Raw genomic sequence first — 57671 nt, 5'->3', positions numbered from 1 at the left:
CAGACCCAAACTCCAAAGGATTTGTAGTATCAATCCAGTGTTTCAAAAAGGAAACAAATTCAAAATTGCTGATTTTGATTTACATAGCATTAAAATCGATCGCAGAAAAGCCATTATGGATTTGGCCTTACAAGCAGGAACCTCTCGGGTCATTTATATCATTGATCCAGAACTCAACCCTGCCCTGCACGAAGCAGTTTACAAAATCAACATGGCCTCCTAAGGCCTGCTTGGTGCATAGAGATGGATTTTTTGTTCTCTACCCGAAAGAGTCACATCTGCTTTTTTATCCCAACCGGTTGGAGAACTTATCTCTAACCAAACCGCTTCTGAAATTAAAAAAGTAACACCTAAGTCTTTACAGGCTGACTCAATGCGAGAGGCGGTATTCACTGTATCTCCAATCACAGTATATTCCATTCTCTCTTCTGATCCAATGCTTCCACAAAAAACCTCACCTGTATGAATTCCGATTCCAATTTTGATTTCAGATTCCCCATTTTTTTTTCGTTCTAAATTCCAAGTATTTAATTCATCTAACATAGCCTTGGCGGCAAGGACCGCATTTTTTGAATCTTCTCCTGGATTCTCTGATGGCGAAGGAGTACCAAAAGTAGCCATCACCGCATCACCAATAAATTTATCCAAACTACCACCATATTGAAAGATAGCCCTCACCATACGGCGGCGAAATTCAGTTAAAAAAATAGAAAGGGATTCCGGGTCCATTGGCTCTGAAAACTGAGTGAATCCTCGAATGTCGCTAAAGAGAACTGTTACTTTTTGTCGTTTGCCTTTTGCAATTACTTCCGGTTCGGACACAATTTCAGAAACTAAGTCAGGGGAAAAATAACGTGATAAAGTTGTTTTTTGTGATTCAGCAGCCGCAAACTTTAATAACATCCTAAGGCTACGAAAAATGGCATAGGAAATCGCAAACACTAAAACTAGATACACAGTCGGTTTTGTCACCATTGCATCTGACAAAATGATATGGTCACCCAGAACATACTGGTGCCAATCAAAACTACTTACTGAATTTTTATCGAGTAATGCATAAAAAAGAAATCCATAATAACTGAATAAAAAACAAACAAAGGAAAAATTAACCAGTGAAAACCGGTATTGGAATAAACTCAAAGACAAAGGCAAAAGATAAAATACAACCAAAGGAGTTTTGACAAGGAAATTTGGGTTTCCATCACCTTTTAAAATGTACCAATTAAAAATGGTAACTGTCACAAGTAAGTTATCGATAAACAAACTAATATAATCATACTTTGTTCTCCAATGCCCTTTACTTTTTTTAAGAATTTGAGCATGAACAAAGGTATTAATAAAATATAATGTAATGGCTACATAGTTAACTAAATATCCATACACAGAATCGGTATTACTGAGATTGGCTACCGCACTGGCAACAAGAGCAAGTCCAATCACATACCGAAACCGAACTGCAAATAAAGCACCCATTTGTTCTTCTTGGGAGAGGAGTTCCGACATATACTTGGGGAACTGGTCTCGAATGCAGTATACAGAGCGAACGGCTTTGACTAGGGAGTGGAACATAGGCAGACATTCCATCACTGAAAGTTTTACTGGCAAGGGAATTTTCTCTTTGCCAAACTAGAATCCATTCGTTATTTTTGAATGATGTTCCCAAAAGGGTTTTTGAATCCCATCGGAAAACTAATATCCTTTTTAGCTTTGGATGTATTCATTTCCCTCATTGCCAATCTTTCTTTTTTTTCCTTTTATTTAAAAGAAACCATCCGCCCCACACTGTTTCTCTTTTACCTAAGTTCTGTTTGGGCACTGTATTTGGCGGACCATTTATGGGATGCATACAGAGAGAAAGAACCTCTTTCGGAAAGAGGTCTATTCTTTTTAAAACATCGTTTTACTATCGTTAGCTTCCTAATTCTTGCTTTCGTTTTATCTCTATACCTCGGAATCACCGCTGAATTTGATTTTATCCAAAACCAATATCTTTTTTTCCTATCCTTTCTCTTTTTTTTAGTTTTAATTGTAACGAAACTCTCACCCATCCCCAAAGAAATTTTGGTATCAGGATACTATACTTACGGAATTTTTCTCCCCTTCTCTTCGTTTGGTGAGAAAGGCCTAATGGTTTTGATTTTTTTTCTTCATGTTTTTGCAAACGTCCTACTCACCTACAATATCGATCGAGAGTTTGACAGGTCCCAAAAGACCTTTACACTCACCCAATGGATCCAACCCCAAAAACTAAACTACTTTGTCTTTGGTCTTCTCGGAACAGGTTTTTGTATTCTACTTTGGATGGCGATTTTCCAAAATCTCTCTGGAGAATCTCTTTGGGGGATGGGCCTTTCCTATCTTTGGTTGGTTGGTTGTCAATTTAGGGGAGCTAAGGGTTTTCCGATTAAGTCCCTTTGCGAACTTTCTTACATTCCGATGTTTGTTCCCCAGATCTTTTTTTTCTTCTCCCTGCTTCTGTAAAAATTAGGGTGGGTTTATGTGGTTACTCATCGTACATTCTTTCATACTTTTCCTCTTGGTCCTAGTTTATGCCTTTCGATTTCGGAAACTGGAGGCTCACCTTGAGAAAAATATCTTAGTACAAATCCAAGAGGCCACAAAGGACTGGAAATCCACTCCGAATTTGGTCCTTCTCGCTAGTTTTGTCCTCTTCCTCCTATTCCCACTCACCTTGGGTTTTTCCTTCTTTCTCCGCACCGACGCCAACGTCCTTGTTGTCATTGTTTGGATCATTTGGGCCTATAATTGGAGCAAATACAGCTTCTTTAGAGAATAAATTACTTCCCTTATGACTTCCCTCTCGTTTTCTGGTCTAAGGTAATCCACGAAAACGGGGTTAAGGAATGAAAATTGTTGTTCTAGTAAAGCAGGTTCCGGATACGGAAACCAATATCAAGGTCGGTGAAAAATCGATCAACGAAGCTGGCGTAAAATGGATCATCTCTCCTTATGATGAATTTGCAATCGAAGAGGGAATCAGAATTCGTGAAAAAAGCGGTGGAGAAGTCATCGCAGTGTCCCTCGGCCCGGATCGTGCCGTAGAAGCACTTCGCACTGCCTACGCAATGGGTGTAGACAGAGCCATTCATGTGAAAGTGGATGACTACGTAACTTTTGATTCTACATACACTTCTGAACTTCTTGCAAACCTCATCAAAGCTGAAAATGCAGATGTAGTGATTGGTGGTCGTCAATCCATCGATACTGACAGCTCACAAGTAGTCGTGCAAATTGCAGAGAGATTGAATGTTCCTCACGTAGCTATGGCCCTCAAACTTGAGTTCGACGGTAAAAAAGTTACGGCAACTCGCGAAATCGAAGGTGGAACTGAAGTCGTTGAAACTTCTGCTCCTCTAGCAGTGACTGCGCAAAAAGGATTAAACGAACCTAGATACCCAAGTTTAAAAGGAATCATGTCTGCGAAGAAAAAACCAGTAGATGTGAAAAAACCAGAAGAACTCGGTGCCACTGGATCTAAACTCGAAGTAGTATCTCTCGAGCCACCTCCTCCACGTATCGCTGGTCGAAAACTGGAAGCGGCAGATGCACAAGGTTTTGCATCTCAACTTGTAAAAGCTCTTCGCGAAGAAGCGAAGGTCATCTAAGGAGACGAACATGGCTGATGTTTTAGTAGTTGGTGAATTAAAAAACGGCGAACTTAAAAAAATCTCAAAAGAACTTACCTCTGCTGGCCGCAAAATTGCGGATGCAATCGGTGGTAAAGTTCATACAGTTCTTATCACTGACAACGTAGATGCGTTCGCTGGTGATTTGAAAGCAGTTGGTGCTGATGCAGTGATTGGTGCCAACCTTGGTGAATTTTCTCCTGAAGGTTATGCAAATGGAATTTTTGCCATCATCCAAGAGAAAAAACCAGCGGTGGTTTTAATGCCACATTCCGCACAAGGAAAAGAATACTCTGCAAGAGTAGCGATCAAAGCAAATGCGGGAATCGTTGCGGATGCAGTAGGTCTTTCTGTTGACGGTGGTAAAGTGGTAGCTAAAAAACCAATTTACTCTGGTAAAGCTTACGCAAACTTTAAGGTTTCCTCTGAAATCCAAATGTTTACAGTACGTGCTAACTCCCAAGAAGTAACTCCAAAAGACGGAGCGGGTGCTGTAGAGAAATCAGGAGCTTCTGCTGGAGAAGTAAGAACAAAATCTATCTCTAAAGATCTTTCTGGTGGAAACAAAGTACAACTTGCTGATGCTTCTATCATTGTATCTGGCGGACGCGGAATCAAAGGACCAGAAAACTGGCCGATCATCCAAGACTTAGCTGACACTCTTGGTGCAGCACTTGGTGCTTCCCGTGCGACTGTGGATGCTGGATGGATTTCTCACTCACACCAAGTAGGTCAAACAGGTAAAACTGTCTCCCCTAACTGTTACATCGCTTGTGGTATTTCCGGAGCGATCCAACACTTAGCAGGGATGGGATCTTCCAAATACATCGTTGCCATCAACAAAGATGGAGATGCTCCTATTTTCAAAGTAGCAACTTACGGTGTTGTAGCCGACTTGTTTGAAGTAGTACCTGCACTTACTTCTGAGTTCAAAAAAGTATTGGGTTAATCCCAATACAAACTATCAAACTTTGAGGAATTTCCTTCCCAAATTATCGATAGTTCTCTTTTTCTCTGTCCAAACGGGTCTCCTTTGGGCAGAGGAAGGAAGAGATCGTCTAAACGCCGTTATCGGCAAAATGAATTCCCTTGAAAGTTTTCGTGCCTCAGTAACCGTCAATGGTGGACTGACAGGTGTCGTTTCCTACAAAAGCCCAGGCCAACTCCATGTCCGTTTTAGTGACGGAAGGATTATTTCTTCCAATGGCCGAATTTTATGGTTCTATAATCCAGATTCCTCGATTGCTGGGAAACAAGACTTGAAAGGTGTTTCCGGTGGACTTGGCGGCCTACTTTCCGGATACGAAAATGTGTCAGTAAGTGGCAGAACTTTTCGTCTTACATCCAATACTAAAAGGTATAATGAAATAATCCTGGTTGTTTCCGAAAACGACCTACCCCGTGTACTCAAAATGAAACGTTCCGACGAAGAAATCACTGAAGTGGCCTTTTCAGGCATCGCTACTAATATTGGTCTCGGAACCTCGCTTTTTAACTTCCAACCCCCCACAAGCTCACAAATTGTTGAGAACCCTCTCAACCAAAAGGAGTAATTGTGACCCCGGTCTCTCGTACAGAAGCACACCGTGTATTTGCCGACTTATATCGTAAAACACGTACGCCGGAACACCAACAACTCATCGATGAAGCCATTTTAAAATCCAACGATGTTTTCATTCGTATTGATCTCATTCGAAAAGTGGATGAAGATTACGAAGCAAAAAATAAACCGAAAAAAGAAGATGGTCGTGATCGTGGACTTCCCGAAAGAGAACAACCAAGAAGAGAAGTCGTTTCTCGCACAAATACGCCCGAACCAAAACCAAAACGATCTAGCGATTTAGTCACTATCGAAAGTGCCAAACAAAAACAAAATCCAGCTAAAAAAAGAGTCATCGAACAAAGACAAGGTGGTGGATTACTTGCAGGTTTATTTGGTGGTGGTGCTGGCAGTGTTAATAATTCTATAAGCAAATTTGGAAAAGATACAGGTACCATAGACTTAGGACTTTTTGGAAGGAACCCAACAATTTCCAATAATGTGGAAAAACTCTTTCGTGGTATGAAAGAAGATGTCCTTATTCCTACTATCCAAGCACTTCGAGTTTCGGAACAACAAGGTTGGAGGATTTGGACTCCCCTAGTTTATAATATCATTAATAACTTTAATAAATTCTATAATGCCTTTGCCTCACTTGATGCTCTAATTTTGGACAAAATTTCTGCTGATATATTTTTAGAACGTTCTCTAAAGATGCAGATGTTTTATGTTAGGTTTTTACAAAGAAGTGATGCAAACGATATCATCCTTTCTAACCTTCCTGACATTGTAAAAATGGATGAAAAGCTCACACCTAAACTAGGTAAAATCATGGAAGGTGTGAATTATGCTCTCAATTTAGAAAATAATAGGCCAAAGTTATCGGAAGCTATTACAGCTTTTTATATAGTAGCGAAAAAGAAAATGTTCACATGGCCAGAGATTGTCGCGGATTTAAGAGTTCCTCCCATCCAAGAACATAAATTCCAAGCGGCACGGGAAATTCAAAAAGAAGTAGAAATCACTGTTGCCAAAATTTCTGACGATATCAATACAAGAACCTTTAAAAAAGAAGAATTGCAAAACCTAAGGTCTCGTTATTTCACCATCGACGACAAAGGAAAAATCAGTTTTGATTTTTTAAATGCTGTTGTGGATGATTTTATGGCACACCATATGCCGGAATCGGCAAAAAGCCAAACAGTCAAAAATAGTTATAAATCCCAACCACATAGACTTGTTTATCTTTTACTTCGAGACTTACAAACAGTTTATATCAACATCATTGAAGGATATGTTAGGTTAGGTGACAAAAACCAAAACCAAGAACTTTTAATCATTCAACCTGGCCTTTTTAGAAACGAAATTGACCAACTCAATTCACTCGTTCGAACTATCGATAACTTCAATAAAAAATTCCCTAGTTTTCAATATAGTTTCCAACAGTATGGAATGGATTTTAGTACAGGCAATGCTGCCAATGATCAAATCGCAGGGCCGATTGTGCAAGCTTTACAAGAAGCATCAGAATTCTTCGGAAGTTTTGCAGGCAAACTCAATATCATTGTGGAAAACCATTTAATGGCAAAAGTCACTGAATCCAAAGGGAAAGTGAACGATAAAATCGTATCTACAAAAGATAAAGTCATCGAAGAAGTAAAAATTGCACAAAGATTCATTCCTCACTATGACAAAACTGTAGTGGCCAAAGAAAGAATCAATGGGATGAAAGTAGAAGATGTATTCATTCAATTCACGAAATATCTTTATAACTATGCAGTGATTTTCAAAGATCCGGCAACCACTTCCAAACTCACGGCGCACCGAAAAATCGAACAAGAACTCATCAAATTGAATAAAGAATACGAAAGGTTAACCTACTCCAGTTTTCACAAAGAAGCCGGTGGCAACGGTGGAAATTCCGGATCTTCCGAAAACCAAGGTGATTCAGAAACAATGAACAGTTCCGAGACGGAAGGAGATACATGAGAGTCCTTACTGGTTTACAACCTTCAGGAAAACTTCACTTAGGAAATTATTTTTCTGCGATTAAAAAAATCTTAGATTACCAATCCAAAGAAGAATTATTTCTTTTTATTGCTAACTTACATGCACTGACAACCTTCCGATCCAAAGAAGAATTAAAAAACTTTACTTTAGAATGCGCAATCGACTTACTAGCGCTAGGTGTAGATCCACAAAAAACTGTTTTTTGGGTGCAAAGTGATGTTCCCGAAGTCACAGAACTTACTTGGTATTTATCTCAATCCATCACGGTTTCTCAATTACAATTGGCACATTCTTTTAAAGACAAAGTAGCAAAAGGTTTTGTTCCTGGGGCAGGACTCTTTACTTACCCAATCCTTATGGCTAGTGATATTTTGTTATTTTCGGCAGAAAAAGTTCCCGTAGGCAAAGACCAAAAACAACATTTGGAATTTGCACGTGATATTGCCGAACGATTCAATTCCCAATTTGGTTCGGTTCTTACCATTCCGGAACCAGATATCGACGAAAATACGGCGACAGTCCCTGGCGTGGACGGAGCCAAAATGTCCAAATCCTATAAAAACACGATCGACTTCTTTGGAACCGAAAAAGAGATCAAAAAGAAAGTGATGTCTATTGTGAGTGATTCTAAGGCCGTCGAAGAGCCAAAGGACCCAGAAACCTCCGTTATCTTTCAAATTCATTCGCTTTTTCTTTCCCCGAATGAAAAAGAATTACAAATTCAAAAATACAAACGTGGTGGAGCCGGCTACGGTGATCTCAAAAAAGATCTTTTGGAATCCATTTTAGCTCACTTTGCACCTTACCGCGAAAAACGAGAAGAACTTTCACAAAACTTAGATTATGTGCACCAAGTTCTAAAAGAGGGAAAGGAAAAAGCAAAGATGGTAGCCCAGACTAAAATCGAAGACATTCGAAAAGTTTTAGGCATCTATCCTTTTTAAAAATCGAAAGAACCAAAACAGTTTCATTTTTACCTAATTCCTGCATGAAGCAGGAAATCTATCTTCTCCCAAGGGCAGATTTTAGTTGGTTCTGTTTGGGAATTTGTGGCACTGCGTTTCTTTTGAAACTCCTGTTTGGGTACCCCGGCTCTCATTCCTTCTTACTCAGCCTATCTCTGTTTTTATTTGTCCTTTATACGTTTATCCCAAAAACATTGCCCACTAAAATTGATAAAAAGGTTTATCTTTTTCTTTTGGCATCGATTTTGTTTTTATTATTTGGGAACTTACATTCTGGACCAAGGATCAAAACAATCCATCCTCTCTTTCGTTCTTATCTTGAAACCCAAATCAAAAAATCTCCACTCACAGTATTTGAATCACGAATTGTGATGGGATTTGTCACAGGCTCTACCAAAGAAATTCCAGGAAGTTTTAAGGACTTAAGTAAAGAATCTGGTATCCTACATTTGTTTGCGGCTTCTGGTCTCCATTTAGGAATTTTTATCGCCTCCTTACAATTTTTGGGAAACCTTTGTTTTCGAAACAGAAAATGGATTTCATTACTACTTTCGTTAGGTGTTGGATTTTTATATTTGTATGTCCTCGACTTTCCTGTTTCCTTTTTACGGGCTTATCTATTTGTTTTTTTATCTCTTCTAGCTTCTCTATTTTTTAGAAAAATAGGACCCGCAGACTTACTTGTTGTTTCTTCCGCATTCATTGCATTCTTTTTATTTTATGATTTTTTAAGTATTGGATTTTTATTATCCTTTGGAGCCGTTTTTGGAATTTTTTTTCTAAAACCTAGTTTGGATCAAATTTTGATTCCTAAATCAAAATCTCTTCTAAAAGAAAATCTTCACTTAACAGTTGCTTGTTCTCTTTGTAGTTTTCCTGTTTTGGTTTATTATTTTCGGTCTTTTTCCTTTGGAGGTATTTGGATCAACTTTCTTTTGGTTCCCTTCGCTGGTATCCTTTTGCCCACAATTTATTTTACCTTTTTTATACAGTCCTTAGTCCCAAAGTTTTTAGAAGACCAAATCATTTCCTGGATTTGGGTTCCTGCTTCTTTTGAACTTTCCCTTTTTTTAAAAATTTTTCATACATTAGGAAATTTAGCAAGAGCCTATAAAACTTGGACCCATGTTCCCTTAGAGCTCTGTATTCTTTCCGCCATTCTAACGTTAGTTTTCTATCTTTATCCTAAAATTCGATTCCTTCAATCTCCTTACCTAAAACATCCCCTTTATCTTTTCCCAATTTTATTTTTGAGTGTTTCCTATTTTTATCCGCGACCCAATTTACCTTCTTTCCTCACCCATAAAAGGAAAGGAAATTTTTCTATCCGAAACGGTGACCATTTGTATCTCTTTGGTAATTGTTATTCTAAAAAAATTTCAGATCCAACGCCAGGCTTACCCCCACCCCAGAAAATTTCTTTTGAATCCGAATCTTGTTTGGCCAATATTCTATCTTTGGTTCGAAAACATAAGATAACGGATGTTTATTGGCATGGGACTGAATCGACAACGGAATGGATCTCCCAATTCCAACTGCCGATAAAACCCATAAAAACGGAGATCCTTGGTGCCAATATGAACCCATTTTATTCGATCATCCGGTTTGATGGGAATCCCAAGGAAGTAGAACGATTTTTAAAACAAATCAAACTGGCAGATAGATCGAAAACAAACCCCCACTGGAAGGGAATTCTCCTTTTGGACTTTCCTCCTTGGAAAAAAAAGGATGCGAAAGAATGGATTCAGTATCAAAAACTACTTGGGATTTCGACTGCCTGGAAAATGATACTCGTTGAGGAAACTTTTGAAATCCCCTTACGCGACTATATCCCAAATCCAAACCTTCTTTGAGGCCAAAGGCATTCGGGCTCAAAAGAAATTTGGGCAAAACTTCCTCATTGACCAAAACATAGTCGATTTTATCGTTAAGTCCGCCGAACCACTATTAAATGACGATTCAATCGTTCTTGCAGAAATTGGGATTGGCCTTGGGACTCTCACTTATCCCGTTCTTAGTTTGGACAAAAAAACCTTTTTATTCGAAATCGATTTTGCTTATATCCAATTGGCTAAGGATGAAATCTTACCTCAGTTCCCCAAAGCTTCCTTATACGAAGGAGATGCTTTAGAAAACCTCCATCATATCTATGAGGAAAAGGTGTTTGTGTTTGGAAATTTACCTTACCACCTAACGACTGAAATCATCAATACCCTTGTCATCCACTGTAGAAATTTTCAAGGGGGAATTTTTATGGTGCAAAAGGAATTTGCCGAACGCCTTGTCAAAGAAACCTCTTCCTTATCTGTTTTTCTCTCTGCGTTTTGCGATGTGAAGTATCTGAAGACAGTTCATAAAAACTGTTTTTTTCCCATTCCCAAAATCCACTCGGCACTGATTTTACTTTCACCCAAAAAAGAATCAAAAGAGAACCAGTGGAAACTCAAAAACCAAACTGAGGTAGAACTCTGGTCTCGAATGCTCCGCACTTTGTTTTGGGGGAAACGAAAACAAATTCAGGTAAGTCTCAGAGAATCTCCTTTTTCAGAAGATCCTCTCTTTCGCGAGGCACTCGGAAAAGCCATCCAATCTGCCGAAATTCCACCCACAGCAAGGCCCGAAGAATTGAACCGTGAACAATTTCTGACCCTGGGTCAACATTTGCTTGACCATTTGTCAAAATGATGGCAAAATTAGCACCGCCATGTTCGAGAATTTCACACCTCCGCCCATTGTTACCTATGCCATCCCCGTATTCTTCCTTCTCATAGGGATTGAAGTTTACATTGGCTACCGCAAAAACAAAGACCTCTACCGGTTAAACGACTCCATTGCCGACTTAAGTACGGGAATCATTTCTCAAATCTGGGGACTTTTCCAAAAAGGAATCGGACTTTTTGCTTATTTTTATATCTACGAACACTTTCGAATTTTTGAATTTGCCATGACCAACCCTTGGGCTTGGATCCTTTGTATCGTAGGCCAAGACTTTTGTTATTACTGGTCCCACCGTTTGGCCCATGAGGTCAATATCCTTTGGGCAGGACATGTCATCCACCACCATAGCGAAGAGTACAACCTTGTAGTGGCCCTCCGCCAAACAGGACTCGGGGGAATAATTTCCTGGATCTTCTATGTTCCTTTAGCCCTGATTGGTTTCCATCCTTGGATGTATCTTGCCAGCGGACAAATCAACCTGATCTACCAATTTTGGGTACATACAAAAGCTGTGGGTAAAATTGGAAAAATTGGAGAATACATTCTATCCACTCCTTCCCACCACAGGGTGCACCATGCCATTAACCCCATCTATATTGATAAAAACCACGGTGGCATTTTTATCATCTTTGATCGGATGTTTGGAACCTTCCAAGCAGAAACAGAACCTTGTGTGTATGGAACTGTGAAGCCCCTACGTAGTTTCAACCCCGTTTACGCTAATTTTCATTACTACTGGGAACTCATCAAACAGGCAGCCAGTGCCCCTTATTTCTTAGATAAAATAAAGGTGTTTTTCAAACCACCCGGTTGGTATCCGAGAGAGGGAACCAAACCCGCTGGATTTTTACCCATCCCAGAGGTTCGTCCCGAAACTTTCCATAAGTATGATCCCAAACCCGGACCAGAAGTAAGAACCTACACAACTACTTGGTTTGTATTAGTTCTACTTTTGGCCTTTGCTTTCCTATTATTTGTAGCAAAATTCTCATTTGTTTCCCAAGTGCTCGTCACGATTTGGGTCACACTTTCGCTTGTTGCCATCAATGCTCTGATCGAAGGAAAATCTTGGGCGGGAGCCATGGAAATCACAAGGCTCCTCTTTGGATTTCTTGTGATAGCTTACTTTGATGTAAGTTGGACCTACTATGCAATTGGGATTGTTTGCCTACTTGTGGCAGGAATCTATCTTTACCGCACCAGTGGACAGAAACCTCAGGCTGCCTGACTTTTCTTTTCACAACGAACCAATCCATTTCCACCCTTCCCCGAAAATAGAACTGGGCGAAGGGTGAGAGTCTCCCTAAAACACCGTTCTCTAATCAACCCATAACGATAAAAACGCGTGACCGGAAAAACACTCTCAGTGTTATGTCACATAAATGCCATGAATAGGGCGGATTTCCCCGTTCGTTCCCCTTGACCAGACGGGCCCCCGTGAGAATTTGGCATTGCACCAGAGTTTTTGAGGCGAAATGAGATGAAGCGCAACCGAAGTTACTATATCATACTTGTCCTAATCCTGTTTGTAGTGACCTATTCCGCCTATGCGGCCTACCAGAAGCAAAAAAATGGTCCTGTATTTTTGGACAACCATGTCTTCCAACGTTACAATGAGCAGTGGGGTCTTTGGGTAGACCTAAATGCGGAGAAAAAAAGCCTTCTCGAAAAGGCTTCCGAGTTTGGAATCCTGGCCCAAGAGGTTATGGAAATCAATAACCTAAAAGAGACGGACCTAGCTCGTTTAAAACGATCCATTTTCTTTCCTTATTCCGCAGAATATATGCGGGGACTCCAAGAAAAAGAACTCTTCCGAGAAACAGTCGAATCTCCGATTGATCAGTTTATTTGGCCAGTACTACCCAACCATAAATCCCGGATCTCTTCTCGGATTGGAAGGCGTTGGAACACCTGGCATACAGGCCTTGACATTGCCATTCCTAAAAATTCCATCGTCCTTGCTGCTGCTGATGGTGTGGTAGAAGAAGCAGGTCGCAGTGGAGACTACGGCCTTGCCGTCAAAATTTATCACCATGACATGAACCATTTCCATACTGTGTATGGCCACAACCAAGAGTTACTTGTAAAACCTGGGGACGTGGTTCGCAAAGGACAAATCATTGCTTTTTCTGGAAATACAGGAAAGTCCACAGGTCCTCATGTTCACTTTGAAGTTCGATTTCATAATGTGTATCTCAATCCAGAAAACTTTCTTACTCCCTATGAAGAAGGAGTTGCCACAAGCATCGTTGGATTTGCAGACTAAGTATTAGTGACTAACCTGACAAAGAACAGTTGGACGGACGAGATTTTCGACTGTCTGACAACCATCATACCTAAAGCACCAGGCATTGCCTGTTTTGATTTCGACAACACACTCATTCGTAACGACTTCGGTGAAAAAATCATGGAAGAACTCCTCCATGACGGACTTGTATTTGTACCAAAAGATTTATCGGAATTTTTTCGGGATAAAGATCTTTGGAAAGACCATACCAAACTGAGTATCCCAGAGAAGGAAAGTTTGATTTGGGAAGAATATTCCTACCAACTCAAAGAATACGGAATCGAAAGAGGATACCGTTGGACTAGTTTTATTTTCCAAGGAATGAACCTAGAAGAATACTATGAAGTTTCGAGAAGGGCTTGGGATCGAGTTTATATCCACGACAAAGATTCAGGTGTTTTTCCCCAAGTGGAAATGAAAGACCTGATCGCATATTTATACCACCACCAGTGGAATGTGTACATTGTGACCGCATCACCTGAACCTGGGATTGCAGCCATTTCCCACCTTTTCCCCGTGGAAGAATCCAAAGTCATTGGCATGAGACAAGTATTAGGTGAAAATGGAAAATTTTCTCACAAACTCATTGAACCTTATACTTATGGAGAAGGAAAAGTAAAAGCCATAGAAGAAAGAATTGGTGTGTATCCCGATCTTGCCTTTGGCGATTCCTTTAACGATTACCCGATGCTTTGCCGGGCCAAACAGATGGCCGTGGGCATCAACCGCGACAACCCAGAGTTTGCCAAAGCTTGTTTGGCTCAGGGAATTTACGTCCAACCCTACTTTACCTTTCCTCCAGTGCTCACATGAACCGACTTTATTTAGTATCTAATTCGATAGGAAATGATGAAGACATTCCTCCCCGCACCAAAACCTTGTTAGAGGAAGCTGACTGGATCATTGGGGAAGAACAAAGGACCACATCTACTTTTTTAAAGAAATTAGGGATCGCAAAACCTTTTGATTTAGTGAACGAACATACATCCAAAAAAGAAATGGATGAGATCGCCATGAAACTAGCAACCACCAAAAGAACCTGTATGATCTCTGATTCCGGAAGCCCCGGACTCGAAGATCCTGGGAAATGGCTTGTTCCTCTGGCTTGGGAGATGGGTGTGGAAGTTCGTTCCGCTCCCGGACCAACGGCCCTCGTCGCTGCCTTGACTAGCTCTGGGTTTGCCACCTCTCCCTTTCTCTTTTTGGGATTTTTACCTAGGGATGAAAAAGAAAGGGAAAGAACTTTGAAACAATACATAGGGCTTGGAATCACCCTTGCCTTTTATGAAACACCTTACCGAGCCAAACACTGCCTCGAAACCTTAGCAAAGATTCTTCCTGGGGACCGTCAGATATTTCTGGCGCTCGGAATCTCGATGCCAAACGAAACCAGTTTTCGAGGAACTGCCAAAGAGATTCACAAAAAATTTCCACAAGGTTTGAAACTTCCCCCGGTCTTTGTGGTGGGAGAGAAAAAAGAAAGGATCAAACGTTAGTTTCTTGACAGTACCTCTGTTATATTGGACGCTTGGACAATGGTAAGTAAAGTAGAGCAACCGAGTGACGGAATAGACCAATTGATTTCGGAGTCTGGCGATTATATAACAGATGTCGTCAAAGAAAACCTGAAACTCATCCGTCATACAAAAGGTTTTTCCTTGGATAAACTCGCAAACCGTTGTGGTGTGAGCCGTGCGATGTTATCGCAGATCGAACAAGGGAAATCGGTTCCAACAATTTCTGTTTTGTGGAAAATTGCAAACGGACTCAATGTTCCTTTTTCTGAACTCCTCAAGGAAAAAAACCAAGATGGAATCCATATCCTCAAAGCGGAAAACTCAAAAGTTCTATATTCCAATTCCAAAGTTTTTGCAAGCCGTGCCCTTTTCCCTTTTCTTGGAAATCGTAAAACCGAATTTTATGAACTCATTCTAAAACCCGGCGGGCATGAAGTTGCCGAACCACATAAAACAGGAACCACTGAAAACTTAGTTGTGGTTTCCGGCAAACTGCGGTTACGCGTTGGTGAAAAAGTTGTGGAACTAGAACCAAAAGATTCTGTATTTTTTAAAGCCGACGTTTCCCATGAGTATTCCAATCCAACAGACCAAGAAACTCTCATGTATCTTGTGATGGATTATACGGACGAAATAGGTTAAGATTGGAATATAGAGAACTCAAAGTCAATCTACCCAAAGAATTATCTGACAGTTTTTATGAATTGTTAGATACTCTCCAATGTGCAGGTTATTACGAAATTTTATTTGATGGTGAGGCTCCTAAAGAAAAAGACCAGGGCCTGATTAGAGACAATACCAACATTCGGATTTATTTACAAACGGATGAAATTGATAAAGAATTAAAGATCCTTATCTTTTTAAAAATCAATGCACCTGATAATTCCAATGCAGAGTCACGAAACATTGAAACTCGTGATTACGAAGAAGCATACAAAGAGTATTATAAACCATTCCCAATTGGAAAAAAACTTTGGGTCATTCCCACTTGGGAAAAAAACGAACCAGAAACTGTTAAACTTTGGAAACCAAATGGTGGAATTCCACTTTTTATTAATCCCGGAGTAGCTTTTGGCACGGGCCACCATGAGACCACCAAACTCATATTAGAGTATCTGGATGAATTGTATGATAAAGGTGAATTTCAATTTCAATCGGCATGTGATGTAGGAACCGGTTCTGGTATTTTATCCATTGGCCTTGCGAAATTCGGCGTTTCCAAAATTTTTGCTTTGGACATTGATCCCAATGCGGTAAAAGCAGCTTGGTCTAACTGGACCGAAAATGAATATCCAAAAGGGTTTCAATTTAGTGTGGAAGAATCAGGGATAGACAATCCGAAATTATCCAATACCAAATATGATTTAGCCATTGCCAATATTACGTATGCTGTTTTATCACAAAACATCCGTCATCTGGCAAAAATTGAAGCCCCTCGAATTATTTTTTCAGGAATCATCACAGAAAAAAAAGATCAGTTTTTAGGTTTATTACAAAGCCATCTCCCCGGCAAACTCCTCTACTCCAAAGAATGGAATGAGTGGTGGGTTTTGGATTGGATTCGTAACTAAACTTTATTTAAAAATTTTATCAAACTAACCTGGTTTCCCCGGTCGTTGTATTCAATGCGATCAAAAACAGATTTTGTCATGAGAATTCCTCGGCCATGTTGCTCATGAGCTTCGTTCATTTCTTCTAAAGATTTTTCCATGTGTTTTTTATGATCAAACCCACGACCTTCATCAGTAATTCGATATGCCACAAATTCACTTGCAAAAGAATATTCTATTTTCACACGTTTTTGGCTATATCGCGGATCTTCTTGTCTTTTTTGTAAAAATTCCAAGTAGTTTCCTTCCAAAAGTGCTTTTGATTTTTCATCAAAACTGATATTTAAGTTTCCATGTTCGACAGCATTGATAATAATTTCACGAATCGAGGATCGGACTTCCGTTTGTTCTATATTAGAAAGATACTTTGCCAATTGAGAAGTAATTCGTTGAGAGACAATTTCTGCATTCCGTAAATAATTATTCATAGAAAGTTCCACCTTCTCTGATTCGATGAGTTGAATGATTGTGTCTTCATATTGCGAAGACATAGTGACAAGAACTTCTCTTGTTTCATCGAAGTTGATGTACTGTAGTCGACAATACATCTCTTTTGGTTCTTTTACATATTTTTGTTCAAACTCAGTTTTGAAATTCACTATAGAACCTGTCATTTTTAAGTCCGTTAGTTTATCGTTAACATATAGAACATTGTAATCGGAACTCTGGTCACGTCCTCTGTATAAAATTTCTGTTATTTTTTTACCTCTTAAATCATCCAACCGAAACCCCATATGCTTAGAAAGGGCTCTGTTTGCATTAATGATTTCAAAATCATCGTTCATCATTAGGATCACTTCATCGGAACCTTGAAAAATCTCACGGAATCGTTTTTCCGATTCTTCAATTTTTAATTTTGCATGAGATAATTCTCTAATATGATCTCTTAGACTACGCGTTAAAAAGTTTATCCGATCCGCAAGTCCAAGTGATAACAAAATCGTTTGTAAAGCGGTTCCAATTTGGATGGTCCAACGAGTGATATGGTTGTCTGGTAAAATACCCAAACTTTTTAAGGAATACAAAAGCACACCCGTAAGAAAAAAAGTCCAAGAAATCAAAAAATACCGAGCAGCTCTCACCTTAGAAAAAAATGTGGTGGCACCGCTAAATACCATAACGAGTGCCGTTGGCACTGTCAGTAAAATCGACGTAATCATTGCGATTCGGTAACTCAAAAAAAATTGAATCCCAGAGAATAATAATAGAATCCCTGCCCAAACCCACATTAGTTTAGATATTTTTGGCAAATGTTTTTTTAAACTCAGGTAATTGTCTGAAAAAAGAAGACCCGTGATACATGCAAAACAAATGAAAAAAGGAAGAGAATAATTTCCCCAAAAAATGGCATTCGGCCATAGATATTGAAACGCAAATCCGTTATTGATTAAGTGAAAGAAAAATATGGAACTTATAAAAAACAAATAGAAGAGATAACTTTTTTCGTATGTAAAGATATAAATAAAAAAGTTATAAGCAATCATTACAAACAAAATCCCGTAGAAAAAACCGAAAATCATTTGTTCTTTGTTTAATTGGTCATTAAACTCACGTTCTGTCCATATAAACAGTGTTAAAGGTATTGTGGATTCGGATTGGATACGTAAATAATAAACAGATGTGGTTTCACCCTTCGTTTCTAAAGGAAATACTGGATTTCTATAATCTAAATTTCTTTCAGAAAAGGGATGGATGTCTCCTAAAGTTTTCACAACTGATTTAGGAATTCCTGTTCCAAAAATCGTAACCTCATCCAAAAGCGGAAAATCAAATACTAAATTCCAACGAATCAAATCTTTGGTGGGATTATTGACAGTCAAACGGACCCAAAAAGTAGATTTAGAAAAACCTAAATTTGGAGAAGAAATTTTTTGGAACTGAGAATCTAAAGTTCCAAGAATGATGTTTTCCTGCGAAAAAGATTGGTCTTTGTCTTCTAAAACAAGAACATCCTGCCAAATGGGTTTTCCAAAAATTTGGGGTTGGAGGGAAATCGCTGACTCAGCAGATAAAACTGAAGGTAAAAAAACAATTAGGTATAGAAAAAAATATTTTATATGGTGAAAAAACAAAGGTAGTCATCTCCCAATTCGCTTAAAAAGACAAAGTAATCAGATTGTATTTTTCTAATTTTTCTAGCCTTTTTTGTTTCTAATGTTAAAATAGGGGAAAGTTCTATGAATCGAAAACGTTTCCTACAAAAGATAAGTGCTGTTACCTTAGGGGCAGGTTTAATCCTCCCTAAAAAATCATTCGGACAAACCACAACGACTACCATTGCTGAAACCAAACCAAAGTCTAGCGGCGGCAAAAAAGCTATTGTTTTAGGTGGCGGTCTATCCGGACTCTACTCTGCCTATTTATTAAAACAAACGGGCCATGATGTCACCATCATAGAACGTGGAGAAAAGTTGGGTGGCCGGATTGCAACTTATGAAAATCCGGAACTTGGAATCTTACAAGATTTAGGTGGTGAGTGGATTGGAGATGGTCAATCTGACATTAAAAGTTTGGTAAAACAACTTAACTTAGATTTGGTTTCTTCCAACATTTCAGATCGTTTTTCGATTCAAAAATCAAATAGCGATTTATTAAAAATATCCCCAGCTTCTATAGAAACTTTAGATAAGGTCATTGACCTTCATAAGTCTTTAGGAAACACACAAAAACAAGGGTTAGACAAAATTAATTTTTCTTCTTATGCAAGATACCAAGGATTAACGGAAGAAGAAATTCGTTCCATGAACGATCTCTACCGAATCCTTCTTGGTGCCGACCTAAACCAGATTTCCAGCGAATCGGTATTAGATGATCTTTCCGCGTTGCAATCGGCGCTAAAACCCAAATTCCAAGTAAGAGGTGGAGCCGAAAGAATCATTAAAGAACTGACAAATTTATTACGAAACCAAGAGATTCTATTAGGCGAAACGGTAACCAAAGTTTCCCAACAAAAAAACCAAGTCACTGTGGATTTGTCTTCTGGTAGAACGATCAAAGGTAGTTTGATCATTTGTGCTCTTCCTGCAGCTGCGGTTCTTGATATCAAATGGACACCTGGACTTCCAAAAGATCTAATTTACTCAGGTCTCCGTATGCAGACAGGGAAAATTTCTAAAAATTTAAGTTTAGTGAAATCAAAAGATTCTCTTTCCAATTTCTTTCTATCAACGAATACTGCTGCAGAAACTTTTTATGTTTCCGAAGCTGCCATTGGACAAAACGTAACAGCCGTTACCTCCATTTCTACTGGAGATAGGGCTTCTTTATTTGAAAAAGGAAGTGATCGCCAAAAAAAGAATTTAATGACATCTTCTTTAGAAGAAGTTGGAAATTTGGAATTGATCTTAGAGTCCCCATTTATCTTTCATAGTTTTCAAAAAACAACCGGCAGATCAGGATTTGTTTCCTTGTTTCCACCAGGTAGTTTTGGTATTAAAGATGTTTGGGCAGAACCTTTTGAACGAGTATTTTTTGCAGGAGAACATTTAGCGTTTCATACAGGGAGTATGGATTCCGCTGTTGCTTCCGCAATCCAAGCAGTAAGCAAAACATAATCTTAATTACTTTTTAATCCAAAGAGAAATCGTAGAGGTTTTCTCTTTCGGATTAAAAATTCGTATAAGAAAAAACTTACACCTAACACTACAATTACGTGGGAAAGAAACTTCACCCAAATTCCCCACTCCATCTCTCTTACCCAATAAGCATACAGTAAGGAAATGGGATGATGGACCAAATAAATAGGAAGACTTGCTTCAATTAAATAAACTCCTAACTTTCCATCTTTGTTACCAAACGATTGAAAGATTATGATTAGGAAACTTGTCCATAAAAAGGGAGAAATCACCCATAAAAGAATATGTAAGGATCTAATCCAAACATTGACATATTGAAAATTAATCCAAAGTGGATCATCAATTTCTAAATCCTTAAAAACCAAATAAACAAAAATTGCCCAAACAAATATGGTCAAGGTTTTCAGAAAGGAATTGGTTTTGGGAACAAGAATACTTTTCCAATGAAAACAAAACACGCCTGCGATAAAAAAGGAAAATTGAAAGACAAAAGTAAGTTTATAAATCCCGAAATAAGACTCCCCTTTCGAAATTTGTGTGTGAAAAAATAATACAAAAAGAAAACAAAAACTAACAAGCAATAGATACTGAATTAACCCTTTAGGAATTCGATTCCAAATTTTAGCTGTAAAAAATGATTTTGGAATCAAACTATAAAGAATACTAAAACAAAACAAATCTACAAGAAACCAAATATGAGAATGTTGGAACTGCTCTTTTGTAAAAAAGTACTCCAAAAAGGTCAAAACCTCTAAATTAGGATTTTTAATTCGTTCTGTGAGATAATACTGGATGGGGGCAAAAAAAATAAGTCCAAAAATGGTAGGAACCAAAACCCGTTTGAACCTAGCTTCCAAATAAAATGAGGAACCTTTCTTCGTCCAAACCATCGCAGAAAAAAAACCAGAAATCATATAAAACATGGGCATACGGTAACTATGTATCCAATAACAGAAATAGGATAAAACCTCACTTCTTGTCTCATCTTGGATGGCATATTTTATTTCTGTGGCATAAACAATCGCAGCATGAAACACAATTCCGAGTAAAAGTGCAAAGGATCGTAAATTGTCTAAGTAAACCAATCTTCCCATTCCTCCATCTTTTTCTTGACGAAGGGAAAAAAACAGATTTTTTTAAACCATGACGGAATCTCCCTCCGATTCATTTTTTTCCGATGTGAGCGACGAAGAAATCGCACGGGAAAGAAGGAAAGCCAAAGAACTCAAAAATAGTGCCTGGTGGAAGAACAAACGTTCTTCTGGAATTTGTCATTACTGCGGGAAAAAATTCAAAGTAGATGAATTAACAATGGACCACCTAATTCCTCTTATTCGAGGAGGAAAGTCGGTAAAAGCCAATTTAGTGCCTGCTTGTAAAGAGTGTAACTTTAAAAAGAAACATAGTCTTCCCTTTGAGAAGGAGTTTTTCTCCTGATGGATACGAACGATTTTGGTTTCCAAGCAGAAGATTTCCTTCCGAGTAGAGTCACAGAAGAAATCGATCTTGTGGACGAAAGAGGAAACAGTTATCAATGGGAAGTTTTTTATTCTTTTTCACAAATGGGAAATGATTACCTAGTATTCCTGCCTGCCACAGAACAAGAATTTCAGTTTGTCAATGTAGAAATGGATGACCCAGATTCCGATGTACCGGGATACATTGTCATGAGAATTAGCCAAGACGAAACTGGAGAGGAAATCTTAGAAGAAATTCTGGATGAAGATGAATTAGAAGAAATCCGAGAATATGTAGAAGATGAAATTGGGCTTTTAGGTCAATTTCTTAGCCGGGAGGAATGACAAGAGTTTCTCCTTTACTGACAACTTCCGATTTTTGATTTGTCCATACAATTTTCATCCTTACTGCTTTAAGTCTTTCTACTTTTTCTATCACCTCCACATAACAAGTGATTGTATCTCCAAAATAAACAGGTTTACGGAACTTTGTTGTCGTTTCTAAAGCAACGGTTCCAAGTCCGGGAAGTTTCATTCCAAGAACAGGTGCTAAAAGCGAAGCAGCAAGACCTCCATGAGCAATCCTTGTTCCAAAACTTGTTGTTTTTGCATATTCTTCATCCACATGGAGTGGGTTAAAATCTCCACTAATCCCTGCAAATAAATAAACATCTGTTTCGGTTATGGTTTTGGTAAACGAGGCCGAATCTCCTATTTGAATTTCTAAAAAACTTTTACCCTTTTGATACATTTGAATCATCCTTAGGAATTACTTTTTTTGGTGAAAAAGCAAAATGGTAAAACACTCCTGCGTTTGGGGAGGAGGTACATTCTACTTCACGGCCATTCATTTGGCTACATAATGAAAAAATTACTGACAATCCAATAGACTCTGCTTTTCGATAATTCAATCCAGGTGGGAAACCAATGCCGTTGTCTCTATATTTTAATTCGTAATTAAATTTATCTGTAACAATAAATTCAATTTTTATCAAAGCATCAGTTTTTCCATTAGCGAAAGCATGCCTAAAACTATTTGTTAACATCTCTGTGATCATTAACCCCATTGGGATTGCATCTATAATATTAAATTCCAATTGTTGAATATCCAATTCTATTGCGATATCTGTTCTCATATACATGAGTTTTATATTTTCAACTAGACTTGTGATATAATCAATGGAGCTAAGACCCGATAAATTTTTGCTACTGTATAATTTTTCGTGAACAAGAGCAATTGCTTTGATTCTGACTATGCTTTGTTCCAAAATATCAGCAGTTTCAGGTGGAGAGGAATATACCTGGAGTTGCAAAAAGGAAATAACAACTGCTAAATTATTTTTGACTCGATGGTGGACTTCAGTGAGTAAGGTTTCATTTTCTCTGAGTGACCGTTCGAGTTTAGACTGATTTTCCATATAACTAGTCATATCTGTTATGACTGCTACCGTCTTATTGGCACTTCCCTCTCTTGCTGGAATATAGAGCCTATGTTCCAATGCCCACTTAATGTGACCATCTTTGGCGCAAATCCTATACAATAATCCAGTATGGTTTTCTCGTAATTGATTCATCCAAATATGAGTCATCCGTTCTCTGTCGGCTTCATGGACTCGTTCCATCAGTAATTCTGGATGGATCAAAATTTCATTGGTTGGTATATCAAACAAACGAGAGACCTGTTCGCTGAGAAAATCAATTTTCCATGTATCTAAATTGAATACAATCACGGCATCTTCAATGCGCTCCAAAATCACTTGGAAAAGTTGATCCGATTCTATTTTCTCTAACAAAACTTGTTTTTGTCTTTGTAGTTCCCGCACCAGAAGTACAAAGATGATCAAAGCAGAAATAGTAACAAATCCCCATCCCTTCACACTTTGAATTTCTCGAATGTCCTCTGGTGATTGGAATATTAGTGAAATCGCATAATCCGAAAAATATATCCAAACATAGCCGAATAACAGATATAATAAAGCTATTCGGCCAGCGGCTTTCATCGGTTATAGAAGTTCCTGCAAGGATTGAAATCGACCATGAACTGTTTCTTCAATCGATTTCCCAAACTGAGAATAATGATTCCACAATTGAGTTAACTCGGAAGGAACATAGTTTGATAGTCTACTGAAGGACATAAGATATTTCCCAACAAGATAATACGAAAGTAACTTTCGATCCACTAATTTTTCCTCTAAAGAATAGTGTTCTGTCGTTTTATGTGTATCCAGTTCCGAAAGAGAGAGAATTACAAAAATCGACAAAACATCTGCAAAAGCAAATTCAACGGATTGTTGTTTTTTTCGATTCGGCTCTGCATCCATAGCAATAATTATGTCATAAAGTACATTCTGTATTTTGTCTGGTAGATTTGTCTCGTTTTCCAATCTAAAAAATTCTTTTTGGAATTTTTCTTTCCCCGAATATAAGGAAGAAATAATCGACCTTTGAATTTCGCTAGTTCCACCACCTATGGTACCTAACTTGACATCTCTGTAAAAACGTTCTACGGAATACTCTTTCATATACCCGTATCCACCAAACAATTGTACGGAGTCCTTAGCCACATCTTCTGCAATTTCAGAAGTAATGAGTTTTCCTAAACTACTCTCTAAAGGAGAAGGAACTCCTCGATCCTTTCGTTCTGCAACCCAGTATATTAATCTCCTAGCTGCTTGGATATAGACCCAGTTACGAACTAAAATATCACGCATCCCATAAAAACTAGAAATCGGTTTTCCAAATTGGACTCTTTCGTTCGCATAACGAAGTCCTTTACGAAAACAAAACTCCATTGCTCCTGCAAGACCAGCAACAAATACAGTTCTTTCCCATTCCAAAGTTTCTTTACCGATTCTCATAAACCCTGTATTCAAAGGTCCAAGAAGATTCTCTTTTGGAATTACCATATCTTCGAACACAAGTTCGGCGGTCATAGATGTATGATGGCCTAATTTTTTCAGAACTTTACTCACTTTAAACCCAGGAGTATTACTTTCTACAATGAAAGCAGAAATTCCCATAGGCCCTCTTCCTTTTTCGGAAGTTCTTGCCATCACCACAAACACCTGCCCGACAGGACCATTTGTGATGTACATTTTGGTACCGTTTAATTTCCATCCACCTTCCACTTCTTCGGCTTTTGTCAAAAGGGAAGCCGCATCAGATCCGGAGGCAGGTTCTGTCAGTGCAAATCCTGCCATCCATTCTCCGGTCGCAAGTTTCGGGAGGTATTTTGATTTTTGATCATTTGTTCCTTGGAAAATAATTGGCATCGTTCCAATCACCAAATGGGCAACCCATGAAAGGCCCATTCCACCATCTAATGAACCTGATGCGAACGCATCGGTTGCAATCGAACAAAGTAAACAACTTGCTCCTTCTCCACCATATTCGGAAGGAATCGTAAGTCCTGTTAAGCCGGCCTGACTAAACTCTTTCCATAATTCGTTTGACCAAATTTCCTTTTCATCTCTTTCTTCAGCAGAGGGGAAAACTTTTTCTTCTGAAAATTGAAAGACAGTATTGTAAAAACTTCTTTCCTCTTCATTCAGGTAGGGATTCAGTTTTGGGTGTATCATTGGTAAATTCCTTCTATTTGTTTTGTGAATACATCCGAAATGACATTTCTCTTCATTTTTAGAGTTCGTGTCATTTCTAGATCGGGATCAAAGGGACGAGGTACCACATAAAAATTGTTAGCTGGTATCATTTCAAATCCTTTGAATCCGTTTTCTCGAGAAATAATGCGTGCTATTTCGGCTCGGTATAACTCCCGAACCTTTGGATGGAGATTCCATTCCCCAGCTTTTTCCTTGGAAATTCCTGGAATTTTTGCCTCTACTGCTTCGAAGTTCGGAACAATCAAGGCCCCTAAAGTTTTTTTATCATGACCCACAACCATCACTTGGTCAATGAATGCAGACGTAAGAAGTTTGTCTTCGATTGGGATTGGTTCTACGTTTTCGCCACCGATAAGAGCAATTGTATCTTTGGATCTACCAGCAAAAATTAATTCATTTCGATGGGAGATATACATTAGATCCCCTGTATCAAAAAAACCATCTGCATCAAAGACAACTTGATTAAGTTCCGGACGTTTGTAGTAACCTTTTAAAATTTGTTTGGATTTGATCCAAAGGGTCCCTTTGGCACCCGCTTTCGTTACGATTTTTCCAGTATCATCTTTCAATCGAATTTGGTATCCATCAATCGGAACACCTACGGTTCCTTTGGTGGGTTTAGAATTTGACCGAATGGAAACGACTGCAGAAGTTTCTGTCATCCCGTAACCTTCTAAAACTTTAAGCCCAATGGCAGATAAAAATTCATCCACTACACTTGGCAGAGCAGAGCCGGCAGAGATACAAATCCGAATTTTTCCACCTAATGCTTTATGGATGGCAGAAAATATTTTTACGCTGAGTAACTTAAATGGAGAAAGTAAAATTAAAACGAATAACCCATAGGTTCGTTTCAAAAGAGAAATAAAGATATTTGGTTTTCGAATTTCAAATTCGAATCCAAAACACATTGCATAATAATGGGCCCAAGTAGATCCTACTTTCAAAAAGAAATGGAATAACTTTTCTTTAAACCCACCTTCTTTGGCAACTTTGGAAATGATTCCATTGTAAACAGATTCCCAAATGCGAGGAACAGAAGGAAATATTGTAGGACGAAAATCACGAAGATCATCCTTTAAAGAGGACATATTCGAAACTAAAAAATCAATCCCTAGAAAAATACCTGCATATTCAATCGCTCTTTCAAAGGCATGCCAAGGAGGAAGTAAACTCACCGCATTGTCATTTGCATTCATATCCAATCGAGCGATGGTATTCTGAATAGCAGTGATCCAACCTTTTTGGGTCAACATCACTCCTTTTGGATTTCCTGTAGTTCCTGATGTATAAATGAGAGTGGCAAGTGCATCGGGATCAGTTTGACTTATCCGCTTTTCTAAAGTTTGTTTGCCGTCAACGTTCCATCTCTGTTTTCCTCGTTCGGCAATAGAATGGATTGAATTTTCGCCTGTGTATAATTCACCTTGGTCTGTTTCTAATATAAAAATTTGTTTTAAATGTGGAAGATCACCTAACAAATCATCGATGCGTTTTTTATCTTTTGGTTTTTGAACTACTAAGTATTTGGCTTCCGAATGGTTTAGGATATAAAGAATTTCTTCTCGAACTATGTCAGTTCCCCGAGGAACAACGACTGCTCCAGACGTCAGGATGGCAAGATCAGTCCTTAACCAATGAACGGTAGCATCACAAAAAAAACCGATTCTGTCCCCGACTTCCACACCCAGATCGATCAAACCCAATGTCAAGTGGTCGACAAACTGTTTCAAATCTCCAAAACTGATCCCAGGGAATTCAGTGGCTGATTTTCTCTTCCGAAAGGAAATTTTGTTTGGGAGAGTTTCTGCGACTTGGGCCAATGCTTGGTAGAGGTTTTCGTAGTTGCGAATCATGGGTTTTTGCCTTTTTCTTTGGAATCTTTACAGAAATGTAGGTTGGATAAAAAACCACTGTTCGTTTTTTGCAAGTATTTTTGTTCTTTTTGACAAACTTTTCGGAAAGGTAGGGCATAACTATGTTCTTTTGGATACATGACGGGCGCATTTTGCCAAATACACCGGCTACTTATGCCGATCGGGTTCATAAAATCCATCCTGGGGGCAAAACATCCCCCGTTTCCGGTGAAAAGGAAGAATCTCTCAATCCCTCCACCACCTCCTTTTTGCACCGTTCCCCAGGGGATGTTTATAAGGAAACGGCCAAACAAACGGAAAAAACGGTCTATTTCCTCCATGAAATTATGTCGGCGCCCGCACTCACTCGGCCTTCTACTGAGACAATTGCCAATTGTTTGGATTTTATGTTGGAAAAAGGAATTCGTCACCTCCCCATCGTAAATGATTTGGGTACTTTAGTTGGTTTTGTTTCGGATCGGGATATTCTCGAAAAAAGTAAGTCCTACGAAAGAGACTGGCCTATTTCAGATATTATGACGAAACGCGTGTTAGCTGGATCTCCAGGTTCGGAAATCAGAGGGGTTACGCAAGTTCTATTGGAAGAAAGAATTGGGTGTATTCCTGTCGTAAATGACGATAATCAACCTATTGGTATGATCACTCGTTCCGATTTACTTCGTTTGTTATTAAAGTATCCGAATTTGAATATCATAGCTTAAAGGGGTTTTATGTTTTGGGATTTGCTCGTCCTTGTTTTTTATTTTATCATTGTTTTTTATTTTGGATTTCACTTTGCAAAAACTAACCAAAAAGAAGAGGACTTTTACCTTGCGAAAAAAGAAATCCATTGGTTTTTTCTTTTGTTGTCCCTTGTGGCAACAGAAACCTCCAGCTTAACTTTTTTAAGTATTCCATCTTTATCTTTCAAAGGAGATTACAGGTTTTTAGAAATTGCTTTGGGGTATTTGATTGGTAGGACCATTGTTGCGTTGTATCTTTTGCCATCCTACTTTTCTGGAAATACCATTTCGGTTTACGAATATGTTGGAAATCGTTTTGGTAAATCACCTCAAAAAACATTGTCTTTAGTATTTACCGTTTCCAGACTTCTTGGAGATGGAATTCGATTGTATGTGAGTTCCTTACCGATTGCGTTTTTATTAGAAAGGATGGGCCTAAATCTTTCGCCAGAAATTTTAGGGATGATTGCCTTAACTATATTAAGTATTGTCACTATCATTTATTCCGTGGTAGGTGGGTTTCGTGCGATCGTTTTTACCGATGTACTCCAATGGTTTATTTATATATTTGGTGGGATCTTTGCATTAGGACTACTCGTTGATAAATTAGACATTTCTATTTGGGAAGGAATTAAAAACCTTCAGACATCGCAAAAGTTAAATTTATTTGTTTTTGATTACCTTCCTTCCGGTGACAATAGTTACTTTATCCTATTTGCACTGATTGGTGGAGCCTTTATCTCCATTGGTTCCCACGGAACAGACCTAATGCTTGTTCAACGAGTGATCGCCACAAAAAATTTAGCCTCCGGTCAAAAGATACTCATTGGTAGTGGAATTGTGGTCCTAGTTCAATTTATCCTTTTTCTTTGTATTGGGTCCCTTCTTTATCTTTTTTATTCAGGCCAAACAATGGCACCTGACAAAGTGTTTAGCCAATTTATAGTAGCAGAAGTTCCCTCTCCACTACTAGGCATTCTTGTGGCGGCAATCCTTGCCAGTGCGATGTCCACATTAAGTTCCACAATCAACTCTCTCTCTTTGACTTGGGCTCGCGATTGGGGAATGGACCGGTGGTTTAGTCCACGTACCCTCTCTCTTTTTTTTGGTCTCACTCTCTTTATTTCCAGCCTTGTTCCTTACTTTCTCATCCAAACCTGGGAGAAAGGAATTTTGGAAATGGGTTTAACCATATTTTCCTACACCCTTGGACCATCCATTGCCGTTTTTTTCCTAGCCAAAGGTAAGGCCGAGTTACCGGTATCGGGACTGGTATTTTCGGTATTTTTTCTAACGAGTATCCTCTCCACGGTTGCCATAGGTTTAGGTTTTCAAATTTCCTTCACCTTACTCATCCCCATTGGATTTGGGATCCAAATCTTTCTTGTACAAATTTCTAGGTTAGCGTTTAAAAAAAATTGACAGGATTCCTCCTCACTGTTCGTCTAAAAGGTAACAATGAAATTATCTGCTAACATTCAGTTGCTCCTCCTCCTCGAACTTTTATAGATCGAGGGAGACAGTGCTGTGTGACAAAGCCCACTCCCAACCGGGAAGTGGGCTTTTTTTATTTTTGGTCCTCCCGGTGGTAGTGGCAGCGGATGTGGAGGAACCATGAAACCAAACCAAATTAAAATTCAAGACGTAACCTTACGGGACGGAAACCAAGCCTTAAGAAGACCTTGGACCTTAGAGGAAAAAATTGAAGTCTTTGACTTACTTGTCGCATTGAACGTCGATGGAATCGAAGTGGGATTTCCTTCTTCTAATGAAACAGAATTTGTCGCAAGTAAAACCTTAGCCAAACGAGCCCCAGTGGGTAAACCCATTGCCGGATTATCTAGAGCCAATGAAACTGAAATCGCTAAAACTTGGGATGCTATTCAATATGCAAACAAACCAAGAATGCATATCGTTTACCCTGTAAGTGATTTTTCTATTCGTCATGTATTAAAAATTTCTGAAAAAGAAGTCATTCAAAAGATCCAAAAGTCAATCACCTTTGCCAGATCCGTAGTGGGACCAGAGGTAGAGATCCAATTTTCCGGGGAACATTTTGGTGATGCAATAGAAAACTTTGCTTTTACAAAGGAAGCATTTCTTTCCGCCATTGAGGCAGGTGCCGATATCATCAACTTACCCAATACAGTCGAACGATACCGACCTATGGTATTTGTGAATATGGTTAAGGAAATGAAAGAGTTTATTGGAAATAGAGCCAAAGTTTCTGTACATACACATAATGATTTGGGAATGGCAACAGCAACATCCGTTGAATGTGTGTATGTGGGTGCCGAACAAATCGAAGTGGCTTTGAACGGTTTGGGAGAAAGAGCAGGAAATACGAATTTATACGAAACATGTATTGCCTTACATCAAAATGGTGAATCCTTAGGTATCAATTTTCAAAGGATCTATCCAACGGCAAAACGTATTTCCGAAATGACAGGTATCCCAATAGGAGAAAAAACTCCGATTATTGGGGAAGATATTTTTTCCCACCGATCAGGAATCCATCAAGATGGAGTGGCCAAGACCATTAAACAGTCTAAAGGTGCTTACCGAACTTTTTCCCCCGAATTTGTTGGAAGAAATGACAACGAAACCATTTCCTTTACGAACCAATCAGGCCATAGGGCCATTCAATTTTTATTAGAAAATAGAGGGATCATGATTCCTCAATCGGAAATCCATCGTTTGTTTGAAACGGCCAAAAGCATTTCTTCCAAGGAGAACAACAGAGAGATCACCGAAGCAGAGTTAGTGGATTTAGCGACAAGATTTGCGGCTTCGCTCTGAACAAGAATTGGTTTTGTCCAGAGAATCTTCCATGTGATTCCTAACGAATCATTGACAAAACTTTGTCAATCTGCCATAATTTCGTTTGGTTTTTCCGGAGGATTCATGGCAGACACACTCATTAAACAGGCACGTATTTTTGACGGTAGTACAAATCCATCTTTTATAGGTGATGTGCGGATCAAAGAGGGAGTGGTAACATCCATTTCCAAAACCGAATTAAATCCAATGCCTGGTGAAACTGTTGTCGATGCAAAGGGCCTATGGCTCACACCAGGTTTTATCGATTTTCATACACATTATGATGCAGAAATTGAAATGGCTCCTGATCTCTCCGAATCGGTTCGTCATGGAATTACGACCATTTCTCTGGGAAGTTGTTCCTTAAGTTTAGCAGTGGGTGACCCGGTTGATTTAGCAGATATGTTTAGCCGCGTGGAAGCTATCCCAAGAAAGAATGTTTTATCAATCCTAGAAAGTAAGAAGAATTGGAACTCCGCAGCAGAATATAAAAAACATTTAAACAATATGCCACTTGGCCCGAATGTCACTTCGTTTGCAGGACACTCCGCCATTCGAGCCCATGTTATGGGACTCGAACGATCTCTAACCAAAGGGGAAGTTCCCACAAAACAAGAGTTAGAGAAAATGAACCAAATTCTAGAAGAAGCTCTAGACCAAGGATTTATGGGACTTTCCATCAATACATTGATTTGGGACAAAATGGATGGCTCCAGATTTCGGTCACGACCACTTCCCTCCACTTTTGCCAATTGGAAAGAATACCAATACCTAAACAAAACATTAAGGAAAAGAGGAAAGATCTTTCAAGGTGTTCCGAACGTTTCTACTAAAATTAATGTTTTGATGTTTTTAAAAGAAGCCTTTGGAATTTTTCGTAAACCACTCAAAACAACAATCATCTCTTTAATGGATGTTAAATTTGATCCAGGTTTATATAAATTACTCGGAGTCATTGGTCGTATCACAAATACCATTTTTAAATCTGACTTTCGATTCCAAGCACTTCCAGAACCGTTTGATTTGTATGCCGATGGAATGGATGTAGTGGTTTTTGAAGAATTTGCAGCAGGGGCCAAAGCAAATCATATCGAAGATGAGTTGGAAAGAAAACAACTGATGAAAGATCCAAAATATCGTTCTTGGTTCAAACGCCAATGGACCAATTGGTTTTTACCTCGTGTTTTCCATAGAAACTTTCGTGAAACAAAAATTGTGGATGCACCAGACAAATCGCTCATTGGAAAATCGATTGATGATGTTGCCAAAGAAAAGGGAGTTCATTCGGTCACAGCCTTTCTTGACCTTGTAGCAGAACATGGAAACAAAGTCCGTTGGTATACAGTGATGGCAAACCATAGAAAGGAACCATTACAAAAAATTGTGAATTATCCTGATGTACTCATTGGATTTTCTGATGCGGGAGCACACTTAAGAGGAATGGCACATTATAACTTTCCGCTTCGTATGTTAAAGTTAGTTAGAGACGCGGAACTAGAAAACAAACCTTTTATGACTATCGAAAAAGCTGTACACCGTCTAACAGGAGAAATCGGCGATTGGTTTGGAATTGACGCAGGTTACATCAAAGAAGGCAAACGAGCTGATTTGGTTTTAATTGATCCAACCAAACTCGACGACTCACTCGCACAAGACGTAGAAGCACCTATGCCTTTTATGGAAGATTTTAAACGTTGGGTTCGACGTAACGACGATACAATTAAAAAAGTATTTATCAATGGAAAACTAGCGGTCGACCAAGGAAAACCTGTTTCTTCTCTTGGGAAAGAAAAAGGATACGGAAGCTTTTTAGAATCCAAAATCGGCACTTAAAAAAGATTGCGGTTGGATACAGAAATGATTAAAATCTGTATCCAACATGAATTCCTCGAACAATCAACGGAAAGTCTTACTTTTCCTTAGTCTTTTTCTCTTTTTGATTCAATGTTCCTCTGCCAAAGGGATGGAACGCGAAATGTCTCACAGTCGCTCCTATGAGGAACAAGCCGATTATGCTCCTTCGGTGGCGGCTCCTTCTCCCAAAACCGATAGTAACTCGAATGAACTCAAAATTCAAAAACGAATGATGGTTTACTCAGTGAATGTCAACTTACAATCCAAAGAAATCGAAGCTAAAGTCACAGAAATCATTAAACTTGCAGAGTCTTATGGAGGTTATGCGCTCCAATATAGTTCCAATGGAATTGTTCAACTTAAAATCCCTGCAGAAAAATTAAAACCATTCCTATCAACTTTGCGTAACCAATCGCAAAACTATTCGGAAGAAGTATCTGCAAAAGATGTTACCGAAGATTACACAGATACGGAAATTCGAATGGAAAACGCTTTAAAAATGAGAACTCGCCTCCTCGAAATCCTAAAAACTGCAAAAACTTTGGAAGAAACTTTAAAAGTGTAAGCAGAACTCAGTAAGGTTTCTGAATCCATTGAAAGGTGGGAAGGAAAATTGAAATACCTAGCAAACGCTGTCCAATTGTCTTCGGTGCAGGTACAAGTGCGTCAAAAATGGGAACCAGTTGTCCAAAAGGAATACAAACCAGGGCCTTTAGGATATCCTTTTTATTATCTTTATATTGGCCTTGGTAAAGTAAAAGACGGAATCATTTGGATGTTTGTACAAGAGATTCCCAAAGAAAAAATTGAAAACAAAGAGTAAAATACTCCCAAATATATTTTAATTTTTTACGATTCGTTCCGCGGATGCGATCATTTGTGATTTCATCCGTTCGATAACTTTTCGATCTTTCGTCAATGCATACAACCTAAGTCCACCAAGATAACTCATATACAATTCATAACTGAGTGATTTAACAAGGTCTGATTTTAAATTGGGTGCAAACTTCAGAATGCAGGTTTCCACAGTTTCCAATACATGATGAACAGCTTTATTTCGATACGTATCAAACTGACCCAAATGCGAAATTTCACCAGAAAAAAGAGCAATAGGACAATCCTTTCTGGACGTATTCCTTTGGTTTCTGACTATAAAATTAACCCATTTTTCAATGAAGTCAGACATACTATTGGATTTTCCCAAAACCTTTAACATAACAATTCTTTGTTGTTCTGATAAATAATTTAAGTATTCAAATCCTATATCATCTTTGGATTTAAAATGATCGTATAAGGTTTTTTTATAGGCTCCTGCCTTATCTAAAATTTCTGCAATACCTGTGGCTTGAAATCCTTTCTCGCGAAACAAAGCAAAGGAACTTTCTAAAATTTTTTGTTTGGGTTTCAAATTGGAAATTCTCCTTCTGTGATTTGTTTTATCAAAAGAATTTTAATTAGAATCATTTTTATCATATTTTAGAACTACATTTCCAATTTTGTCTTTAATCTCCGCTCGCCAAACCAATTTTCCTTCCTTAATTTGAATCTTAAGAGCACCGTAATTTTCTTCCAAAAAAGCAGGAGAGAGTTTAAATTTAGAATCGTATTCTAAGGTAAGGAACGGTAGAGGAAAATTGAGCGAACTTGAGGTAACTTCGATAAACTTTTTTTTGTCTTCATAGGGATATTCATAGATTTCTGCAATATGCCGATCCCCAGAAAGAATCACAAGTTCGGATGTATTGGCAGAACTCAAAAGTTGAAATAACTTTTCCCTATCTTTGGGGAAGTTTCCCCATTTTTCAAACGGTTGTTCGGTGGGAATGACTTGGATTCCAGAGACTAATACAAGAAAGTCCGATGGTTTTTCTAATTCTTCGGAAAGCCATTTCCACTGCTCTTCACCAAGTAAAGTGGCATCCGGATCTTCATTGGGACGATAGTATCTTTTCCCGATAAAAAAAGACCAAAAAGAAGGTTTTAACTCAGAACGAAAAAATCGAGTGTCAGGGAGCACTATATGGATTTTTTTCTTTTTGAATTCGATCCAATAGGAATGAAAAATCCCTTTCCCGTCCTTTGTTCCCAAACGGTGACCTTTCGGCATAAGAGATCCAATTTGGGATACAAAAACTTCACGACTCTTTTCTTTATCAGCGTATTCACCACCACTATCATTGATTCCATAATCATGGTCATCCCAAGTGGCAAGGATCTGGGAGCTTTTACGAATTTTTTTCCATTGAGGCCTTGATAACTGTTTTTGATAGGCTGGGATTTTTTCTTCTGCAATGAAAGAGTCTGCATAGATATTATCACCTAACAGAAGAATCCAATCAAAGGATTCTTTTTCCCATTGGTTTAAAATGGGACTTTCTTTGTCTTGGTGCAGACAAGACCCAAATCCTATTCGTAAACTATCAGTTTCTTTTCCGATGATTGGCGATTGGAGGAGGAATAAACAAAAGAACAAAGAGAAAAACAAAACAAAATGAGAAGCTAGTTTCATGAGGTTCACAAAATTATAAAAAACTTTTGCCTAAATTTTTATGAATTTTTCCCTTCTCGTCAATCGGAAATCTGTTAACGGCGTCCTGGATAAAAAGGATAAATTCGATAAGGATTTCTTGTGTAATATTGCATTTCCTCTCTTCCAAAAAAATCGCGTTTGTAATACAAAGGGGAAAACCGGGAGAGCCCTCGACTCTGTGAATAACTGGAAAAGAATACAATGTTTTGGTAGTATTCGTTGTTTACATGTAACTCATATCCATAACCTGCAATGTAAAAGTCCACGGGAAAAAAATCCCCCGCCACTTCCACTTCCGTCTCACGATACAAATCCCTACCCGACCGACGGTCTCCAATGGCACAAGGTTCCATCCTACTGGGAACAGGCCCTGCCATCAAAACCAAACATTCCGAATTATATCCATATTTTTCCGCATAACTCAAAGTTTGGTGGGGACGGTATTGTGAAGTTTTGTAAAAACCTTTAAAATAAGTTTTTTTATCCACAGCAGTACACTGCAATACCAATCCAAACAAAATCCAAGAAAACACTAAAGATAAAATGGAACAAAATCGAACCACTGGTAACTTATGCCCACTCATAAATTTCATCTGGACATTCTAGCCACAAACTAACAGGAATGCGATGGTAGATTCCCGCAATTGCGGAAACTACCTAATACTGAAAGGTTCTATATAAATTTTTGAATCAAAAGAAACCTTAGAGAACCATATTCTATAATTTTCTTAGGTTGAGACGATACGCTGTAATACTCGAATTGACAGCCCTTCCTTGGCATTGGTAATCGGAAGGGTTTACGAGTCCCGTTGATTGAATATTATATGTTTTTCCCGATTCCAAGCTGACTTCTTTGGGACCCGAAGCTGATGAAACAAATAACTCCGTAGCCCCTTCTTTGAGCGAGACATGGAAATCAAAACGACTAGAATTACAATTGGCAGAGGTAAGTGTTTGTTTTCCCGATGTGGCAGTCACTTCATAAGTCCCGGTGGTTTGCACGGTAAGGGAACCACTCACAGACTGAACACTACAAATCGATAGAGATCCATTCACCTGAAATGCGGTATTTGCATTTTCATTGGTCAGAAATTGACAACTTGGTGTGGTTAAAATAGAAAGAACCACAGCATCAGTAAGAGCATTTCCTGTGAGTTTTGTGCCAGGGATTAGGCCTTCTTCTTTCTGGTTCGAACAATTCCAGAAAACAAAAGAGAGGATGGAAAAACAAAGTAAATATCTTAACATAGAAAATCCTTATGATTGTTTCTCTAGGAGGTATTTATTTCGTTAGGTTGGTTTTCTTTTTTTTAAAAAATGGGGCGCCTCGCCATCTTTTGTTAGATGGGAATCCCCCCATTCCATTGCGACCGCGCTTTACGCTACAATCTTTCTTGCTTAAGCAAGAAAGGATTTCCGCTGCAATCGCTGGCGTAGGTCTTTCAATCTGAAAAAACGCATTTTGAATCCATCAAACAACTTTATAAACTTCTAAAACAAAGAGAACCAATGTTACAAACATGAGGGAGGGACCAAACCAAGAACCATTTGAAAAAAAAATTCTAATTCGCATTCCGACCACCTCTACTAGAGAGGTGGGTCAGAAATAATTTGGTTGGTAAAAAAAAATTAGTCGGAAAGGTTTATTCGCAAGATGCGGTCATTACTTTAGAAGGTCCCACTGCCACAAAGGTCTTTTTCCCAAAAGTAATGGATCTCCAACCAACTTGTTCTGGGGAGGATTGTGCTTTCCAAGTGATTCCATCTGTGGATGTCATAATTCGATTGGTTCCATCTTGAGAGATCGCCACAAAAAGACCCTTCCCATAAGTGACGGAAATCCATTGGTTCCCTTCTGTAGCCGATTGTAATGTCCAAGTGTTTCCATCGGGAGAAGTCATGAGCTGATTGCTACCATAAGCTACAGCCACAAATTGACCGTTTCCGTAAGTAACTGATGTCCAGTTGTTTGCGGCTGGAGAAGTCCGTGCCGTCCAAGTGATTCCGTCTGGGGATGTCATAATAGCTCCATTGCCGACTGCGACAAATTGTCCAGAATCATAAACAATTGCTTGCCAAGGACCACCTGCGATAACGCCACTTGTACGTGCCGTCCAAGTGATTCCATCAGGCGATGTCATCACTCGATTAGTACCTGCAGACGCAACTGAGACGAAAAGTCCGTTACCATAAGTAACAGCCTGCCAATTATTAACTATTCCTGTTTGTTGTGTCCAAGTGATCGCATCTGGCGATGTCATCACCCGATCAGCGACAGAAGGTGACACTGCCACATGGATGCCGTTTCCGAAAGTAGTAGACAACCAGGAACCACCTATTGGAGCACTTCTCGCTGTCCAAGTGATTCCATCTGGGGAAGTCATAACTAGAGATGCAGCAGCACCGTTACTAATAGCCACATATTGATTATTCCCAAATGTAACATTCAACCATGAGTTTGCTGCCGCAGGAGTGCGCATGGTCCAATTCAGCGTTTTATTTTGACAACTGAGGTCTTCGGAACTACCGTTTGCCAAAGCTAAAGCCCCAAGGAGTAATAAAGAATTGGAGTCATTTTTCTCCGATTTAGGAATACATCCTATTGTAAAAAAAATATACAAACTGCATAAAAGAAGGGAAACATAGAATGTTCTCATATTGGGGCACCAAAAATAAAATTTAACACTCATCATTCGAATGGGCGATGCCAGTGTCAAATCGCATTTTTCATTTAACAATAATTAGCAAAATGGATCATGTATCTTTGGTTATTTTTTAAATTAACAGTGATTTGTATTGAATTTTGCTACAGAAGTTTGCAAAACGCCAAACTCCTGTTCCGTTTTGATTCGAATCATTCCGACTGAATGAACTTTTTCCACCAACGTTCCATTAGGTTGGGTTCACGAACCCTAACCATTTGCCCAAATTTAGGTGTTAGGAGGTCAATTTTATAAATCTCTGCCTGTTTTTCTAAGGATTCGGCCGGCTCATACCAACTGTGTAAAGACAAGTTAAACATCCCCCAGTGGACGGGAACAAGTCGTTTGCCCTTCAAATCTAAATGAGCTTTGGCAGTTTGTTCCGGCAATACATGGACCGCCTCCCACATCGGATTGTATTGTCCATTTTCGATAAAGGTAAGGTCAAAGGGCCCAAACTTTTCTCCAATGTCTTTGAAATGTACGTCATACCCAGAGTCACCGCTAAAATAGAATCTTTCTTTTTCCCCAAGGATGGTCCAGGAAGACCAAAGAGTTTTATTTCCATTCATCCCTCTCCTTCCCGAAAAATGTTGGGCCGGTGTACAAACAATTTTCAGTTTTCCCAAATCCAAAGTCTGCCACCAATCTAACTCTGTTAGCCGGTCCTCAGAAACACCCCATTCCTTTAAATGAGAAGTCACACCCAGTGGCGTGATGAACTTAGTATTGGTAGCCTTAAAAAATTCAATGGTTTGCATATCCAGATGGTCGTAGTGGTCATGAGAGATAATAATATAATCAATCGGTGGTAATTCTTCCAATTTAACAACGGCATCCTGAAACCGTTTTACCATAAAACTAAAAGGTGCAGCCGATTCAGAAAACACGGGATCAAAAAACAAAAGTTTTCCGTCAATATTCACAAGAAAAGTGGAATGCCCAAACCATATAAATTTAATGGTTTCTTCTGGTTTTAAAAATTCGACGAAGTCAGGTTTTTCTTCTGGTAACTTTACATCGGGTTTTTGGTGTTTATCGCCGCCAAACATAAATTTAAAAAATAGCGAAAAGAAGTTTTGGTTCTCTCGCATCTTCTCTAAAACATCGGGCCTGCGATTTACAAATTGTTCGCGAGTTTGGTCATAATGTGTGGATGTTTTTATTTTTTCAAGGTGAGAACCTTCCGGGTCTTTTCCGAAAGCTTTGCATTGAACAAGGGTAAGGGTAAAAAACAATAAAAGATATAATGATACAATTCGCAAATACTTCTCTCCAGAATGTGAATTCTCATTTAGACTTATTTTCTGAACCAAAAAGTAAATAGGAATTCCCTCATTTGCGAGAGATTTTAGTTTTTCTTAGAAATGGCATGAAAAATCCTTATTTTGCGATTCCCAAAATGGATTGTTTTTTCTACCAATCTTATATCATCTAGAACAATCTACAGGAACTAGGAAATTAAAAATTTCTATGAAACAACAAATCTTTATTTTATCAATTTTACTCACATCGTTTTTTTCCCAATTACTTCCTTGTGAACCTTTTGAACCAGTCATTTTAAAACCAGTTGATACTTCCAGAGAAGATAAAGATTTTTTCTCGTTCAAACAAAAGTTAGAAAAATCGATCAAAGAAAAAGATGTAAAATTTATTGAAACAATAGTAGATCCTCAAATTTCCTTCGATTTTTCAGAAGACGGTATGGGCAAAGGAAGGTTTCTAAAACATTGGAAACTCGATAAAAGTCCGAAAAATTCAGAGTTTTGGAACGTTTTATCCCAAACCATCAATCTTGGTTTTACCTATAAAGACAATATTTGGTCCGCACCGTTTTTATTTAATCTCACACCAGAATCCATTGATTCCTACAGTTTTTCACTCATCACAGGTAATACAGTCAACGTAAGAAATAAACCTTCTAAACAAGGTGCCGTATTAACACAACTGAGTTGGGAATTCGTTAAAAACGAGTATGAAGAAACAACTGCAGAGAAAAAAACAACAAACGAACCATGTAATTGGCAAAAAGTTTGTATTTCAGATGGCCAAGTCGGTTATATTTGCGAACAGTATTTACGTAGCCCTATGGACTACCGAGTTGGGTTTTCAAAGAAAAACAAAACTTGGATGATGATATTTTTTGTTACGGGTGGAGACTAAAAAACCTACACTTCTATGAAAAAGAATACATGAATGATATGGATCTTGGAAAACTCATTGGTTAAAAAGAATTAATAAGAAACCATTTCTATTGAAAATGGATTTGTTCCCGCCGTTACTGGAAATCCAGAAAGCGGTGTAAGAACTCCATTTTCACCGACAGAAAATCCTGAGATATTTCCTCCTTCTGTGTTGGAAGAATACAAAAATTTTCCTCTGGGATCGGTACAAAGACCGATGGGACTAAACCCTGTAGAGAAAGGCGACCCATTAACGGGAGTTAATTTACCATTGGAAGGTTCTATCAAATAAGCGGAAATGGTCCCTTGGCCTGTGCCACTATTGGCCACATAAACAAATCGGTTGAGTGGATCTACAATAGTATAACCCGGTGCGACTCCTGCTGAAATACTTGTTTGTATGCTGAGTGTTCCGGAATTTATATCCCGCACAAAAGGAAAAACATTCTCGGATGAATAATTTGAGCCATAAACAAACTTTCCGTTAGGCGAAATTCCAAGAGATAGATTATTGATTCCTGTAATGTAAACATTAATAGAACTTAGGTTTCCTGTCGATGGATCCAAAGAAAAAACTTGGATCCCCGCATTGTTTCCAGGTGCACTAGTAAGTCCAACGTACAAATGATTTCCTTTAGAATCAAAACTGAGTCTACCTACAGATCCCGGAGGGATTGGAAGTTGGCATGGCTGGAGATAGGATTGTTAAGTTATCATTGGAACCAATAGCCATTCGGTGAATTTCTGGGTTTTGCTCAGAACTTGCATATAAGTATTTTCCATTCGGATCTAAGGCAAGAGAGTATGGTGTCGAAGAAAGAACTAAATCAGGATGTTTTAAAGATAAACTTCCAGTTTCTGGATTTAGATTGAGAACGGATACAGACTTATTTCCAATGTTTGGCACATACACAACAGTACCTGTGGAATTGGTCACTGTAAAACGAGGACGATTTGATAGTTGGAACGGAGAACCTGAAACCTGTGAAATTTCTCCTGTATTTGGGTTTATCCGAAAAACACTGATACTACTAGTAGCTGCATCCAAACCAACATTGGTAACAATGATAAACCTAGGGATTTTGATTTTGTTAAGGAAAGGACTTTGGATCAGATTGCCACAGAAATAAGCACTCTCACTTACACCAAGAAGTAAGGTTAAGTTTTGTAAATAGGAAGATTGATTAGGATCACAATGATTCTTCAATCCATTGGGTCTACATTGAAAAACAAAGATTGGTATAAGGCAAATAAAAAGAAAGTTTCTCCAGTGTTTGTCGAATGGCTTTCGTATCACCCCTAATGATTTCCTTTTTACTTTGTATGTATTTCTTGCGGACAGAAAGTACACAAACCTATTTCCTCTTTTTAGAGAAATTATCGTTAAAATATTTCTATAAAAAGAGAAAGTAAAAAAGAAAAAAGAGGTTATCTATTATTTTTTTAAAGGTGTAGAGATTCTATCTTGGTGGCCTGGATAAACAAACTGAATTTCATGCGTTTCTGCGACTTCTTTTAGAAAATCCAAACTTTTTCGATTTAGTTTTGGATCTGATGTGAATTTTCCAGGGATCACTCCTTCCTTCCATCCCCATTGTGTGTGACAAGTATCTCCTAACACCAAATGAGCACCACCTTTGGCGGGAATATAAAAAGCCAAACTCCCCGGTGTATGCCCTGGTACAGAAATAACAAAGAAACTTTGATCACCAAAAAAATCAAATACTGAGATTTCCTTCGTATTTTTCCCGAAACCAAACTGGACCAAATTTGGATTTTTGCCTAACAGCCGATCTGTGGAACCTTGTACAAATAGATTGATGAATTGTTTGTCTGTCACTTCTCCAGGTCCAACGTAAAATGGAACGGCTCTATCTATCTCATAAGCTCCAAGAGTATGGTCTAAATGCAAATGTGTGAAAAATATTCCCTTTATATCAATTTGGTTATTTTGTAAATATGTTTTGGTGGATTCATACACTTTGAGTTTATCAAAATGCATCTGCGATTCTACGATGGAACTAACAAGGCTTTTGCCATCTTCACCCTTGGGAAAATTTTTTCCCATACCAGAATCTATCATATAAGTTCCAAATTTCGGATGTTTGACGAGATAAAAATATATGGATATAGGTTCCGCACGATCCTTTAATCCCACTGCCTTTGCCTTGGGATCATCTAAATCCAAAAGACCATCAAGGGAAGCTTCCCAATCGGCAACTTTCACTACTTGGAATTCGACATACTTGTTAGGTTTTATGGATGTTGGTAAGGTCGCACTAGTTTTATCTGAAATATATGGTTTTACGTTGTGGGATGTTACCTGACAGGATAAAACAAATCCCAAAATACAAAGGGATACAAATTCAAATCTTTTAAAAACCATCAATTCCCTCCAATGATCTTATCAATGATACCATAATCTAACGCTTCCTTCGCAGTAAACCAAGTATCACGTTCCGTGTCTTCCTTCATCTTTTCAAGCGGTTGGCCTGTTGCCTTAGCCATAATTTCATTTAGCAAATCTTTTTCCCTTCTAACAGATTCAGCAAATATCCTTATGTCTTCAGCAGGACCTTTAAATTCTCCCATAACATGAGGTTGGTGAATCAGGACTTTACTATGAGGGTAAGCAAAACGAAATCCTTTGGCTCCTGAAAGCAGTAAAACTGCGCCAAAAGACATAGCCATTCCAAGACATGTAGTATGTACGGGATTGTGAAGGTGATTCATTACATCCAAAATCGCCAAACCAGCATAAGTTGATCCACCTGGAGAGTGAATGTAAAGTGTAATTGGTCTTGTAGGATCCAATGCTTCGAGATACAAAAAACGATCAATTAAATATCTAGCGGAATTGTCATTTACCTCACCCCAAAGAAATACTTTTCTTTGTTCGAGATAAACATTTTCAATTTGCCCATTTGAATAAACTTGAGTTGCTTCCAATTGAATCTCCTAAGCCGCTACCAAGAAAGTAGAATTAGCTTCTGGCCTGAAAGTTTCGCCAATTCCGTTTCTAAGAATTCTTTTTAACCGAATATGTCTTTTTTTAATAAAAGATAATGATTTCCCTTCTGATTTTGAAATTTCAACCAAGGAATAATTCTGATAATAATAGAGCTCTATTAGCTTTTGGTCTTCCGGCTCCAACTTGTTAACATTTTGTGTAATCGTTTCATAACATTCTTTTTCGAGGAATGAAGTATGTAGTTCTTCCGTATTTTTTTCGATCTGCTTTGGATCCACATAAACCAAATTCTGTGACTCTTTCTTTCGCAAAATACGATCCACATGTTTGATAAGAGCTCTTTTAAGCAAACTAGGAAATGCCTCTGGAGTGGTTATTTTATCTAGGCTCTGATACAAATCCCAGAAAGATTCCTGGACAACGTCTTGGGAAAGATCCGTATCTTTCAGAATCTTAGAGGCGAATTGATTGGCAAAACTAGAAAATCGATTTTGTAAATCAGCCCAAGCCCGGAGGTTACCGGATTTTGCCTGGTCCAAAAGTTCAATGTAGGATATGTTATTCATACAGATAAAAGTCCCAGTTCCCAGTAATTTAGTTCTTAAAAAATAAGTAATTCCCATTGGAATTAGATGAAATTCTGAAAACGACCCTCGACTTTGCCAACAGAAATCAGAAAACCAAGCAAAATGCGTAAAAAAAAGTTCCCCTTTTAAAGATTCTGCCGCTGAATCCAATCCAAATTCATTGTTTCCATTCGCAAACTTTCCAGAATGAAACGGTGATTTTCTCCCAATAAATCAGGCTTAGATGGTTCAATCCCAATGACTTTCAAAATAAATAGTTTGTATTTCCACTGATGCTTCCATTAGCATCGACTTGGTGCATTTAGAATAAAATCTAAACACCCTTTACTGCTTGTTATATTATTTGAATCGAGATGAAGGATTCCTTGACTTTTAAAGGAAATATTGATTCTTTTCCTTCCAGAATGAGCCAGATTTTAACCTTTGTTCGGTCCCTTTTTTTAGCTCCTGAAGGTGTGGAACTCCGCTACCAAAGGTATTATGTAGCAACCAATTCCATTTATGTATTAGCGGGCCTCATTCATTTTACCTTTATTTTTTTCTTTTGGATCGTAGGCGCATGGGAAATGGCAATTTTCAATTTGGGAAGTGTTCTTTGGTTTGCTTTTACCATTTGGATCAATCGGAAAAAATATCTTTTTACTTCTTTGTATTTATGTTTCTCTGAAGTGTTTTTGCACGCTTTAGCAGCAACGTTCTTTTTTGGTTGGGGTGCAGGTTATCAGTATTACATGATGCTTTTTGCTACGGGAATCTTTCTATTACCACCTGGTAAAAACCTACTTAAGTTTGGGAGTATTGTCATAGGATGTTTACTCTTTGCCTCAACTTATTATTATTCGATGACAAACCCTCCCGTTTATGTTTGGAGTGCTAATTTTCTTGCGCTAATCAACGTATCGAACATTATTTTTTCCACACTCTTCCATGCAGGATTTGCCTACTATTTTACTTTAGCAGCTAACGTTGCTGAAGATTCATTGGAGAGGGAAAACAAAGCACAAACTGCATTTTTCCAAAACATATCCCATGAACTTAGGACTCCACTGACATTAATCTCTGGACCTTCAGAATCTGCCTTACAAAGACAAGAGGGTTTATCTCCAGCCGAAGTTAAAGTGGTCGTCAATCAAGCAAGGCGCCTAACACGATTAGTGAACCAACTTTTAGACCTTCAAAAAATTACATCAGGAAGGATGGAACTAAGGAAATCTTACCTTCGTTTGGATGAATTTTTAACACAAGTGTCTGAAAATTTTACTGCATACGTAAAACGTAAAAACATTCATTTCGAACTTAATTTATTCGCAGAACCTTTGTTTGTCGAAGCAGATCCAGAACAATTAGACAAATGTATATTTAATTATTTATCTAACTCAATTAAGTTCACTGAGTCCGGTGGGAAAATTATCTTAGAATTACAAAAAAAAGAAAACGAGGCCATTATTTCTGTACGAGACACAGGAATTGGAATATCAGAAAACCAAATCCTCAGATTATTTTCTAGATTTGGAATTAGCGAAGCTTCTCTTACGAGAGAACAAGAAGGAACTGGTTTAGGACTTGCTTTAGTAAAAGAATTAGTGGAATTACATGGTGGAAAAGTTGGAGTAGAGAGTGAACTAGGAAAAGGTTCTCATTTTTATTTTACCTTACCTATTACTGCAAACTCTTCAAAGGAAACTTCAACAAATAACAATCATTACCATTTATTCAAACATGAATATATTCCTGACGAAGTAAACCATCCCTTGGTCGATTTAGAGAAAATCAAGACGAATCGAACCACCAAACTTTTAATCGTCGAAGATAACCCCGATTTACGTTCCTATTTAGCTTCCATTTTAGCTCGCGTGGGCTTTCATGTTTTAGTTGCAGCCGATGGACAAGCAGGACTTGAAACCATATTCTCGGAAACACCTGATTTAGTCATCACAGATCTAATGATGCCAAAATTAAGTGGTCTCGACTTAATTCGCGAAGTTAGAAAAAAAGAACATCTCCACTCTCTCCCTATCATCCTACTCACTGCCAAAGCAGATGCAGCTACGAGAAAAGAAGTACATGAAGAAGGAGCCGACATTTATTTATCCAAACCCTTTTTAGAATCTGAACTTTTAAGTATAATTCGAAATGCCTTACGATTAAAGGAAAAAGAATACTACCTCAAAGAGGAACTTTCACGAGGGATTCGAATTCAAAAAAAGTTATTACCAGATTTAAACTTTGAGAAAGAATTGATTTCGGCTGAATTAGAATTTTTACCTAGCGATGGCATTGCCGGCGATTATTACGTAGTTCAGTCATTAGGTGAAGGTAAAACTTTTGTATTTTTAGCCGATGTTTCCGGACATGGTTTTTCTGCAGGGATGATTTCCGCAATATTACATTTTGTATTGCAACTTCCAGAAATTCCTAAAGATAACCCAGCGGTTTCTTTGGAACATTTAAATTCTTATTTGTATGGGAACACAGCAGGATTGTTTGTTACCGCGGTGGCAGTGGTCATAGATGCACATCAAAAAAAATTCACTTGGTCTAAAGCGGGTCATGAAGATATTTATTTTGGAACCGGTGATGGTTTTTCTGCGTTAGTTGGTAACGGAAAACCATTGGCTATTTTGCCAAACTGGGAAGGTAAAAATCATGAAGTCGATTATTTGCCTGGTGACAAACTGTTTTTATTCTCTGATGGTATTTTTGATGTTCGTTCGAAAGACCAAACGTTATTTCGCGACTCTGGATTTTTAGATTGGAGTAAAGAGAATCAAAATTGGAAAGAAAAATCTTCTCTAAAAGATTTGTTACAAAAAGCAAAACAACACCAAAACACTGATAAGTTTGAAGATGATGTGACACTTCTTTCTGTGGAATTTTTGAAATAGTGATTTAAGGGAAAATTGATAAAAGATTTCAAAACTTCTGAAACAATGGGAATCAACATTTCATCCGTCTTCGAATCACCAATTTATCTAATTCAGTATTTGCAAATTCTATTGCCTTCTGATAGTATCGATTCGCTTTTTCCGGTTCAAATTCAGAATACAATTCTCCCAATAGAAAAAAATAGTAGGGATTTGTTTTTAAGTCCAAACTCTTGAGCTCCTTTATCGCAACATCTCTTCCCTTCACCTTAAATAATGCATAAGCCCTATTTAACAGAATTAAGGGAGAGGATTCAAGTTCCAATAGCCCCGTATAAAGTTGGAAAATGGACTCCCATTTTTTTTCTGTTTCTTCTGTGCGAGTATGCCAAAAGGCAATGGCTGCTTCCAAATGATATTTGGAAAATTTTGGTTCCAAATTTGCCTGGGAAAAGAAATACTCTCCCTTTTTTATGAATTCTTGATTCCAAAGTTTTCGATTTTGGTCTGCATAGAGAATGATTTCTCCTTCTCCACCTAACCTTGCATCAAACCTAGATATATGAAAGCAAAGAAGAGAAAGAAGAGCATTCACTTCTGCAGTGTTGGTATTTTTGTTTTCCAATAAAAAAGAACAAAGTCGAATCGCCTCTAGGCATAATTCTTTTCGAAGAATACTGTCCTGGGTTTGCGAACAATAGCCTTCGTTGAACAATAAATAAATGGTTCGAAGCACCGAAGAAAGTCTTTCCTCTAATTCCAAAGAACTTGGGAAATCCAATGAAACATTATTTTTTCTGAGTTTATTTTTTGCGCGAAGTAACCTCTTGTTAATTGTTTCTTTGTTTGATAGGAATGCCCTTGCGATTTCATCGATCCCAAATCCACATAAAATTCGTAACGATAATCCAATTTGCGACTCTATAGGAATCGAAGGATGCGAAACTGCAAAAATCATTCGTAATTGACTGTCCCGAATATTCTCCTCAGAAAGATCTAACTCTAGATCAGAAACAAAACTCTCCCTTTTGTAATGAGGAAGAATTTTCTTTTTAAGAATTGAATCTCTATGAATCAGATTTTTAGCTTTATTTTTGGCAACTACGTACAACCAAGCAGCAGGGTTTTCAGGGGTTCCCTGAATTCCCCAAACTTGAGAAGCGGTTAAAAATGTTTCACTGGTTATATCTTCTGCGATCTCAATCTGATAAAAACCAAATTGTTTGCACAGAACCGATATGATTTTTGAGTACTCAGTGCGAAACAAATTTGGCAAAATCTCAGATTGATTCATAATTAATTCAGAATAAAATGTTTCTCTAATTAATCTTCCTTATGAATGCCGATTACCTTGCGAACCTCTACACTATTCCCGGCTCCCATTAAGATAGGACATTTTTTGGCAATTTTTGCTGCATCATCAAAATCTTTTGCGTAAATGATGATAAAACCTGCAAGAGATTCTTTAGTTTCTACGTAAGGACCATCAGTAATGATAAAATCTGATTGAATGACCCGCCCCTCGGTGGACAATGCAGTTCCTGATTTAAACTTTTTTTCTGCCATAATTCCATTGATCCATTCTTGGTACTGTAACATATAAACTTGCAATTGTTCGGGGGAAGGTTGGGCTTCTTTAGTGAGTATATCTAAACGCATTAAAATCAAATATTCTTCCACTTTCTACCTCGTATTCCTTTCATTGGTATTTCTTCTAATAAAATCCCGAACTCTCTTTTCATATTCAGCTTGGTTTGTTTCCCATATCAACCCATGAGGTCCGAATTCGGGAAACCAAACCTCGCTCGGCCCCGAATATCGTTTTGTTAGTAACATCGATTGTTCGTAAGGCACAACCGAATCTTTTTTACTATGAATGAACAATAGAGGCACATTCCTTGCCAAAGGTAAAGAATTTTCAGGACTGAGTAAGGTATCGAATCTTCCTCGAATCGTCACTAAATCTATGAGTGTTTGAACCATCTGATCTGGTAAACCAGATGACTCGGGTGAATCCAAAATCAAACGTTGGAAACTTAACATTGGATTTTCCAATATGATTCCTTTCACTTGGTCCAAAAACGGAAGCGAAATTAATATAGAAGAGGCTCCTACAGAAGAACCCATCATTAGAATATCTTTATATTTTTTTGAAACGTATAAATATGCAGATAAAACATCTCTCGATTCACGGTTTCCAAAACTTAAACCTGGAAATGGACAAGGTGCCTCACCATGACAAGATAAATCAAAACTAAGAACATCAAATCCTTGGCGAAGATAAAAGGGAATCATTCGAGTGAGTTCTCTCCGATCGGACCCTCCTCCATGCACCAAAAGAATCACTCCTTTTTGAAATCCTTTCCCGTTTGCAATAGCAGGTACCAACCATCCAGGCAAATCATAACCGTTCAGCGATCGAATAGATACTTCTTTAAATTCAAATTCTTTTGTTAGGCGGATGTTCCCACAATATTTTCCCCAAAGTTTCTCTCCTTCGGAACTACAATCCCGAAAGTCTTTTGTAATTCCTTTCCATTTCGGAAACAAAATCTGATTGCTTGCCTGCCAAATTGCGAAAGTGAAAACAGAAAAAATCACGAGAATGATGGTAGCCGAGATAAATCCGAACTTCCTCAAACTTGGCCGATTTCGCCGAAGCTGTTGTAACCATATTTTTTTTTGGATCATACCGATCTCCTTTCTCTCTATAGCAAATAGAGATGGAAAAACAGGACAGGTGCCTGCCAAAAAGCGAAGTTTTTTGGAATAAAATTGTAAGAATGCGGAAGGTTGTATTCAAAGGGAATGGTTTGTGGTAGAGGGGAAACGCCAACTGCCCACGAGCCACTCCCCTCCACCCTAACTCGGGAGGGGGTTTGTGGATTGACACCTAGATTATGTCTCATTAGCCTCTTCCCAAACCAACCATCCGATCCCCTGCATACAGTTCAGAACCTAAAATACATTGAAACATAACTGATTTCTTATTTCCCGCAAGGCATCGCTTCCTAACTGTCTCCAAATCCGGATATTGACTAATTTGAGATTCCTATGATTTCGATTGAAACTTAGTCAATTGGGCGATTACAAATTATATATTTATAATATTAATATATATTTAAATGCAATCCTATCACTATAAATTTAAATATTGGTAATGAAGAAAAGAAAAGTAAACTTTATCATTCCCAAAATGCGAAATAGACAGATTTAAAAAAAACATAGTTAGACTTCTTTCATGAATATATTTCCACTATAAACTAAAAGGTATTTCAAATCCGTTAATCCGCTTCGAGTCTATAAACAGAAACTAACCCATGAAAACTTTTAGTAAAACTTAAGGCAGATAACGAAAAATCAGATTTTTGATTGCATCAGTTAACCCGATGACAAAGAATTATTTATGGATGTTTTAGAAAAAAACAAGCAGATCGTTAAGCGATTCAACAAAGAAGTCATTCAGAATTGTAATGAAGTTAGCTTTAAAGAACTTATGCACGTAAATTTTGTCAATCGATCCGCGCCCGAAAATGCGAATGATTCAAATGCAATGTGGAATACTTTTAGTTCTGTGTTAAAACCAGCATTTCCTGATTTAACCGTAGAAATTTTTGATCAAGTTGCCGAAGGAGACAAGGTCACGACTCGTAAAGCCATTACGGGAACCCACTTGGGTGTGCTTATGGGGATTGCTCCCACACAGAAAAAAATCAGAATTGATGTCATCGATATTGTTCGTTTGCAAGATGGAAAATATATCGAACATTGGGGACTCAATACTTTACCAACCGTTCTCGTTGAACTAAGGTCCATATAAAATTTGCCTTACCAAAAGGTGAAAAGTTTTCGAATAAAAACGGGGTTTTTGGGATAAAAATTGCCTAAACGAAAAACTTGTGGTAGAGGGGAAATCGCCACCTGCCCACGAGCCACTCCCCTCCACCCTAACTCGGGAGGGGGTTTGTGGATTGACGTCCACATTATGTCTCATTCCAATCCTTTCCCCCACTTCCTAAAAATAATAGAGATCCTAAACCCAAACCAAACTTTCTGTCACGAATTTTCCTATCCTTTGCAATTCAGGACAAACTCTTCGGGGCGAGTCCCCAATTACTAGATTCAATTTCAAAAATGGATTCGGATCAGATAACATTTTATCAGAATCATTGGGGCCGGGCTATCCAGGGCTTCGGTCGCAGAGCGACCGCTACGCGCCCTTTCTATCCCTCTCGCAAAAAGATTACCAACTAACAAATAAAATATTTTATTGTTTTGGTAATAAGAAATCCGAATCATTTGTTGATTTTATAACTCTGGCTTTCTATCAGAAAAATATTTAAAGGAAGTTTACCAATATACTTCCAAATAAGGTTTTTCTTTTCTACGTATCCCTTCGAATTCCAATATCTCATTTGAATTTTTTAGAGTGATATCAATATCATCCCAACCATTTCGAATCCGATTAATAGAAGCAGAATCCAATTGGAAAGGGAATGTATAGTCTCCTGCTTGCACTTCCAAAGTTTCTAAATTGATTCGAATTTGTGATCCTGAATTTTTTGAAACCCATTCATTTATATTTTGAATCTCTTCTTCTTTCAAACGAACGAGAGCAATTCCATTTTTCGCAGAATTAATAGAGAATATATCTGCAAAGGACGGTGCCAAAATGGCTTTAAATCCAAAATCAGAAAGGGCCCAAGGTGCATGTTCTCTACTTGAACCACAGCCAAAATTTTTTCCGGCAATGAGCACACTGGCATTTTCATATCCATCCTGGTTCAAAATGAATTTTGGATTTGGCACTTTTCCTTCCGTGTCTAAATACCTCCAATCAAAGAATAAATGTTTTCCAAATCCCTTTTTATCGATTAATTTCATAAATTGTTTTGGGAGTATTTGGTCCGTATCAATATCCTCTCTCGGGATGGATACCGCAACTCCCGTATGGATTGTCCAATTTCCTACACTCATACTAATTTCCTCACATCTGTAAATTTTCCTGTCACTGCTGCGGCCGCTGCCATCGCTGGACTGACTAAATGAGTCCTTCCTCCTCTACCTTGTCTTCCTTCGAAGTTACGATTAGAAGTGGATGCACATCTTTCTCCCGGTTTTAATACATCGTCGTTCATCGCAAGACATAGCGAACAACCAGGTTCTCTCCATTCAAATCCTGCCTCTAAAAAAATTTGATCCAATCCTTCCCTTTCTGCCTGGTCTTTTACTCTGCCTGAGCCAGGAACCACCAAAGCTTGCACTCTTGGATGAACTTTTTTTCCCTTGGCAACTTCTGCCGCAGACCTTAAGTCTTCAATCCTCGCATTCGTACAAGATCCAATAAACACCTTATCGATGTTAATCTCTGAAATGGGAGTCCCTGGTTTTAAATCCATATACTCCAATGCATTCTTTGTTGTTTCTCTTTCTCGTTTCTCTTGAAAATCTTCCGGATTGGGAACAACACCCGTGATGGATAAAGTTTGAGACGGATTGGTTCCCCAAGTGACCTGAGGTTCAATTTTTGAAATATCCAATTCGAAAATCGCATCAAACACGGCATCTGAATCTGAGTAAAATGTTTTCCAATGTTCGATTGCTTCTGCAAAACTTGCTCCTTTAGGAACCAGTTTTCGATCTTTCAAATAATCGAATGTAATTTGATCTGGTGCGACAAGGCTTGCTCTTGCCCCTGCTTCTATACTCATATTACAAAGAGTCATTCGACCTTCCATCGAAAGAGAACGAATCCATTCCCCTGAATATTCTAAAGTGTATCCCCTTCCCCCTGCAGTTCCCATCTTTGATATAAGTGTTAGGACGATATCTTTGGCTGTAATTCCAAATCCAGGTTTACCGACAAAATGAACTAACATCGATTTTGTTTTGGCTTGTTTAAGAGTTTGTGTTGCAAGCACATGTTCCACTTCGCTTGTCCCGATCCCAAACGCTAAGGCACCGAAGGCTCCATGAGTTGCTGTATGAGAATCTCCACATACAATCACAGAACCAGGAATCGTAAATCCTAACTCAGGACCCACTACATGTACAATCCCTTGTTCGGGATCTTCAGGGCCAAACAAATGGATACCAAAATCTTTGCAATTTTTCTCCATTGTATCGATCTGCAATCTAGAGACAGGTCCTGCGGCATCTCTGTTTTTACGATCTCTTGTGGAAACATTATGATCCACAACTCCAAAAGTAAGATCCTTCCTTCTTACATTTCTGTTTTTAGTTCTCAATCCTTCGAATGCTTGGGCCGAAGTCACTTCATGTAAGATATGGCGATCCACATATAAAACCGTTTCCGAATCTGAATTTTCAAAGATCCGGTGGCTTTCCCAAATTTTGTCGTATAGAGTTTGTCCCATATTTCCCTCTTGGTAAATACCTTATCAAATTTATTACTATAATGCAAATAAATTGGTTTTATAAAATATATAACTAAAAGTTATAAGTATTTATGGAATTCAGACAGGTCATTTACTTTCTAGAAATCTCAAATTCAGGCACATTCCAAAAAGCAGCAACACGATTGAGATTAACTCAACCCGCACTCTCTAAACAAATTTTTCTTTTGGAAAAGGAATTAGGTGTCACACTTTTAGAAAGAGGAGGAAGGTCTGTTCGACTAACACACGAAGGTGAAAGGTTCTATCAATATTCAATTCGAATGAAAGAGTTATGGGAAGAAATACAAAACGGCTTCTCTAAAGAAAATGAACTGAAGGGAAACTTTTCTATTTCTGCGGGTGGAACCGTTTCCGCTTGGATCTTACCTCAAATTTTAAAAAAAATTCTAAAGAAGAGAGAAGGACTTTCGCTTTCAGTCAGAGAAGGAGATGCATCCGAAACTAAGGATGCAGTATTAAAGGGAGAGGTAGATCTCGGAATTTTGACAGGACCCATTGCAGAACCCAGTCTGAATGTTTTGGATTTTTTATCCGATAAAATCTATCCTGTTGCAGCAAAAGATCATCCCATTTTTCTAAAAAAGAAAATTCGAATCGAAGACCTAAAAAGACAATCCTTTGTTTTTTTCCATCCAGGTTCTGCTCTTAGAAAGGCTGTGGAGAAAAAGATCAAAACATTTACAAAAGAATTTGGTCCGAATATTGCGATGGAGCTTAGAAGTGTAGAATCCGTGATCAAATCGTTGGAAGCGGGACTTGGAATCGGTTTTTTATCCGAGTATTCTATTAATTCCAAACTAAGAAAAATTAAATTCGAAGACTGGAATGTAGAAAGAAAGTTTTACCTCTGTTATCGCAAAAAATCAGGACCGGGCCTTGCGCTACTCGCAGAAGAAATTTTAAAATCCGCTGAACAATGGAACTCAGAAAAGGAAAACCTCTCCCATAAACATAGAAAAGGTGGATAAATCTATCTCAAATTTAAATCCACAATTGTATTGCCATTAACTAATTGGTTTCATATAATTCATTGTTTTGATTTATATCCAAAACAAGTTTTAGAATTTAAAAATTAAAACGATAATTTGCACCAACTTGAACATAACTCAGTATCGTCTTTGAATCATAAAAAATCGGAATTAATATTTGTGGCCCATAGCTTTTAAGTAAGATTTGGGATGGATCCGAATTTCCTTCACCTTCATTTTCAGTAATATAACCTGACTTTAATTTGTTATTAAGAGTCATGTTACTTGCTTCTATGAATAAACTGAAATCACCTTTGATCTTTGTAGAGAATTTTACATTCACTTCTGTCCCAGTTGATTTCCATTGGTAGTCTAGACCATTTTGACTGTAACGAAAAGGTGATCCGTCCATACGAAACTCATTACTTCGAAGTGAAGATGGGCCTTGCATATCTAAATGCAAAATCTGTCCCTGTAAGGTGAACCTTTCCAAGAATTTCCATTCGTATCCAATCCCAATGCTATAACCTTTTAAAGGATGACTTGTTTCCCGAAAACTTGTTCGGTTTGGATTCATTCCAGTAGCGGTAATCTCTCCAACACTATCAACTTTTTGAGTGGTCTTGGTCCAAATTCTTTCCACTCCACCTACAATTTGAAAATCGAAAACCGGATGTGGATAAGGAGTAAAACCAATCCTAGAAGAAACTTTTTGAAACTTTGTTTCGCTGTTTCCCAAAAGTGTATTGGTAGTAATAGAATTGGAAGAGTTATTCCCACTCCCGTATGAAAGAGTCTGGAGACCACTTACATCAAAATTTCCTTTTGCTTCCGTACCTCGAATCTCCAAGGTGAACCGGTCCCAAGCGTAAAATAAACGTGCTGTTCCATTGTGGTTTTTACTTTTGTATGGATTGGATTGTAACTCAGCTTGGCCACCACTCCCGAAAATAAGTCCCGCATACTGAATGGTTTGAAAGAAAGGACGAAGTTCTGCTTGGCTCTCACCACTTCCCGCTCCCAATGCAGCTTCTAGATAATGGCGTTTCGCATAGGAAAGTTGCTCCTCTCTTTTTTTCTGTTGTTCTTCTTTGGCTTTGCGAATTTCGTCTTCCTGTTTTTGTTTTTCTGCGAGTAATTTTTCTTCTTGGATTTTCTTTTGATCTTCCGAAACCTGAGGTTCTTTTTTAAGAGAAGTAGATTCTGACTTTTTTCCAAAGGAAATTTTTTGAATCACCGACTTTGAAAGAACTTTTCTGTTACCGTCTGCCAGTTTGATCGTCACAGAATCTTTGTCTTGGGCTAAGATGGAACCTTCCCATTTTTCTCCCGACTTCAGTTGAATCGTTTCACTACGTAGAGATAAATTCAAAAAAAGAAATATTGGAAACAAGAAGGGAATCAATTTTTTCATAATAAGAGCCAGTTCAAAACGTACCTTAGAAGAGGATAACACATTCTATTCATTTTGCAATTCGATTAAACCACCGAAGATTGTATTTAGAAAGAAAAAAAATTTACCAATGAAAGAGAATGATTCTAATCAATTCAGATTACGTTTCTAAAAAAAATAATCTATCATTTTCGATCCATTAGAGTCTTAAGCTCTTATAAATCCAACTTCAGGCAAAATCAAAGAAAAGCGACCTGGTCACTAAATCGGAATGGAAAAGATTTATCGTTTGTTTATGAGTAAGCTTAAGAGATTTATGGATTCAGTCTCATTCATTTTGAGACTAAATCTGGACCAAAGAAACAAAAGTGGCAAATTCTGCAAAAAGGAACGAACTTTTTTTAGTTCGATAGAATTGGAGATGAAAAAATGAAAAAATCAATTGTAGACGAGATATTAATCTCAAGAGAGATGAAAAATGAGAAAACAGTAGCGATCGTTAGATTTGTTATTTTTTCCATCGCATCCCTTTTGGATTATTTATCTTATTTCCAACTGATTAACTATACGATTGTCACACCAACTTTTATCACTCTTTTACTAGACACTGTAATTTTGGTATTTGCTGGATCTGTTCTACTTTTCCTTAACAATTTTCCCTATAAACCGTATTTGAAATTTTTTACGATCACACTAGATTACCTCATCATTGGACTTATGCTTTATTTTGATCCAACAGTTCAGAGAGGCAATGGTGTTATCAATTTTATCGCTATGATTAGTGCTATTTTTGTTTACCAATTCAACTTACTCCGACATTCAAAAATTGGAACGATATATGGTGCATTTTTATCCTTTGTTTTTCTATTTGTAGTCTCCATTGGACTCGGCGAAGGTTATCCTATTGATTTTATTCCTATGATCATTGGACTTGGGATGATACTTGCCATCGGCTATGTCACAACCGTTTCGAACATTGAAATGGTAAAAGAGGCAAATGCAAAACAGATGATGGAAAGGTATCTTCCCTCACAACTAGTGGATGAATTTTACAAAAACAAAGCACAACTGGAACCTGGCGGAGAAAACAAAGAGGTAACGATTCTATTTTCCGATATCAGATCTTTTACAAAATTTTCAGAACAAAGGTCCGCAGAGGAAGTGGTTCTGTTTTTAAATGAATATTTGTCTCGCATGACTGACGTTATATTTAAATTTAATGGTACTATTGATAAGTTTATTGGTGACGCTATCATGACCATATTTGGTGCTCCATTCAAAGCGGAGGATGATGCGCTCCGTGCCGTTAAATCCGCTGTTGCTATGAATCATGAATTAGAAAAGTTAAACCAAAAAATGCAGCCACAAGACAAATTATATATGGGAATTGGAATCCATACAGGTGAAGCCATTGTGGGTAATATTGGCTCAGACCGAAGATTAGATTATACAGTCATTGGTGACAATGTTAACTTAGCGTCTAGGATTGAAGGATTAACAAAACATTACAATTGCGCCATTTTAATTTCAGAGACAACTTACAAACAAATAGAAGGCAAATATTCAATTGATGATGGCTTTGCAATTCGAGAGATTGATAAGGTCATTGTCAAAGGGAAATCAAAACCGATCACCGTATATGAAGTTGTTAACTTAGATATTTAGTAAGTTTTTATTTATAATTAGAAAAACTTACCGTATCCCTAATTTGTTTTATCAAATCCAATCTTCACTAATTTAGAATCAAGAAGACCTTCTATTTAGTTAACTTGGCAATAAGTCTAAATACCAAAATCCTTTTGCATTGATTTCACAAATATTTTTATCTCCATCATTATTAGAACTCTGGTAATTGCGAAATACAGTTTCACCAAGTTTAAACTCCACTAAATTTTTAAAAATAGGTCCTGCAAAACAAAACGTATGAAATTCACCGTTTTCACCGCACGGATCAACTGTCTTCGGTAAATCATTTAGAAATTGATTATCTATCTCTCTTCCAAGAAAGGATTCATCTAAAACAGAGGCATCAACAGTAACGACAATCGCTTTAAATCCTAAAGATAAAAATTCTTTAATTAACTCCTTAGTATTTCTTTTCCATAAAGGAAAAAATGCGGTTATTCCAACTTCGGCCAATTTATCTTCTCTGTATTTTTTCAAATCTTCCAAAAAAATATCTCCAAATACGGAATGTGTATAACCTTCCGATTGCAAACTTACAACCGTATCTTGCATAATTTTATCATAATCACTCATACTAGGATTTTGAGGCAGTTCGATCGTTTCATTTGGAATGGAAATTTGCTGAATTTGGCGATCTAACAACTCTCGTCTTATGCCATGCATCGAAACTCGATCAAAATGTGAATTTATCGATGTAAGTAGTTTCCCAACAGAATAGTTTGAATGATTTAAAGTATGATAAAGTGCAAGGGCAGAATCTTTTCCTGTACTCCAATTCATATAGGTTATATTTTTCACAGTTTCCATGGATCTATTTCGTTGAACCTAGAAACTGAAAGCAATTAAATCTAGGATTGAAATTTTTAAAGTAGATTGACTCATCCTTTTTAACAATTGAGGATTCATCAATTACCTACAATATATGTAAATGACACTCCTATTTACAAACAATTACATTCAAAGATACTAATGCACAGCCAAATTGCATTTTGGCAAAATATTGATTGTCCCTAAGTGTATTTCAGAGCAATCCCTCTCGCACCTACGTTGGCCGTAGAACAGATCAAAATACAAAGACATGTCATGACATAAAAAAACCCCACCATAATCTGGCGAGGTTTATAAGAATGGAATATCCGATGCTTCGGT

Annotated in this window: 53 protein-coding genes and 1 pseudogene (1 of these 54 running past the window's edge); 29 read left to right on the top strand and 25 right to left on the bottom strand. The window is 38.0% G+C overall.

Going from position 1 to position 57671, the window contains the following annotated elements; all coding sequences use genetic code 11:
- Positions 1 to 223: the 3' end of an HD domain-containing phosphohydrolase gene (locus EHR07_RS01700; RefSeq protein WP_135743479.1), read on the top strand. 1250 nt of this gene lie to the left of the window's left edge; 223 of the gene's 1473 nt are visible here — the last part of the coding sequence; its start codon lies beyond the left edge, outside the window; the stop codon is at positions 221 to 223.
- On the opposite strand, the gene EHR07_RS01695 is transcribed toward EHR07_RS01700, so the two are convergent.
- Positions 220 to 1569 carry an adenylate/guanylate cyclase domain-containing protein gene (locus EHR07_RS01695; protein WP_135743478.1) on the bottom strand — a complete coding sequence of 450 codons (1350 nt, stop codon included), beginning with the start codon at positions 1567 to 1569 and terminating at the stop codon, positions 220 to 222. The two genes, EHR07_RS01700 and EHR07_RS01695, sit on opposite strands and share 4 nt — an antisense overlap.
- Positions 1570 to 1671: 102 nt before the next feature.
- On the opposite strand from EHR07_RS01695, the gene EHR07_RS01690 reads away from it, so the two are divergent.
- From EHR07_RS01690 to EHR07_RS01620, 15 genes are all read left to right on the top strand, one after another.
- Positions 1672 to 2481: a hypothetical protein gene (locus EHR07_RS01690; RefSeq protein WP_238733508.1), complete on the top strand. Its 810-nt coding sequence runs from the start codon at positions 1672 to 1674 to the stop codon at positions 2479 to 2481.
- Between the two features lie 16 nt (positions 2482 to 2497).
- Positions 2498 to 2797, top strand: a complete 300-nt coding sequence (locus tag EHR07_RS01685; protein ID WP_135743477.1) for an LIC10362 family protein — start codon at positions 2498 to 2500, stop codon at positions 2795 to 2797.
- 67 nt (positions 2798 to 2864) lie between these two features.
- A complete protein-coding gene (locus EHR07_RS01680) occupies positions 2865 to 3626 on the top strand; it encodes an electron transfer flavoprotein subunit beta/FixA family protein (protein ID WP_135743476.1) in 762 nt (253 codons plus the stop codon).
- 10 nt (positions 3627 to 3636) lie between these two features.
- A complete protein-coding gene (locus EHR07_RS01675; RefSeq protein ID WP_135570518.1) occupies positions 3637 to 4596 on the top strand; it encodes an electron transfer flavoprotein subunit alpha/FixB family protein in 960 nt (319 codons plus the stop codon).
- Between the two features lie 22 nt (positions 4597 to 4618).
- The gene (locus tag EHR07_RS01670; RefSeq protein WP_135743475.1) at positions 4619 to 5200 is read left to right on the top strand and encodes a LolA family protein; all 582 of its coding nucleotides are present in this window, start codon (positions 4619 to 4621) and stop codon (positions 5198 to 5200) included.
- A gap of 2 nt (positions 5201 to 5202) precedes the next feature.
- On the top strand, positions 5203 to 7176 hold the full coding sequence (locus EHR07_RS01665) for a hypothetical protein (RefSeq protein ID WP_135743474.1): 1974 nt from the start codon (positions 5203 to 5205) through the stop codon (positions 7174 to 7176).
- The gene (trpS, locus tag EHR07_RS01660; protein WP_135743473.1) at positions 7173 to 8141 is read left to right on the top strand and encodes a tryptophan--tRNA ligase; all 969 of its coding nucleotides are present in this window, start codon (positions 7173 to 7175) and stop codon (positions 8139 to 8141) included. Before EHR07_RS01665 ends, trpS begins: the two co-directional genes overlap by 4 nt.
- Before the next feature lie 44 nt (positions 8142 to 8185).
- The gene (locus EHR07_RS01655) at positions 8186 to 10015 is read left to right on the top strand and encodes a ComEC/Rec2 family competence protein (RefSeq protein WP_135743472.1); all 1830 of its coding nucleotides are present in this window, start codon (positions 8186 to 8188) and stop codon (positions 10013 to 10015) included.
- On the top strand, positions 9969 to 10847 hold the full coding sequence (gene rsmA, locus EHR07_RS01650; protein ID WP_135743471.1) for a 16S rRNA (adenine(1518)-N(6)/adenine(1519)-N(6))-dimethyltransferase RsmA: 879 nt from the start codon (positions 9969 to 9971) through the stop codon (positions 10845 to 10847). The genes EHR07_RS01655 and rsmA overlap by 47 nt, the downstream gene beginning before the upstream one ends.
- 19 nt (positions 10848 to 10866) lie before the next feature.
- Positions 10867 to 12108 (top strand): sterol desaturase family protein, encoded by a 1242-nt coding sequence (locus EHR07_RS01645; protein WP_135743470.1) that lies wholly within the window; start codon positions 10867 to 10869, stop codon positions 12106 to 12108.
- A gap of 252 nt (positions 12109 to 12360) precedes the next feature.
- A complete protein-coding gene (locus tag EHR07_RS01640; RefSeq protein WP_135743469.1) occupies positions 12361 to 13146 on the top strand; it encodes a M23 family metallopeptidase in 786 nt (261 codons plus the stop codon).
- Between the two features lie 6 nt (positions 13147 to 13152).
- A complete protein-coding gene (locus EHR07_RS01635) occupies positions 13153 to 13980 on the top strand; it encodes an HAD family hydrolase (RefSeq protein ID WP_135743468.1) in 828 nt (275 codons plus the stop codon).
- On the top strand, positions 13977 to 14663 hold the full coding sequence (gene rsmI, locus EHR07_RS01630; protein WP_135743467.1) for a 16S rRNA (cytidine(1402)-2'-O)-methyltransferase: 687 nt from the start codon (positions 13977 to 13979) through the stop codon (positions 14661 to 14663). The genes EHR07_RS01635 and rsmI overlap by 4 nt, the downstream gene beginning before the upstream one ends.
- A gap of 39 nt (positions 14664 to 14702) precedes the next feature.
- Positions 14703 to 15326, top strand: a complete 624-nt coding sequence (locus EHR07_RS01625) for a helix-turn-helix domain-containing protein (protein WP_035983954.1) — start codon at positions 14703 to 14705, stop codon at positions 15324 to 15326.
- Positions 15327 to 15328: 2 nt separating this feature from the next.
- Positions 15329 to 16255 carry a 50S ribosomal protein L11 methyltransferase gene (locus EHR07_RS01620; protein ID WP_135743466.1) on the top strand — a complete coding sequence of 309 codons (927 nt, stop codon included), beginning with the start codon at positions 15329 to 15331 and terminating at the stop codon, positions 16253 to 16255.
- Here EHR07_RS01620 and EHR07_RS01615 read toward each other — a convergent pair.
- Positions 16252 to 18366, bottom strand: a complete 2115-nt coding sequence (locus EHR07_RS01615; protein ID WP_135743465.1) for a 7TM diverse intracellular signaling domain-containing protein — start codon at positions 18364 to 18366, stop codon at positions 16252 to 16254. The genes EHR07_RS01620 and EHR07_RS01615 overlap by 4 nt on opposite strands.
- Before the next feature lie 105 nt (positions 18367 to 18471).
- Here EHR07_RS01615 and EHR07_RS01610 point away from each other — a divergent pair, with 105 nt between their 5' ends.
- Positions 18472 to 19848 (top strand): flavin monoamine oxidase family protein, encoded by a 1377-nt coding sequence (locus EHR07_RS01610; protein ID WP_135743464.1) that lies wholly within the window; start codon positions 18472 to 18474, stop codon positions 19846 to 19848.
- Positions 19849 to 19850: 2 nt separating this feature from the next.
- On the opposite strand, the gene EHR07_RS01605 is transcribed toward EHR07_RS01610, so the two are convergent.
- On the bottom strand, positions 19851 to 20963 hold the full coding sequence (locus tag EHR07_RS01605) for an acyltransferase family protein (protein ID WP_135743463.1): 1113 nt from the start codon (positions 20961 to 20963) through the stop codon (positions 19851 to 19853).
- Positions 20964 to 21012: 49 nt separating this feature from the next.
- Here EHR07_RS01605 and EHR07_RS01600 point away from each other — a divergent pair, with 49 nt between their 5' ends.
- Both EHR07_RS01600 and EHR07_RS01595 read left to right on the top strand, forming a co-directional pair.
- Positions 21013 to 21306, top strand: coding sequence for an HNH endonuclease (locus EHR07_RS01600; RefSeq protein ID WP_135570547.1), 294 nt, complete (start codon positions 21013 to 21015; stop codon positions 21304 to 21306).
- On the top strand, positions 21306 to 21671 hold the full coding sequence (locus EHR07_RS01595; RefSeq protein WP_135743462.1) for a DUF1292 domain-containing protein: 366 nt from the start codon (positions 21306 to 21308) through the stop codon (positions 21669 to 21671). The genes EHR07_RS01600 and EHR07_RS01595 overlap by 1 nt, the downstream gene beginning before the upstream one ends.
- Here EHR07_RS01595 and EHR07_RS01590 read toward each other — a convergent pair.
- From EHR07_RS01590 to EHR07_RS01575, 4 genes are read right to left on the bottom strand one after another with little or no spacing between them, the layout of a single operon-like run.
- Positions 21655 to 22077 (bottom strand): MaoC family dehydratase, encoded by a 423-nt coding sequence (locus EHR07_RS01590; protein WP_135743461.1) that lies wholly within the window; start codon positions 22075 to 22077, stop codon positions 21655 to 21657. The genes EHR07_RS01595 and EHR07_RS01590 overlap by 17 nt on opposite strands.
- Positions 22061 to 23326 carry a sensor histidine kinase gene (locus EHR07_RS01585; RefSeq protein ID WP_135743460.1) on the bottom strand — a complete coding sequence of 422 codons (1266 nt, stop codon included), beginning with the start codon at positions 23324 to 23326 and terminating at the stop codon, positions 22061 to 22063. Before EHR07_RS01585 ends, EHR07_RS01590 begins: the two co-directional genes overlap by 17 nt.
- 3 nt (positions 23327 to 23329) lie before the next feature.
- Positions 23330 to 24904, bottom strand: a complete 1575-nt coding sequence (locus EHR07_RS01580; RefSeq protein WP_135743459.1) for an acyl-CoA dehydrogenase family protein — start codon at positions 24902 to 24904, stop codon at positions 23330 to 23332.
- Complete coding sequence (locus tag EHR07_RS01575; protein ID WP_135743458.1) at positions 24901 to 26802, bottom strand: AMP-dependent synthetase/ligase; 1902 nt, start codon at positions 26800 to 26802, stop codon at positions 24901 to 24903. Before EHR07_RS01575 ends, EHR07_RS01580 begins: the two co-directional genes overlap by 4 nt.
- A gap of 122 nt (positions 26803 to 26924) precedes the next feature.
- Here EHR07_RS01575 and EHR07_RS01570 point away from each other — a divergent pair, with 122 nt between their 5' ends.
- The 5 genes and pseudogenes from EHR07_RS01570 to EHR07_RS01550 all read left to right on the top strand — a co-directional run bounded on the left by EHR07_RS01570 (position 26925) and on the right by EHR07_RS01550 (position 33042).
- Positions 26925 to 27524, top strand: coding sequence for a CBS domain-containing protein (locus EHR07_RS01570; protein ID WP_135743457.1), 600 nt, complete (start codon positions 26925 to 26927; stop codon positions 27522 to 27524).
- 9 nt (positions 27525 to 27533) lie between these two features.
- Positions 27534 to 28967 carry a sodium:solute symporter gene (locus EHR07_RS01565; RefSeq protein WP_135743456.1) on the top strand — a complete coding sequence of 478 codons (1434 nt, stop codon included), beginning with the start codon at positions 27534 to 27536 and terminating at the stop codon, positions 28965 to 28967.
- A gap of 192 nt (positions 28968 to 29159) precedes the next feature.
- Positions 29160 to 30344 carry a 2-isopropylmalate synthase LeuA2 gene (gene leuA2, locus EHR07_RS01560; RefSeq protein WP_135743455.1) on the top strand — a complete coding sequence of 395 codons (1185 nt, stop codon included), beginning with the start codon at positions 29160 to 29162 and terminating at the stop codon, positions 30342 to 30344.
- Positions 30345 to 30449: 105 nt separating this feature from the next.
- Positions 30450 to 32198 carry an N-acyl-D-amino-acid deacylase family protein gene (locus tag EHR07_RS01555; protein WP_135743454.1) on the top strand — a complete coding sequence of 583 codons (1749 nt, stop codon included), beginning with the start codon at positions 30450 to 30452 and terminating at the stop codon, positions 32196 to 32198.
- A gap of 130 nt (positions 32199 to 32328) precedes the next feature.
- A pseudogene (locus EHR07_RS01550) lies at positions 32329 to 33042 on the top strand (DUF4349 domain-containing protein).
- A gap of 18 nt (positions 33043 to 33060) precedes the next feature.
- Here the strand turns inward: EHR07_RS01550 and EHR07_RS01545 are convergent.
- The 6 genes from EHR07_RS01545 to EHR07_RS01520 all read right to left on the bottom strand — a co-directional run bounded on the left by EHR07_RS01545 (position 33061) and on the right by EHR07_RS01520 (position 38716).
- Positions 33061 to 33627, bottom strand: coding sequence for a TetR/AcrR family transcriptional regulator (locus EHR07_RS01545; RefSeq protein WP_135743453.1), 567 nt, complete (start codon positions 33625 to 33627; stop codon positions 33061 to 33063).
- Positions 33628 to 33669: 42 nt separating this feature from the next.
- Positions 33670 to 34728, bottom strand: coding sequence for an alkaline phosphatase D family protein (locus EHR07_RS01540; protein WP_135743452.1), 1059 nt, complete (start codon positions 34726 to 34728; stop codon positions 33670 to 33672).
- A gap of 74 nt (positions 34729 to 34802) precedes the next feature.
- Complete coding sequence (locus EHR07_RS01535) at positions 34803 to 35342, bottom strand: hypothetical protein (protein ID WP_420871230.1); 540 nt, start codon at positions 35340 to 35342, stop codon at positions 34803 to 34805.
- 124 nt (positions 35343 to 35466) lie between these two features.
- The gene (locus EHR07_RS01530; RefSeq protein WP_135743451.1) at positions 35467 to 35997 is read right to left on the bottom strand and encodes a hypothetical protein; all 531 of its coding nucleotides are present in this window, start codon (positions 35995 to 35997) and stop codon (positions 35467 to 35469) included.
- A 395-nt stretch (positions 35998 to 36392) separates the two neighbouring features.
- Positions 36393 to 37406, bottom strand: a complete 1014-nt coding sequence (locus EHR07_RS01525; RefSeq protein ID WP_135743450.1) for a DUF6242 domain-containing protein — start codon at positions 37404 to 37406, stop codon at positions 36393 to 36395.
- Positions 37407 to 37603: 197 nt separating this feature from the next.
- Positions 37604 to 38716 (bottom strand): MBL fold metallo-hydrolase, encoded by a 1113-nt coding sequence (locus tag EHR07_RS01520; protein WP_135743537.1) that lies wholly within the window; start codon positions 38714 to 38716, stop codon positions 37604 to 37606.
- Positions 38717 to 38924: 208 nt separating this feature from the next.
- Between EHR07_RS01520 and EHR07_RS01515 the strand changes: the two genes are divergently transcribed.
- A complete protein-coding gene (locus EHR07_RS01515; protein ID WP_135743449.1) occupies positions 38925 to 39614 on the top strand; it encodes an SH3 domain-containing protein in 690 nt (229 codons plus the stop codon).
- A 71-nt stretch (positions 39615 to 39685) separates the two neighbouring features.
- Here the strand turns inward: EHR07_RS01515 and EHR07_RS19150 are convergent, their stop codons facing one another.
- The 5 genes from EHR07_RS19150 to EHR07_RS01495 all read right to left on the bottom strand — a co-directional run bounded on the left by EHR07_RS19150 (position 39686) and on the right by EHR07_RS01495 (position 43171).
- Positions 39686 to 40258, bottom strand: a complete 573-nt coding sequence (locus tag EHR07_RS19150) for a beta-propeller fold lactonase family protein (RefSeq protein WP_238777535.1) — start codon at positions 40256 to 40258, stop codon at positions 39686 to 39688.
- 28 nt (positions 40259 to 40286) lie between these two features.
- Complete coding sequence (locus EHR07_RS19145) at positions 40287 to 40841, bottom strand: beta-propeller fold lactonase family protein (RefSeq protein ID WP_244288897.1); 555 nt, start codon at positions 40839 to 40841, stop codon at positions 40287 to 40289.
- Between the two features lie 228 nt (positions 40842 to 41069).
- Complete coding sequence (locus EHR07_RS01505; protein WP_135743448.1) at positions 41070 to 42020, bottom strand: MBL fold metallo-hydrolase; 951 nt, start codon at positions 42018 to 42020, stop codon at positions 41070 to 41072.
- Positions 42020 to 42583, bottom strand: coding sequence for a ClpP family protease (locus tag EHR07_RS01500; protein WP_135743447.1), 564 nt, complete (start codon positions 42581 to 42583; stop codon positions 42020 to 42022). Before EHR07_RS01500 ends, EHR07_RS01505 begins: the two co-directional genes overlap by 1 nt.
- A 9-nt stretch (positions 42584 to 42592) precedes the next feature.
- Positions 42593 to 43171, bottom strand: a complete 579-nt coding sequence (locus EHR07_RS01495; RefSeq protein ID WP_135743446.1) for an RNA polymerase sigma factor — start codon at positions 43169 to 43171, stop codon at positions 42593 to 42595.
- A 425-nt stretch (positions 43172 to 43596) separates the two neighbouring features.
- Between EHR07_RS01495 and EHR07_RS01490 the strand changes: the two genes are divergently transcribed.
- The gene (locus EHR07_RS01490; protein WP_135743445.1) at positions 43597 to 46077 is read left to right on the top strand and encodes a SpoIIE family protein phosphatase; all 2481 of its coding nucleotides are present in this window, start codon (positions 43597 to 43599) and stop codon (positions 46075 to 46077) included.
- Positions 46078 to 46129: 52 nt separating this feature from the next.
- Here EHR07_RS01490 and EHR07_RS01485 read toward each other — a convergent pair whose 3' ends face one another.
- The 3 genes from EHR07_RS01485 to EHR07_RS01475 are packed head-to-tail and all read right to left on the bottom strand — an operon-like array spanning position 46130 to position 48747.
- Entirely contained in the window at positions 46130 to 47350 is a 1221-nt protein-coding gene (locus tag EHR07_RS01485; RefSeq protein ID WP_135743444.1) for an RNA polymerase sigma factor, read from the bottom strand.
- A 29-nt stretch (positions 47351 to 47379) separates the two neighbouring features.
- Positions 47380 to 47736, bottom strand: a complete 357-nt coding sequence (locus tag EHR07_RS01480; RefSeq protein ID WP_135743443.1) for a YciI family protein — start codon at positions 47734 to 47736, stop codon at positions 47380 to 47382.
- A 3-nt stretch (positions 47737 to 47739) separates the two neighbouring features.
- Positions 47740 to 48747, bottom strand: a complete 1008-nt coding sequence (locus EHR07_RS01475) for an alpha/beta hydrolase (RefSeq protein WP_167483341.1) — start codon at positions 48745 to 48747, stop codon at positions 47740 to 47742.
- A 715-nt stretch (positions 48748 to 49462) separates the two neighbouring features.
- On the opposite strand from EHR07_RS01475, the gene EHR07_RS01470 reads away from it, so the two are divergent.
- The gene (locus EHR07_RS01470; protein ID WP_135743442.1) at positions 49463 to 49876 is read left to right on the top strand and encodes an ester cyclase; all 414 of its coding nucleotides are present in this window, start codon (positions 49463 to 49465) and stop codon (positions 49874 to 49876) included.
- A gap of 530 nt (positions 49877 to 50406) precedes the next feature.
- Here the strand turns inward: EHR07_RS01470 and leuD are convergent.
- Entirely contained in the window at positions 50407 to 51033 is a 627-nt protein-coding gene (gene leuD, locus EHR07_RS01465; RefSeq protein ID WP_135743441.1) for a 3-isopropylmalate dehydratase small subunit, read from the bottom strand.
- On the bottom strand, positions 51030 to 52433 hold the full coding sequence (leuC, locus tag EHR07_RS01460) for a 3-isopropylmalate dehydratase large subunit (RefSeq protein WP_135743440.1): 1404 nt from the start codon (positions 52431 to 52433) through the stop codon (positions 51030 to 51032). Before leuC ends, leuD begins: the two co-directional genes overlap by 4 nt.
- A gap of 92 nt (positions 52434 to 52525) precedes the next feature.
- On the opposite strand from leuC, the gene EHR07_RS01455 reads away from it, so the two are divergent.
- Positions 52526 to 53443: a LysR family transcriptional regulator gene (locus EHR07_RS01455; RefSeq protein WP_135743439.1), complete on the top strand. Its 918-nt coding sequence runs from the start codon at positions 52526 to 52528 to the stop codon at positions 53441 to 53443.
- Positions 53444 to 53540: 97 nt separating this feature from the next.
- On the opposite strand, the gene EHR07_RS01450 is transcribed toward EHR07_RS01455, so the two are convergent.
- Positions 53541 to 54857: a cell envelope integrity TolA family protein gene (locus EHR07_RS01450; protein ID WP_135743438.1), complete on the bottom strand. Its 1317-nt coding sequence runs from the start codon at positions 54855 to 54857 to the stop codon at positions 53541 to 53543.
- Between the two features lie 408 nt (positions 54858 to 55265).
- On the opposite strand from EHR07_RS01450, the gene EHR07_RS01445 reads away from it, so the two are divergent.
- Positions 55266 to 56501, top strand: a complete 1236-nt coding sequence (locus EHR07_RS01445; RefSeq protein ID WP_135743437.1) for an adenylate/guanylate cyclase domain-containing protein — start codon at positions 55266 to 55268, stop codon at positions 56499 to 56501.
- Positions 56502 to 56600: 99 nt separating this feature from the next.
- Here EHR07_RS01445 and EHR07_RS01440 read toward each other — a convergent pair whose 3' ends face one another.
- Entirely contained in the window at positions 56601 to 57329 is a 729-nt protein-coding gene (locus EHR07_RS01440) for a Dph6-related ATP pyrophosphatase (protein WP_135743436.1), read from the bottom strand.
- Between the last annotated feature and the right edge of the window lie 342 nt (positions 57330 to 57671).

Origin of the sequence: Leptospira bandrabouensis (assembly GCF_004770905.1) — a bacterium.
In the GTDB taxonomy this organism is placed as follows: Bacteria; Spirochaetota; Leptospiria; order Leptospirales; family Leptospiraceae; genus Leptospira_A; species Leptospira_A bandrabouensis.
The sequence above is the reverse complement of the archived record's forward strand: the minus strand, read 5'-3'. Positions and strand labels throughout refer to the sequence as shown.

Bases quoted from the DNA above. Each gene is read 5' to 3' on its own strand.
- EHR07_RS01535 (WP_420871230.1), bottom strand. From the start codon at position 35,342: ATGAAATTTATGAGTGGGCATAAGTTACCAGTGGTTCGATTTTGTTCC.
- EHR07_RS01610 (WP_135743464.1), top strand. From the start codon at position 18,472: ATGAATCGAAAACGTTTCCTACAAAAGATAAGTGCTGTTACCTTAGGG.
- EHR07_RS01470 (WP_135743442.1), top strand. From the start codon at position 49,463: ATGGATGTTTTAGAAAAAAACAAGCAGATCGTTAAGCGATTCAACAAA.
- EHR07_RS01595 (WP_135743462.1), top strand. From the start codon at position 21,306: ATGGATACGAACGATTTTGGTTTCCAAGCAGAAGATTTCCTTCCGAGT.
- EHR07_RS01455 (WP_135743439.1), top strand. From the start codon at position 52,526: ATGGAATTCAGACAGGTCATTTACTTTCTAGAAATCTCAAATTCAGGC.
- EHR07_RS01585 (WP_135743460.1), bottom strand. From the start codon at position 23,326: ATGAAAGCCGCTGGCCGAATAGCTTTATTATATCTGTTATTCGGCTAT.
- EHR07_RS01600 (WP_135570547.1), top strand. From the start codon at position 21,013: ATGACGGAATCTCCCTCCGATTCATTTTTTTCCGATGTGAGCGACGAA.
- EHR07_RS01580 (WP_135743459.1), bottom strand. From the start codon at position 24,904: ATGATACACCCAAAACTGAATCCCTACCTGAATGAAGAGGAAAGAAGT.
- leuD (WP_135743441.1), bottom strand. From the start codon at position 51,033: ATGAGTGTAGGAAATTGGACAATCCATACGGGAGTTGCGGTATCCATC.
- EHR07_RS01490 (WP_135743445.1), top strand. From the start codon at position 43,597: ATGAGCCAGATTTTAACCTTTGTTCGGTCCCTTTTTTTAGCTCCTGAA.
- EHR07_RS01540 (WP_135743452.1), bottom strand. From the start codon at position 34,728: ATGAAACTAGCTTCTCATTTTGTTTTGTTTTTCTCTTTGTTCTTTTGT.
- EHR07_RS01530 (WP_135743451.1), bottom strand. From the start codon at position 35,997: ATGTTAAGATATTTACTTTGTTTTTCCATCCTCTCTTTTGTTTTCTGG.
- EHR07_RS01440 (WP_135743436.1), bottom strand. From the start codon at position 57,329: ATGGAAACTGTGAAAAATATAACCTATATGAATTGGAGTACAGGAAAA.
- EHR07_RS01625 (WP_035983954.1), top strand. From the start codon at position 14,703: ATGGTAAGTAAAGTAGAGCAACCGAGTGACGGAATAGACCAATTGATT.
- EHR07_RS01485 (WP_135743444.1), bottom strand. From the start codon at position 47,350: ATGAATCAATCTGAGATTTTGCCAAATTTGTTTCGCACTGAGTACTCA.
- leuC (WP_135743440.1), bottom strand. From the start codon at position 52,433: ATGGGACAAACTCTATACGACAAAATTTGGGAAAGCCACCGGATCTTT.
- EHR07_RS01680 (WP_135743476.1), top strand. From the start codon at position 2,865: ATGAAAATTGTTGTTCTAGTAAAGCAGGTTCCGGATACGGAAACCAAT.
- EHR07_RS01515 (WP_135743449.1), top strand. From the start codon at position 38,925: ATGAAACAACAAATCTTTATTTTATCAATTTTACTCACATCGTTTTTT.
- EHR07_RS01590 (WP_135743461.1), bottom strand. From the start codon at position 22,077: ATGTATCAAAAGGGTAAAAGTTTTTTAGAAATTCAAATAGGAGATTCG.
- EHR07_RS01570 (WP_135743457.1), top strand. From the start codon at position 26,925: ATGTTCTTTTGGATACATGACGGGCGCATTTTGCCAAATACACCGGCT.
- EHR07_RS01605 (WP_135743463.1), bottom strand. From the start codon at position 20,963: ATGGGAAGATTGGTTTACTTAGACAATTTACGATCCTTTGCACTTTTA.
- EHR07_RS01555 (WP_135743454.1), top strand. From the start codon at position 30,450: ATGGCAGACACACTCATTAAACAGGCACGTATTTTTGACGGTAGTACA.
- EHR07_RS01655 (WP_135743472.1), top strand. From the start codon at position 8,186: ATGAAGCAGGAAATCTATCTTCTCCCAAGGGCAGATTTTAGTTGGTTC.
- EHR07_RS01565 (WP_135743456.1), top strand. From the start codon at position 27,534: ATGTTTTGGGATTTGCTCGTCCTTGTTTTTTATTTTATCATTGTTTTT.
- EHR07_RS01495 (WP_135743446.1), bottom strand. From the start codon at position 43,171: ATGAATAACATATCCTACATTGAACTTTTGGACCAGGCAAAATCCGGT.
- EHR07_RS01640 (WP_135743469.1), top strand. From the start codon at position 12,361: ATGAAGCGCAACCGAAGTTACTATATCATACTTGTCCTAATCCTGTTT.
- leuA2 (WP_135743455.1), top strand. From the start codon at position 29,160: ATGAAACCAAACCAAATTAAAATTCAAGACGTAACCTTACGGGACGGA.
- EHR07_RS01450 (WP_135743438.1), bottom strand. From the start codon at position 54,857: ATGAAAAAATTGATTCCCTTCTTGTTTCCAATATTTCTTTTTTTGAAT.
- EHR07_RS01645 (WP_135743470.1), top strand. From the start codon at position 10,867: ATGTTCGAGAATTTCACACCTCCGCCCATTGTTACCTATGCCATCCCC.
- EHR07_RS01475 (WP_167483341.1), bottom strand. From the start codon at position 48,747: ATGATCCAAAAAAAAATATGGTTACAACAGCTTCGGCGAAATCGGCCA.
- EHR07_RS01575 (WP_135743458.1), bottom strand. From the start codon at position 26,802: ATGATTCGCAACTACGAAAACCTCTACCAAGCATTGGCCCAAGTCGCA.
- rsmI (WP_135743467.1), top strand. From the start codon at position 13,977: ATGAACCGACTTTATTTAGTATCTAATTCGATAGGAAATGATGAAGAC.
- EHR07_RS01695 (WP_135743478.1), bottom strand. From the start codon at position 1,569: ATGTTCCACTCCCTAGTCAAAGCCGTTCGCTCTGTATACTGCATTCGA.
- EHR07_RS01505 (WP_135743448.1), bottom strand. From the start codon at position 42,020: ATGGTTTTTAAAAGATTTGAATTTGTATCCCTTTGTATTTTGGGATTT.
- EHR07_RS01445 (WP_135743437.1), top strand. From the start codon at position 55,266: ATGAAAAAATCAATTGTAGACGAGATATTAATCTCAAGAGAGATGAAA.
- EHR07_RS01525 (WP_135743450.1), bottom strand. From the start codon at position 37,406: ATGAGAACATTCTATGTTTCCCTTCTTTTATGCAGTTTGTATATTTTT.
- EHR07_RS01685 (WP_135743477.1), top strand. From the start codon at position 2,498: ATGTGGTTACTCATCGTACATTCTTTCATACTTTTCCTCTTGGTCCTA.
- trpS (WP_135743473.1), top strand. From the start codon at position 7,173: ATGAGAGTCCTTACTGGTTTACAACCTTCAGGAAAACTTCACTTAGGA.
- EHR07_RS01675 (WP_135570518.1), top strand. From the start codon at position 3,637: ATGGCTGATGTTTTAGTAGTTGGTGAATTAAAAAACGGCGAACTTAAA.